The following is a 57,671-nucleotide window of genomic DNA, read 5'->3' on the forward strand; positions in this document are numbered from 1 at the left end:
CTGCGCAAGCAGCGGGATAAGATCGCGGAACATATGGCTGGATGTGGGAAACCCGTGCAAGAGAAGAATGACCGGTGCATCGACCGGGCCTGCCTCGCGGTAAAAGACTTCCACGTTGCCGATGTTCCGCGTGAGGTAGGAGACCTTCATCGGCATCTCATCGCGGCCGGCCGTTGTTGCAGAAGTTGGTGCTCTCTTCGAGGTGGCACTTCGTTCGCTTGCGCGAACAAGCTTGGTAGCCGTAAACGCCGCCGCACCGGCAATGGTTGCGAACAGGGCTTTACGCCGCTGGGCATTGATGGTTTCGGCATTTTGGAAGGGCAGGGTGCTCATGGTCGGCCTCATTGCGCATGTTCTGGCTGGGAGGAGGGGTTCCTTGTGGGAATAGGATCGCTCGTGTAAAATACGACCGACCGATCGGTAGTTTACAGAATGGGCGAATGAAAGCAACCCTCGACCAAATCGTTTTGGAAGCCCGCGAACTGTTTCGCGAGCGCGGCTACGCGGGTGCTTCCATGCAGGAGCTGGCGGATCGCGTTGGGCTGAAAAAGCCCAGTCTGTATACGCGCTTCCCAAACAAGGAGGCCTTGGTGTCAGACGTGATGGCGTTGACGTTCGAGGAGACCTTCGCTGACTGGCCGGAAGAGTGCAGCGAATGGATGCCGATGTACGAAACCATCGTCCATCGAATCGCGGCTACGTTGAGTGATCGAAAGCGCTGCATTGGCCTGCACCTCGCTTATGGCGTGTCGGAGACGACGCCGGCGGCGGCGGCTGCCGTTCGCGACTATTTCGCAGCTTTGCGCGATCGGATGGCGGAGATATTGAGTGCAGGTGTGGGCCCTGAGCGTGCAGAGGACATGGCCACCGATGCACTCACTCGTCTGGAGGGAGCGACATTGTGGATTGTCACGGCGGGCGACATGCGACCGATGGAGCGTGCGGTGGCTTCGCTCATCGCCGAAGCCAGAACTGCCTCTGCTCAAACCAGCCACAACAATGCTTAGCGGCTTAGAGACATCCTAGTCTTTAGCGACCACTATCGGTTGCCAACCAGTCACGTATGCGCTGAAGATCGTGCGGCGTATCGACGTCGACGCTGTTGGTCGTCGCGAATCGCTCCACGCGTGCAGCTTCCCGCTGGATCAAGACATGTGCGCCACGCGCGCCCGACAACACCGTCAATGCCGCAAAGCAGTCGCGAGGAAACAGCACGGGTGGCCCGGATATACCGTTATGCTCGGTGACGAGTAGACGTTCAGGCGCCTCATCGTGTCGAAGTAGCATTGTTTGGAACAGCGCGGCTTCCAACAGCGGCTGATCAGCCAGGCACAGGAGCGCCGCAGAAGCTTGCGGAAAGGACGCTTCCGCACACCGAATACCGGCAGCGAGCGAGCTACCCATGCCGTCCTGCCAACCCGCGTGGCGGATGATTTGCAACGGTAAGTCATCGAGCACCGCCTCGACCCGTTCGGCATTGGCTCCGGTAACCACGATGACCGGCACGCCTTGATCCAACGCTGTATGCGCGACGCGGCGCACCATGGGTTGGCCATCGATCTCGACCAATTGCTTGATGTCGCCGTAACGCCGGCTTTCACCCGCCGCAAGCAGCACGATGACCGGCGATGTCAGGCTGTTGAATGAAGCGGTCTTCAATGGATACCGCCTTCGTTGTCGCGCAGTGGACCGCCACTACGGTTATTGATCACGGCCATGATTTCAGCGGCAATCGCCAAGGCAATTTCCTCCGGTGTTTCCGAACCGATATCCAGGCCCGCGGGTGCATGCACATGAATGTCGGCAAGTGTGGGGTTGTCGCGCATTCGTGCAACGCGATCTCGCGAACCGAGAGCACCGATATAAGCCACCGGTGCGCCCTGTAGCGCCCCCAGATAGGCGATATCCTGTTCGAGATTGTGCGTCATCACCACCACTGAGCTGTGCGCATCGAGCTTCAATGCGCTACGCAAGGTGCCAGGGGTTGCGCACACCGCGCGTAACCCGGCTGGCAGCGGCGTTGCGTGCAGGCGTGCCGGGTCGTGATCGACAAGGACGGTCAGCCAGCCCAGGGCTTCGGCCAACGGCAATAGCGCGCGCGCTGCTGCGCTGCTACCGATCACGACCAGCGCATGCGGTGGAGCGACTGGTTCGATCAGCACGTCGACCATGCCGCGTGCGGAGGGCATTCGTAGCGTGAGGGTACGTTGGCTCGTTGCCGACGCCGTGGTGTCAACGATGGAGCGGGTCAACGCTGGATCGTTGATATCGTCGTGCAACATGCCGTCATCACTCCACAGCATTCGCTGGGGCATCACAGCCGTCTCATCCACGCAGTACAGGGTGGCCATGTGGGCACAACGGCGATCGCTGAGGCACCGCGCCAGGGTGTCGACAAAGCCCACGGCTTGCGCTGTCGCCAGAGGCTCGATCAATACCTCGAGTTCACCACCACAGCCCATCTCGAGCAGTACATCGAGGCCTGAGTCTGCGTTGTAACGAATCAGGCGGGGCACGGTACTGGCGATGACTTCTTGCGCACGCGCCACGATGTCGCGTTGTGGGCAGCCGCCGGACAATTCACAAACCACGCGCCCGTCGCCAAACACCAGCATGCGTGTGCCAGGACGGCGAAAAGTAGAGCCTCGAGTGCGGGTCAACGTTGCCAGTGCAGCCTTGGGTTGCGCATCGCGGCGCAATAGACGCAGTGCATCAATCAGTGTGCTCAGCTCGTGCGCCGAATTCATCAGTCAGGTTACCGGCTATGGATTGGATAGCGGAGTTACGCGAAACAAAGGCTTACTGATTGAACTTCGAGTCTAGCGCGACACTTGTCACGCGTGTACCTATCGCGGTGTGGCATTCTGGCCTCTTCCTGATATACGCGATTTTTACGCCTATGCTGCTGGAATGCTGGTTTACCAGCGCATGTACAGGGACGGGCTGGGGGGTACAATCCATTCCTGGATTCTCTACGCACAGTGGAGCTACCTATGTTGTCTTTGTCCGTTAATGGCGAGTCGCATTCGGTTGATGTCCCTCCTGATATGCCGCTGCTATGGGTCTTGCGAGACGTCATAGGGCTGACAGGCACCAAGTTTGGATGCGGCATCGCCCAATGCGGTGCCTGCACAGTGCATCTGGACGGACAACCTGTTCGGTCGTGCGTGCTCGCGGTCGGATCTATCGGCAGCAAGGCTGTTACGACGATCGAAGCCATCGGCGATACGCCCAGCGGTCAGAAGATCCAGCAAGCCTGGCTGGATGCCGATGTGGTGCAGTGCGGCTACTGCCAGTCCGGACAGATCATGTCGGCGACGGCGTTGCTCAAGCGGTCGCCCAATCCCACCGACGCGGAAATCGATGCCGCCATGTCGGGAAATATCTGCCGTTGCGCTACCTACGTACGTATTCGCGCGGCCATCAAACAGGCGGCGACGGGCAAGCCCGAGGGCATGCAGACGATCGTTACCGCGCCCGAGGGAGCGGCATCATGAAGCCGAATGCGGGTAGCCCCGGGAGCGTCGACAACAAGACCTCCGACCGCGTCGACTTGAGCCGACGCCGTGCGATCCAGTCCGGTGGCCTGGCCATCGCCTTCCTCTGGCTGGGCGGCGGCGGTGTCGCTCAAGCGATGATCAACGCTCGGCGGCAACCTGGTGACGCCGCAGCGGCACTGGCGGACGGGAATCCACCTTTCGCGCCGAACGCTTTCATACGCATCGACACCGACGGCGCGGTGCGGCTGGTGATGTCGTCCGCCGAGATGGGGCAGGCGATCTATACCGGTTCGAGCATGTTGCTTGCCGAAGAACTGGGTGTTGGCCTGGACCAGATCACGGTGGAGCATTCTCCAGCCAGCGACGAGTTGTACGGCACGCCGATGCTGGGTGGGCAGATTACCGGCGGATCCACCAGTACGCGCAGTACCTGGCAGGTGCTACGAGAAGCAGGTGCCGTTGCGCGCACGATGCTAATCAGTGTCGCGGCAGAACAGTGGCATGTTGATCCGTCGACATGCACGGTGGATCGAGGTGTCGTACACCACACGGTTTCAGGCCGTAGCCTGGGGTTTGGCGAGCTGGCATCGGCAGCCGGCAAGCTACCGATGCCGGACAAGGTGCAGTTGAAGGATCCCAAGGACTTCCAGCTGATTGGCAAGCCGATGCGGCGCGTGGATTCTGCCGACAAAGTGAAGGGTGCCACTCAGTTTGGTATCGATGTGCGGCTGCCAGGCATGAAGATCGCGGTCGTCAAGGCATGTCCGGTTCTCAACGGAAAACTCGCCAAGGTCGATGACAAAGCAGCCAGGGCCATACCTGGTGTGGTCGACGTGATACGTATCGATGACGCGGTTGCCGTGGTCGGCGACAATTTCTGGGTGGCGAAGCAAGGCCTGGATGCACTGGATATCACCTGGCACCCAGGCGAAAACGCCAACCTCACGACGCAACAACTCCGCGACGCGCTGGTGGAAAGTTCGCTCAACGGCAAGTCGATCATTGCGCGCGAGGTCGGCAGCCGGCCGGCTGACGGGACGGTAGTCGAGTCGCAGTATCAGTCGCCCATGCTCGCGCATGCGACGATGGAGCCGCTCAACGCCACCGTTTTCGTGACCTCGGACAAATGCGAAATTTGGGTGGGCAGCCAAGTGCCTGCGCGTGTTCTCAGCACCGCGGCAAAGATCACCGGCCTGTCCGAAGACAAGGTCATCGTGCACAACCAGTATCTCGGCGGTGGCTTCGGGAGACGGCTGGAAACGGACTCGCCCGAGCAGGCTGTTGCCTTCGCGAAACAGATGTCGTATCCGCTCAAGGTCATCTGGACGCGAGAGGAAGATATCCGCCACGATCGCGTGCGGCCGATGTACCACGATCGCATTTCGGCGGTGCTCGACGCCAATGGCCGGCCGGTCTGGTATGGCTATCGCACGAGCGGAGGCACGGTGTTGGGGCGCTTCGCCCCGGGGGCCATGGGCAAGGACGGTCTCGACAGCGATGCTATCGAGTGCGCGATCGAACCGCCTTACGACATTCCCAATGTGAAGGTCGAGTGGATTCGCCACGATATGCCTCCAGGCCTGGTCGTCGGTTGGTGGCGAGGTGTGGGATCGACGCATAACTTGTTCGTTATCGAAAGCTTTATGGACGAGCTTGCACATCACGCCGGCAAGGATCCGCTGGAGTACCGTCGCGCGCTGCTGCAAAAGAATCCGCGGACGTTGGCGGTGCTCAATCTGGCTGCCGAAAAAATAGGCTGGGGCAGTAGTCCACTGCCCTCGCGGGTTGCACGCGGTATCGCGCTGGGCGAGCCATTCGGCAGTCGGGTGTGTGCCATCGTCGAGGTCGAGGTTACCGCGCAGGGTGAGGTGCGTTTGCGCCGTGCCGTGGTTTCCCTGGATTGCGGCATCGGGGTCAACCCCAGTTCCATCGAAGCCCAAATCCAGGGCGGCCTCTTATTCGGTCTCAGCGCAGCCCTGTATAACGAGATCACGATCAAAGACGGTGCGATCGAGCAGGGCAACTTCTATGACTATCGAGTTCTGCGAATCAACGAAACGCCGTTGATCGAAGTTCATCGCGTCGAAAACAACGAAGCACCCGGTGGTCTGGGCGAAGTGGGCACGGCCATTGCGGCACCGGCCTTGGCCAATGCGATCTTTGCTGCGACTGGCGTGCGTCTTTACAAGCTTCCGGTTGATCGAAGTCTGCTGGTGCAGGACGCCGCTGCACTCAAGAGCGTGGTATCTGCGGCCGCCGCCAGCGATGGGAGGATGGCGCCATGAAACGTTTCCTCGGCATCGTGGTTGCACTGCTGATTGTCGGCGTGGCGGCCTATTTCTGGTTGAATCGCACTGATGCCTCGGAGGGCACTGCGCCGGTGATTGTCGGCGCTCCCGCGGCAGCCGATGTGCTTGCACGCGGCGAATATCTCACCAAGGCAGCGGACTGTACGGCCTGTCACACGGTGCCTGGTTCGGGCAAACACTTCGCCGGCGGTGTCGCGTTTCGTCTTCCATTCGGAACGATTTATTCGTCGAATATCACGGCTGACGCGGATACCGGCATCGGCAGCTGGAGCGACGATGATTTCGTTCGTGCGGTGCGTGAAGGCATCCGCAAGGATGGCAAACGACTTTATCCCGCGTTTCCCTATACCTCTTACACGCAACTGAGCCGCCCCGATGTGCTCGCGATCAAGGCGTATCTGTCCAGTCTGCCCAAGATCTCGCAATCCACCAGGCCGAATGATCTCGGCTTTCCCTTCAATCAGCGCTGGGCGATGGGCTTCTGGAACGCGGCATTTTTCAAGAGTCAGCGTTTTGTTGCCGATCCGTCGAAATCCCCGCAGTGGAACAGCGGCCAGTATCTCGCGACTGCGCTGGGACACTGTGCGGAGTGCCACACACCGCGAGATGTTGGTTTCGGCCTGGAGCGCCGCAACGAACTGGCCGGTGAGACGCTGCAAGGCTGGCGTGCCTACAACATCACATCGGATACGGCACATGGCATAGGCGCATGGAGCGACAGCGATATCGCGAGCTATCTGGCCACCGGACACGCGGACGGTCGCGGTTCCGCGTCCGGACCGATGGGTGAGGTAGTGGAAAACAGCCTCCAATACCTCAAGCCGGAAGACACCGCTGCACTCGTGGTCTATCTGCGTAGCGTTCCCGCGCGGGAAGGAAGCGATCCGATCAGTATCGATGCGCATGCAGCGCCCGTACTGGCCTCCACCGATACAGCGCCCGGCGGAGACCGCACAGATGCAAACAGCGCAGGGCTCAAGCTGTTCGAGGGCGCTTGTGCAAGTTGCCATCAGTGGAACGGTAAGGGCCAACAGACGCCGTATGCTTCGCTACTTGGTAGCCGCGGTGTGAATGACGTCAGCGGCACCAATGTCACTCAGGTGATCTTGCAGGGTTCCAAGATGCGCATCGATGAGCACGATGTCTTCATGCCGGCATTCGCAAAGGCGTATTCGGACACGGAGGTATCGACTTTGGCGAACTATGTCATCGCGCACTTCGGAAACAAGGTGGAAACGGTCACTCCGGACGTTGTAGCGAAACGTCGTCAACTTTAATTATGACGTTGCTCGATGGTTGTCCTCGCCCGCGGTTTCAATGGCTCGGTGCGGGATTGTTTGATTTTCGGATGACATAACCAGTCACCCCTGATACCGAGAGGCCATCATGACGACCGTAGCGGAAAGATTGGTTGAGACTCTGGAGGCGGCGGGTGTAGAGCGCATCTACGGGCTGGTAGGGGATTCGCTGAACGGCATCACTGACTCGCTGAGGGAACGGAAGCGCACGCAGTGGATTGCTGTTCGTCATGAAGAAGTCGCCGCGTTTGCGGCGGGTGCCGATGCGCAGCTGACCGGACAACTGGCGGTGTGCGCGGGTAGTTGCGGGCCGGGTAATCTGCATCTGATCAACGGTTTGTTTGATTGTCACCGCAACCGTGTTCCGGTGCTGGCCATTGCGGCCCACATTCCAAGTACCGAGATAGGCTCCGGCTATTTTCAGGAGACGCATCCGCAGACCTTGTTCAAGGAATGCAGCCATTACGTGGAGCTCATCTCAGACGCCGATCACGTGCCGCGGATCGTTGAGACGGCCATTCGCGAAGCGGTGACCAAACAAGGAGTGGCGGTCATCGTGATCCCGGGTGATGTGGCCTTGCGCGAAGCGGGCTCGCGCAAACCATCGCCGCAGTTGATCCCCCGATTGCCGCAGGTCGTCGCGGCTGACGCGGACCTTGATGCGATCGCCGCTCTTCTGAATGGCGGCAAGAAGGTGACGCTGATGTGCGGCGCAGGATGCGCGGGCGCCCATGACGCTGTGGTGGCCCTGGCATCGAAGCTGAAGGCTCCTGTCGTGCATGCCTTGCGCGGCAAGGAGCACGTCGAATGGGACAACCCCTTTGACGTCGGTATGACGGGGTTGATCGGGTTCTCTTCGGGCTACCACGCGATGTTGGCCTGCGATACGTTGCTTCTACTCGGCACCGATTTTCCTTATCGCCAGTTCTACCCGGAAAAGGCGCGCATCGCGCAGGTCGACATTCGAGGCGAAAATCTGGGCAAACGCTGTCGCCTCGATGTTGGCGTTATCGGCGACGTTCCTGATGTGCTCAAACGGCTACTCGATCGGGTAGTGGAGAAAACAGACGACGGGCATCTCAAGACAGCTGTGGATCACTACAGGAAGGCCCGTGCTGAGTTGGATAGCCAGGCAGTCGAACACGCATCCCGACGACCGATCCATCCACAGTTTGTGGCCAAAGTGATTAGCGATCTGGCAGACGAGGATGCCATCGTCACTTGCGACGTGGGTGAGCCGACCGTTTGGGCAGCACGCTATCTGCGCGTCAATGGCAAGCGCCGACTACTGGGATCTTTCCTGCACGGCTCAATGGCGAACGCGATGCCGCAGGCTATCGGCGCACAGATTGCCTATCCCGGGCGACAAGTCATATCCATGTCGGGCGACGGTGGCTTCAGCATGCTGATGGGCGATTTGCTTACCGTGCGGCAGTACAAATTGCCGGTGAAGATCGTGGTGTTCAACAACGGTCTGCTGGGATTCGTGGACATAGAAATGAAAGCTGGCGGGTTTCTTCCCGTGGGGACCCACCTGGACAATCCCAGCTTTGCCAAAGTGGCCGAGGCTGTAGGCATCTATGGTGTCCGCGTGGAAGATCCCGCGCAGCTTGCCGATGCGCTCAAACAAGCATTCGCACACGATGGCCCTGCACTGATTGATGTCGTTACCAACCCGCTCGAGCTGATCATGCCGCCGAAGATAAAGCTCGAGCAGGCGAAGGGATTCAGTGTCTGGATGATGAAAGCTGTACTCAATGGTCAGGCGAATGAAATAGTCGAGTTGGCGCGAACAGCCTTCGGACGCTGACCCGCCGAAAGCGAGTACACGGCTTCGAGCGCCGACCAGGTTCACTGCGAGAGGGCGTTTCTGTGACCAACACATTCGCGTCGTCAACGATTCAGCAGCCGAAGGCCCGCGCCTTTGCCATCGCATGGGGATGTGCCTTGCTGTTTTATTTTCTGGAGTACGCGGGGCGGTCAGCACCTGCGGTGATGATTCCGGAACTCTCCAAGGCCTTCGACGTTACCGCGCTTGGCGTCAGTACTATTCTCGGCACCTACTACTACACGTATGCCGCGACCAGTCTGGTGGCCGGTGTTCTGCTGGATCGACTGGGTGCCAAATACGTTGTTCCGACCGGTATGGCCATTCTCGGCATAGGCTGCCTTGTATTCGCGATACCACAGCCTGCCCTGGGTGATGTCGGGCGTCTTCTGCAGGGGGGCGGGTCTGCATTTGCGTTCACTGGTGCTGTCTATCTGGCGTCCCACGGGTTCTCCGCACAACGTCTGGCCACGGCGATCGGGCTGACGCAGTGCCTGGGCATGCTTGGCGGTTCGGCCGGGCAGGTGGTCGTTGGTCCCTTGATTCACGGGCCCATGTCGGTCGCCACTTTCTGGTCGCTGCTCGGCGTTGTTGTGCTTATAACGGGTGTGCTGTTGTTCGTGCTCACTCCAAAGGAGCCACGCGCGACGACGGCTCCAGGCGGGACGTCGGGTGTGCTCAGTACCTACAAAGTGGTGTTTTCAAATCCCCAGTCCTACCTGTGCGGATTGGTCGCAGGTTTGTTATTCGTGCCGACCACGATTGGCGACATGGTCTGGGGTGTACGTTTCTTTCAGGAGGACAAGCTATTCAGCTATCAAAGCGCTGTCTTCGCCGCTTCGATGGTGCCCTTGGGTTGGGTTTTTGGCTGCCCGTTGGTTGGTTGGCTGGCTGACATGTTGCATCGGCGCAAGCCGGCACTGGTAGGGGGCGCTGTAGTGATGTTGTTGTGTGTAATCCAATTGCACTTCATGCCAACGCTGGCGCCAGCGTGGCTTACTCTGCTGATATTCGGCGTGGGATCGGGTGCCGCCATGATTCCTTACACCATCATCAAGGAAGTCAATCCGGACAGCGTGAAGGGGAGCGCGACCGGTGCCATCAACTTCTTGACCTTCAGCGTAACCGCCTTGGTGGGGCCCATCTTTGCCGGGCATTTTGGCAAGACGCTCAGCGTCAACAACGTGGATCCCGTAGCGCACTTTCGTCACGCGGGTGTGTTCTGGATCGCCATCATCGTGCTGGCGCTGTTGGTATCCCTGGCCCTCAAGGAAACCGGTCGTTCGAAAGTGGATGGCTGATGCAGCGTATGCGCACCTGATCCGACATGGTTGTACGCACGAGGCCGCGCAGGCCTGATCGCGGTTAAGCGAACCACATGCGACCGGTGGCGGGCTCAGTACTCAGCGCTTGGAAAATCGCTGGCGTATCCGTACAGTAGTGAAGGGGCCAGTCGGCGATTACCGTTCGCGAAGAGGTGCGGCAATGGATATCTCCGATCTGCTCGCGACGATGGCGGCCGAGCATGCGTCCGACCTTTACCTGAGTCATGGTGCGCGGCCGTCGATGGTTGTCGCGGGGGTGCCGCGTTATCTAGGCGACAAGGTGTTGACGCCGATCGATACGCACGCCATCGCCTATTCGGTGATGAACGATCGGCAGCAGAAAGAGTTTGAATCAACGCTTGAGATGAATCTCGGTATCGCGCCAGCGGCCATCGGCCGCTTTCGCGTCAACGTGTATCGGCAGCGTGGTGAAGTGGCGATTGCCATCCGCTACATCACCACCGAGATTCCGGAAATCGACAGCTTGCGACTGCCTTCGGTACTGCGCGATCTGGTGATGTTGCCGCGTGGCCTGATCCTGGTGGTTGGCGCGACCGGCTCGGGCAAATCGACCACGCTTGCCTCGATGCTCGATCATCGCAATCGCAATCATGGCGGACACATCCTCACCATTGAGGATCCCGTCGAGTATCTGCATCAGCATCGCCAGTCGATCGTCGACCAGCGCGAGGTCGGCATCGATACGCTGAGCTATGAGAATGCATTGCGAAATGCCATGCGCGAAGCGCCGAACGTGATCATGATCGGTGAAATTCGCGATCGTGAAACCATGCAACAAGCCATAGCCTATGCCGAAACTGGCCACTTGTGCCTGTCAACCCTGCATGCCAACAACGCCAATCAGACGCTCGATCGCATTCTCAATTTCTTTCCCGACACCGCGCGCCATCAATTGCTGGTCGACCTCTCGCTCAACCTCAAGGCGGTCGTTTCACAGCGCTTGTTGCACGCTGTGGACGGCACGCGGGTTCCTGCGGTCGAACTGATGCTCGTCACCGCCTACATTTCAGAGTTGATCGAGAAGGGCGAAATCGCGACCATCCGCGAAGCGATGAAGCAGAACAGCGAAGTCGGTATGCAGACGTTCGACCAGGCGCTATATGTGCTCTATGCGGCAGGCACCATCGGCTATGCAGAGGCGCTTGAGCATGCCGACTCGCGTACGGATCTCGCACTTCAGATTCGTCTCCAGGGTCCAGCACCGCACGAGAGTGCGCGTGGCGTGGTGGACGGCATTGAGCTGCCGCTGTCCCTGCAACTCGGAAAATGAGCGACGGCCCGGAGTCGGGGCTTCGCGAATCTGTCATTGCAGGGTGCCCCACCCATACCATCGTCTAGTGGCGCAACACAGTAGTCGGTGCGAGATTTAAGGGCTCACCGCACGAGTAGGTGATAGGAGGCTCCCAATGAACGCGACGACGAATCCCGGCCAGCTTCGGGTGGCCCGGCGCTCTCCTGCCTATTGGCGTGTCACGATCGACAACCCGCCGATCAACGTCATGGGCCCGGAAATGGTCGGGCAGTTCCAGCATGTCATCAACGCACTCGAGGCCGACGAGGATCTCAAGGTCGTGGTCTTCGACAGCGCGGTCGACGGCTACTTCCTGAATCACTCTGATTTCCTCGCCAAACTCGAAGACCTGACCTCCATGCCGGCAGGGCCCACAGGCTTGCCGCCGTGGCCGGACTTCCTCGTACGCCTGACGCGCGCGCCCGTTGTCTCCATCGCTCTCATCCGCGGGCGGGCGACGGGCAATGGCAGCGAGATCACGCTTGCCTGCGATATGAGTTTCGCCAGTCGGGAAAAGACCATCCTCTCGCAATGGGAGGTGGGCGTGGGGATGGTCGCCGGTGGTGGCCCCATGGCCCGGCTGCCCCAGCTCATCGGCCGAAATCGCGCACTGGAAGTGCTTTTGAGCTCGGAAGACATCGACGGCGACCAGGCCGAGGCCTATGGCTATGTGAACCGGGCTCTGCCCGATGCCGACCTTGACGCCTTTGTGGACGCACTCGCGACTCGGATCAGCAAGTTCGACAAGTGGGCGATCGCCAACACCAAGCGCCTCGTCAACACCAGCCTGCCGCCGGACGTCGAGCTCGGCGCCGGCTGGGACGCGTGTATCGCGTCGCTAGGGCGACCCGCGGCGCAGGAGGGCATCAAGGCTCTGATCGCTCGCGGGTTCCACAAGCCGGGAGATGTCGAAAATCGGCTCGGATACTACCTGGGCCAGCTTCCGCGTTAGGCCGGCGTGGGACGCCCTTCGGGAAAGGGCGAACTCAGGGTCGACTCCACGCGGCGCTTGTTCTGCGGCGGTTGCGGCCGCGCAGAAATGCGCCTGAGTTTCGTCGGCAGAGCGCCTTTTGCGCGATGGGTCATCGCCATGGTGAGCACTGTCTCGGCGGTGGCTTACTGCTGCGCACCGATCCGCTACAAGCCCACGATGCTGTTCGAGCACGCCTTTGCCGTGTTTTGAGGCGCTGCCGACCCGCTTTGCCGCACCGATTCTCTCCATTCGGCAGCTTTCCGGAAGGTCGCCGGCCGCTGTCGTGCGTGAACCTTCAGATCGCCCTTCAAAGTCACTTGCATATTGATAGTGACTTATATATGATGCTCATCATTCTATGATCTGGCAACGAGGAGCATCACTGTGCAGCGCACAAATTTTGAAAGCATGCATTGCCCGATTGCTCGCAGCCTGGAGCGGGTAGGCGAGTGGTGGAGCATCCTGATCCTGCGCGATGCCTTCCAGGGCATAAGCCGCTTCGACGACTTCCAGAAAGGCCTGAACATCGCGCCGAACATGCTCACTCGCCGGCTTCGTGCGCTGGTCGAAGACGGTCTCCTGGAGCGTCGCCGCTACAGCGACAAGCCGGCACGCTATGAGTATGTGCTTACGTCGTGTGGCCGCGATTTCCGTCCCGTGCTGCTGACCCTGATGACATGGGGCAACCGGCATTTTGCGCAGGAGGGCATCAGCATGTTCCTCGCTGATGAGCGCACGGGGCAGCAAGTCGAGCCCGTGCTGGTCGATGCCCGTACCGGCGAACTGATCGATCGCGAGCACCACACTCTGCGTGCGGGCCCGGCCGCCGACGAACGACTTCGATCCCGCGTCGAGTTCAGCCGGCAACAACGCTTGCAGGGTCGCGCGCCAACCCCTTCTTCATCCCCTTGAATCATCCCCTTTAATTCCGGAGTTTTCTCATGAGCACCATTGAGGCCGTCGAGCGGACAGCCATTTCCGACATCACCGAAACCGCGCCGCCCCGTAGCCGGCGTAAACGCATTCTTGGTGCCGCCATCGGTGCTGCGCTGGTGCTCGGTACCGTTTACGGCGCGCATTGGTGGACGACCGGGCGCTTCATCGAAGACACCGACGACGCCTATGTCGGCGGTGATGTGACGGTGATCGGTCCCAAGATTTCGGGCTATATCACGCAACTGGCCGTTAGCGACAATCAGCAGGTACATGCCGGCGACCTGTTGGTGAAGATCGATGATCGCGACTATCGCGCCGCACTGGCGAAGGCTGATGGTGCAGTCGCGGCACAGGAGGCACTACTGGCTAACCTCGACGCGACGGCACACTTGCAAGAGGCAAACATCGGGCAGGCCAGGGCGGGTATTGCCGTCGCCGAGGCCGAGGCGACTCGGGCCCGCGACGACGAGGTGCGCTATCGTGATTTGGCAGGCCGTTCGGCCGTTTCCGTTGAGAGCGAGCAGCGCGCCGACGCGACCTACAAAACAGCAAGGGCGAATGACGACAAGGCACTGGCAGTGCTGACCGCAAACCAGCGCCAGCTTGACGTGATTGCCTCGCAGAAGCAGCAGGCGCGAGCGGCGCTGAAACAGGCCGAGGCCGAGCGTGACATTGCGAAATTGAACGTCGGTTACACCGAGCTGCGCGCGCCCGTCGACGGGACCGTCGGCAACCGCCGTGCCCGAGTGGGCACCTTCGCCCCCGCGGGCTCCCAGCTGCTCGCGATCGTCCCGTCCCATGGTCTCTGGGTCGATGCCAACTTCAAGGAAGACCAACTGGCCCGCATGCACGCGGGACAGGCGGTGCTCATCCATGCCGACGTGCTGCCGGGTCGGACTTTTCATGGTCGTCTGGCCAGCCTGGCGCCGGCCACAGGCGCCGAGTTCAGTGTGCTGCCGCCGGAGAACGCCACCGGCAATTTCACCAAGATCGTGCAACGCGTTCCGGTACGTATCGTGCTGGAAAAACAGGACGACGTGCTCGGGGCGTTGCGCCCCGGTCTGTCAGTCGTGGCTGACGTGGACACTCGCGCTCCGGGCCGCGCAGGCGCGCCATGAACGCCCGACTTTCAACGCTTGCCTCGCCCTTCGATCCGGCCGGGATGAGTACGGCGAAAAAGGTCTTCGCCTTTGCCAGCATGTGCGTGGGCATGTTCATCGCGTTGCTGGATATCCAGATCGTATCCGCCTCGCTGCGCGACATCGGTGGCGGGCTATCCGCCGGCACTGATGAGACCGCATGGGTACAGACGAGCTACCTGATCGCCGAGATCGTGGTGATTCCGATGTCCGGCTGGCTGGCGGGGGTGTTCTCCACGCGCTGGCTGTTCGCTGTCTCGGCGGCCGGTTTCACCGTGGCCAGTCTGCTTTGCGGCGGGGCGTGGGACATCCAGAGCATGATCGTGTTCCGCGCGCTGCAGGGATTTCTCGGCGGCTCGATGATCCCGATGGTGTTCACGACGGCCTTCGTCTTCTTCAGTGGCAAACAGCGTGTCATTGCTGCCGCGACCATCGGCGCGCTGGCTTCGCTGGCGCCAACACTTGGCCCGACGCTGGGCGGCTGGATCACCGACCACTGGTCGTGGCATTGGCTGTTCTTCGTCAATCTGGTGCCCGGTATTTTCGTCGCCGTCGCGGTGCCGCTGCTGGTGAACATCGACTTGCCGAATCTCTCGCTGCTGCGCCGGGCGGACTACCCGGGCATGGTGCTGCTTACCGCCTTCCTCGGCTGCCTGGAGTACACGCTGGAGGAGGGGCCGCGCTGGAACTGGTTTACTGACAACACCATCCTGACGACAGCCTGGATTTCCGGTTTGGCCGGCGTTGCGTTTATCGCGCGCAGCATGACCTACGATCACCCGTTGGTAGACCTGCGCGCGCTGCGCGACCGCAATTTTGCGCTGGGCTGCCTGTTCTCGTTCGTCACCGGTATCGGTCTGTTCGCCACGATTTACCTTACGCCGCTCTTTCTCGGGCGCGTGGAAGGTTATAGCGCTTTGCAGATCGGCGAGGCGGTGTTTTCCACCGGTGTATTCCAGATCCTCACCATCCCGCTGTATGTGTTCCTTGCGCGACGCTTCGATCTGCGCTGGATCCTGATGGTCGGGCTTGCGCTGTTTGCATTGTCCTTGTGGGACTTCACGCCCATCACCCACGACTGGGGCGCGCACCAACTGCTGCTGCCGCAGGCGCTGCGCGGCATGGCGCAGCAATTGGCGGTGCCACCCGTGGTCACGCTGACACTTGGCGGCCTGCCACCCTCGCGTCTGAAGCTGGCGTCCGGCCTGTTCAATCTGATGCGCAATCTCGGTGGCGCGATTGGCATTGCGGTATGCGCGACGATCCTCAACGACCGCACCAACCTGCACTTCTATCGCATGGCCGAACACCTCAATACAACCAACGAAGCGATGAACCAGTGGCTTGATCAGGCTGGCGGGCATGTCGCCAGCCTCGGTGACGCAGGTGCCGAGTTGCATCAGTTATGGCAACTCACGTTCAGGGAGGCGCAGACGCTCTCTTTCGCCGACGCCTTTCTGGCGATCGCGGTGTGCTTTGCCGTCGCTACCGTGATGGTGCCGCTGATGCGCAAGGTGGCAGCCCCCATCGCTCCTTCGGCCGACGCGCACTGAAAACGTTGGCTTGTATGCATTGGACCTTTCCCACGTCAAACGAGCCGCATCGGCTCAGGACACTGCCATGAATTTCTTGCCCATCGCGGCCAACTCGGCGCCCCCATCGACCATGCGTGCGGCGCGGCGCTTCACCCTGCGCGCCGCCACGCTGGCAGCAGCGATCGCAGGACTCGTCGGGTGCATGGTCGGCCCTGACTACACCAAGCCAGACCTGAAAACGAATACACAGTACGTCAGTCAGGCATCGCTTGGTCAGCGCACCACGACCGAGGCGGCGCCAGCATTGGACACCTGGTGGACAGGCTTCAACGACCCCGAACTTACTCGCATCATTGGGCGCGTGATGGCGCAGAACCTCGATCTGGCGGCCGCGATGGCGCGGGTGGATCAGGCCAGGGCGGCTGCGCGCGAAGCCGGTGCGCAGCTGCTTCCGCAGGGCAGCCTGGATGGCCAGGTTCTCCACCAGCGTCAATCGGTCGACAGCCCGCTGGGCGAGATCGGACGTGCGTTACCCGGATATTCGCGCAACCAGACCTTGGAGACGGTTGGCGTTGGCGCCAGCTGGGAGCTCGATCTGGCCGGCGGACTGAAGCGTGGCGCCCAGGCTGCCACAGCCGAAGCGCAGGCAGCTGAGGCTGCCGGTACCGGGGTGCGTGTCTCGCTCGCGGCAGAGGCGGCCGATGCTTATTTTCGGGTTCGTGGCGCGCAGGCGCGTATCGCGTTGGCGCAACAGCAGGTCGATACGGAAGCCGGGTTGCTGGAGCTGGTCCGCGTGCGCCTTTCCGGCGGACTGGCCACGGTTCGCGAGCAGGCGCAGGCGCAGGCACTGGCACTGGTGATGCAGGCGCAGGCCACCTTGCCGCCGCTGCAAATCGAATTGGCTGAGCAGCTCAACCGACTTGACGTGCTCATGGGGTCCGCCCCGGGAACGTACAGGAGCGAGGTGCTGGACAGCCCGCAGCACTTCGCGGTGCCCTCGCTCGATACCGACGGTGGACCGGCCATGCTGCTACGTCGCAGGCCGGACGTGATAGCTGCCGAGCGTCGCCTCGCTTCATCCAGTGCGCGGATCGGCGTGGCTGTGGCCGAGTACTACCCCAAAGTATCACTGGGTGGGTTGCTCGGCTTCGATAGTCTGCGTACCGGTTCGTTGTTCTCAGGGGCTGCATTCGAGCCGCAGGCCGTGCTGGGTTTGCACTGGCGCCTGTTCGATTTCGGCCGGGTCGATGCAGAAGTGGCGCAGGCCAAGGGTGGCGAGGCTGAAGCGCTCGCAAACTATCGCCAGTCGATGCTGCGTGCCACCGAGGACGTCGAGAACGCGATCGTTGCGCTGACCGAACTGGAGGCCCAGCACGATGAACTGAGCAAGGAAGTCGACGCACACCAGCAGGCGCGCGCGGCCGCCGAGGACGCTTACAAGGGCGGCGCGATCAGCCTGATCGAAGTGCTGGACGAAGATCGCCTGCTGCTGTCCTCGCGTGATCAGTTGGCGCGCGTGCATGCCGACGATGCGCGCGCCGCCGTGGCCGCGTTCCGCTCTCTTGGCGGTGGTTGGACGCCGATCGTCGATGCGCAACCCGCGGTGGCATCGTCGTCGAAGGTCGCGGTGCGTTAATCAGGCGTCGTGACATCCGACGATAGATAGGGAGCAGCAAGACGTGCGCTATGACAATCAGCACAAGCAGCAGACGCGACTGCGGGTATTGGAGGCAGCAGCAGAGGCCATCCGTGCCGAAGGACCGGAGCGAATCAGCGTGGCCGCCGTCATGGCTCGGGCCGGGCTGACGCATGGCGGCTTTTACGCGCACTTCGACTCCAAGGAAATGCTGGTTGCCGCCACGATCGACTTCATGTTCGACCGGGACGAGGCAAAGTTCATCGAAACCACGAAGGACCGGTCTGCGCCTGAAGCGCTGGCGGTATACATCGACTTCTACCTGTCCATCGGTCATTGCGGAAGCCGCGGCAGGGGCTGCGCGATGGCATCGCTGGTATCGGAACTGCCGCACTTGAACGCGTCCGCGCGCGAACGCTTTACCCAGGGTTCCCAGCGCCTGCATGAACGTCTGATGGAGGTACTGGAACGTGCCGACGTTGATGATGCGAGGTCGCTGGCCTTGACGTTGCGTTCGGCCATGGTAGGCGCCTTGGCGATGGCGCGTGCGCAGAGCGATCCAGCCGATGGCGACACCATCCTGCAAGCGACACGCGTCGATCTGCTGCGACGCCTCGGCATTGGAACAGACGCCTGAACGTTACTGAGTTCGTCAGGCGACAAACATGACCCACATCCATTCACCGAACTCACCGGAGACTCTCATGAAACTCGACATCGTGCTTTGCCATCCCGTCCGTACCGCCATCGGCGGCTTCAATGGAGGATTGCGCAGCGTGCCGGCCACAGCACTTGGAGCAACCGCCATCCACGCAGTGATGGAGCGCGCCGGCCTTGCATCAGACGCCGTCGATGGCGTCGTGATGGGGCAGGTGGTGCAAGCGGGCAGCGGCATGAACCCCGCACGCCAGGCAGCCATCGGTGGTGGTCTCGATGTATCGGTGCCGGCGATGACGGTGAACCGCGTTTGCGGCTCGGGCGCTCAGGCTATCGTCTCTGCCGCGCAGGACATCATCAGTGGGCAGGCCAGGGTCATGCTGGCGGGAGGCATGGAGAACATGGACCGCGCGCCGTATCTGGTGGATAACGGCCGCTGGGGCTATCGCATGGGTCATGCGCAAATTTACGACAGCATGTTGCTGGACGGCTTGCATGACGCGTTCTCGCAGAAGCATTCGGGTTGGCACACCGAGGACCTGATCACGAGATACGGTGTAGATCGCCAGACGCAGGATCGCTGGGCCGAGCGATCGCAGCATCGTTTCGTCGCGGCCCGCGACGCCGGCCATTTCGACGCGGAGATCGTTCCGGTGGAGGTGCGCACGCGCAAGGGTGTGGAGTCCTTTGAACGTGACGAGCCGCCGCGCCCCGACACGACGATCGAGGCACTTGCCCGACTGACTCCAGCCTTCCGCGAGGACGGCACGATCACGGCCGGCAACGCGCCGGGACTGAATAGCGGTGCAGCCGCCATGCTGGTCGCCGAGCGCGGTTTTGCCGAAGCACGGGGGATGGCGCCGCTGGCACGACTGGCTGGATTCGCCGTAACCGCTGTGGAGCCCGGGATGTTTGGCATCGCCCCGGTGTCGGCAGTGAAACTGGCCGTTCAGCGTGCTGGCTGGAACATGGACGAGATCGAACGCATCGAAATCAACGAAGCCTACGCCGCCATCGCCATCATCGTTGCCCGCGAACTGGGGCTTGCCGATGACCAGGTCAACGTTGAAGGCGGCGCGGTTGCCCACGGACACCCGATTGGCGCGACGGGTGCCATCCTGACGACACGACTGTTGCATTCGATGCGCCGCGACGGTCTGCGTCGCGGCGTGGTCACCTTGTGTATCGGCGGCGGACAGGGCATCGCCCTGGCCTTGGAGATGCTCTAAGAGTTCGCGTTTTGCCAAATGAAACGTATTGCCGGATCAACCTTGGTGTGTGACCAGGCAGGAAGACAGGCGCGCAAGCTACGCGCCTGAATTTTTATGCCGCTACACCCCGCGAGTGAACTGCTGGGTTATGGCATGTGCTGCTCCGCCTCGGTCGAGCCCGTGGTTTCCCAGCCGCCGCCGAGCGCCAGAAAAAGGTTGATCTGATCGGCCGAGATCTTGCTGTCCAGGGCTGCCAGCGCCTGATCGGCAGAAATCAGTGAGAGGTTTGCGTCGAGCACAGTCAAGTAATCCTGACCACCCAGGCGAAAGAGCCGTTCGGCGTCACTGGCGGCCGCGGCTGCCTCATGACGGGAGGCTTCCAGATAGTTCCGCTGATCCAGGTCGCGCGCATAGATGAAGAGTGCGCTCTCCGTTTCGCGCAGGGCGCCCAGCACCACACCATCGAATTGTCCGAAGGCAGCATCCACGGTCGCCTGCGCCCCGCGTATGCGCGCCTTGGCAATTCGCCGGTTGGGGAACTGCCAGGTGATCAGGGAGCCGATGGAGTATTTGAGCGCGCTGTATTGGAGAAAGGTCGTATCGGGTCCAACCGATTCCACGCCGATGCCCAGCGATATCTTGGGATAAAGATCGGCGGTCGCCACACCAACCTGTGCCGTCGCGGCGTGCAACACATATTCCGCATGGCGCACGTCGGGTCTGCGCGCCAGAAGTGCGCGACCGTCGCCGACCGGAATCGGCTGGTTCAAGCGGGGATCCTGCACGCACGCCGCGACGGTACGCGAGAACTCCGCGGGTGGTCGCCCCGTCAACACCGCAAGGCGATACAGGGCGATGCGCCGGGCGGCTTCAAGCGGCGGAATGCTCGCGCTCACGCGATCTTCCAGTGCCTTGGCACGCGTCACATCCAATGAAATGCCGCGGCCTGCCGCGAAGCGACGTTGGGTGAGGGTTGTACTGCGCGCCTGCAAGGCTACCGATTGCTGCGCAATGGCGATCTCATGCCCGGCCGAGCAGGCGGCGACATACGCGCGGGTGGTGTCGGCAACGACGGTGATGCGCACCGTGTCGTAAGCGGCGCGCGTCGCACCGAGGTCCGCTTCCGATGCCTCGATGGCCCGGCGAATCTGGCCGAACAGATCGACCTGATAGGACAGGCTTGCGCCAAGGCTGTACAGGTTGAGCGGAGGAATATCGACGTCAGGCAGCAGTTGCTCCTGCGGTGAGAGACGTGTGTAGCTGGGCGATACTTCCAGATTCGTGCTTGGATACATTTGATCTTTGGCGAGATCAAGATTTGCCTCCGCGCGAGCAATGGATGCAGACGCGATGCGCAGGTCCGTATTTGCTTTCAGCGCTTGCTGAATCAGTCCATCGAGCATCGGATCCTGATAGAGCTGCCACCACGTGCCGGGCGGCGGTGTGGTGACGAAGGCCGCATTGTCGGCACCGACAAATGCGCCAGCGGCAGTCCTGGAGGCAATCAACGCGCTATCTGGGCGCCGATAGTCTGGCCCCACAGTCGTGCAGCTACACAGCGAGGCTACGCCGAGCCCCATGGCAAGAAGGCGCTTCACCTGCTGCCCCGCTGTGATGCATGGCCGTCGGGAAGCACCTCGACACTCGCCGTTCGGCCCATGATCAAACGCACGTCGCCGGGCTTTTGGTCGAGCGCGATGCGCACCGGAATACGCTGGGCGAGACGGACCCAATTGAAGGTGGGGTTTACGTTCGGCAGCAAGTTCGCATTCGGTGTGCGCTCGCGGTCCTCGATCGCGCTGGTAATGCTCTCGACATGGCCGTCGAGGATGCGGTCTTCACCCATCAATTGCACGTGCGCGCGGTCGCCGATATGGATGCGCGGCAGTTTGTTTTCCTCGAAATAGGCAACGATGTAGAACGAGTCGCTATCGATGATGGTAAGCGCGGGTCTACCCGCTACAAAGTAATCGCCTGGCCTTAGATTGAGATCGGTGATCGTACCGTTCACTGTCGCCTTTACGTCGGTGCGATCCAGGTTGAGTTGGGCAAGATCCACGGCAGTCTGGGCCTGCCTGAGAGCAGCGCGTAGCACCTCGATGCGGGAGCCGCTTTGTTCGCGACTTTCTGACGAAGCCAGCTCAGCGAGTGCGACATTGCGTCGGTTCTCGCGGTCTGCTTCAGCCAGTTGTGCGCTCTGTGTCGCAACGCGCTCCTTGGCATCGGCGAGTGCCAGCTGGTAGCGCGAACGGTCGATTATGAAGAGTGTGTCGCCGACGTGCGTCACTTGATTGTCGCGTACGCCGACCGACGTCACCAGCCCCGATACATCCGGTGCGATCTGGACGAAATCGGCCCTTACACGGCCATCGCGCGTGCGTGGTTCCACTTCGTAATGGATCCATAGCCAACGCGCTGCGAGCAGGGCGGCAATGACGATGACCAGCGTGACCAGACATCGCGCGACCAGCATGGGAAGTAACTTCCAACTTGTCATGCAAGCATCCTCGCTAGGATAGGCATGGCCCAGGCTGACAGGCACCAGAGGATACCGAAGAGGGCGATGTCGACGAGAGCGGGATGCCAGATCAGTCGATAGAAACCGACCCACCGCAACAGCCGCCGCACGATCATCAGCACTAGCCACGCCACGCCCGCGGCTACCAGCGCACCGCTGAAGTAGATGCCGAGGAAGTTGACTTCGTCTAGCATTCGGCGGTTACCCTGGGTTGGTAGGGAGGTGCGTCAGGAAACAGGCTGCGTCGCAGACCGACGGCAGCCACCACACCCGCACAGCGATCGGCGGACGTGGCCATGCGCAGAATCGCTGCGATGACTGCATCCAGACTAACAATGACATTTTCCGGCAACACGGGATGACGGCCCTGAGCCAGCCGTGAGAAATAGGTCCCCAGCACGGCCAGAATGTCATATATCTGCCCTGTGACGGCACGGTCCGAGCCAGGCCGCAGCTGGCGCAGGTCGATAATGCCGACACCGATCTTCAGGTCTCTGAGCGCATCAGTCAGCCTCCATTCCTCCTCGGCGGGAGCCCGGGCGAGGCGCGGCAACAGCAGGCCCACCCGATCTAGCATGCGACTGGCCCATTCAGCGCGTTCTGGCATCAATGGTGTCGCGGTGAGGAAGGCCAGCTCCCTCCAGCCTGCACGCAGGATACGGCGAATCACACTCTGCACCGGAAGCGTACGTGCCAGGCTCAAGCCGATGAGTCCGGAGGTGGCGCCGACCAGAAGTGCAATGTAGGTATTCATGAATATGGGGAAGCTGGAAAGGAAAGTCGGCTGGAGGGCAAGGCCTGCACTAAATCCGACCGACATGGCGAGAGCCTTCAAGCCATGTTTCGGCTGCGCGAAAAAGTATCCGATCGTAAAGATCACCGGGAACAGGGCGGCCGCCAGCATCACGAATCCATCAATGGACGGAAGGATGGCAAATTCGTAAAACACCGCTACCGGAAGGGCAATCGCGAACCACACGGTCAGCGTCTTTGCCATCGGTGTCGGATCGTCTGCTGCAGCGAACAGCGAGCATGTCACCGCAGCAATGCCGATCGCCACTGGACCACTCTCCCAATGCACCGCAACGGTGAAGATGGCGAGGCCGATGATCGTGGCGGCTGCGACCAGTGCCGAGAGAGCCGCGATACCGCGATCGATATGCAAAGGCCGCGATTGGCGGAGGCTGGGAAGCGATCGCAATGACGCGGCGGCCTGTCTTGCGGGATTGTGTAGCGCCTCCCTCAACACCAAACATTCCGCCCAGGTTTGTATCAGTTCGATGAGACGTCCAGCCAGGCTCGCCATCAGCAAGTCGGACCACGTGGATTCGGGCCGCAAGTGGGGCTTCAGATTCTCTGCGTCACTGATGAGTTGGTCTTTCGTCAGATGAAAAGTTTGTTCACCGGCCGCTATATCCGCCGTAGCCACCCAGGTGGCGATGCGTTCCAACACCGGAGCCATTGTCGACATGTCCGTGCCCTCATCGTCCAGGGCGCGCAGGCGATCTTCAATGGCGCTTGAGAGGGGAAGAAGCACAATGAACCGTTCCTCCATCGCCCGTAACATGCGACTGCGGACGCCGGCGAATTCGCCTTCAAATTTCAGATTGGTGGCTAGTAGATTGAGCTCGGTGAGGTCGATGGCCGCATTTCGCGAAATGGGCGCGGACCGGACTGTCGTGAGCGCGCGCAAACCATCACTGACCCAGGAGCGGGCGTCATTCACGATGGAATCCATCTTTGCACGCAGGGCCGCAGCCACGCTGCGCGGAAGGAAAATGCTGTGCACAACCGCAATGGAGAGGACACCGATGACGATCTCTTCACTGCGCGCCACCGCCGCATCGAAAATGACGGTTGGGTCGGTAGCCGCTGGCAAGCCAACCAGAGCCAAGGTATAGCCGGCGAGCATGAAAACGTAGGCGCGTGGTGTTCGGTCGAGCAGCGAGATGTAAAGACACAGCGCAACCCAGCCTGCCACCGCCAGGATCATCAGCTCCGGCGCGCTGGACAGGCGGGGGATGATGGCCAGCGATCCGAGCAGGCCAATGGCGGTACCGGCCACGCGATAGCTTGCTTTGGCCCAGATCGCACCAACCAGAGTTTGCGGGGGTTGCGCCAGAAAGACCGTGACCATCGCCCACCACGGATTGGGCAGGCTCAGACTGAAGGCAACGTACAGCGCCAGGATCACTGCAAGAAAGCAGTTGAGGGCAAAGAAAACCCGATACGTGAGGGTCTGTCCCATAGTCCGGATGTCCAAGCGGGAGCTGGCCTAACGGAACCGGCAACAAGCAAGGCAGTCGTCCGAGAAGCTTTACCCGTCTTCCCGAACAGCTGAACTAAGGCCACAAGGCCTATTCCTGAGTCGCCATCCAATTCTGCGCTGCATTCGGAGATTATGAAACCGTCGGATATAGCCAAAACGCCCCATCGAGTCTCGTCCACAGCCGAGCGGGAAGAGGCGAGCCAAGGCGCTTCGCCGGAGCGGCAGCACGTGGAGCTTCTCCACGAATGCTGGCGCATTCCCTTCGCCGAAGATCTGCCTATCTAGACCGCTAGCCTGAAGGCACAGAAGCGTCGCCGGGGAAGCGATGCTCTCGTCCTTTCCCTGGCTCAGCCGCGGTTCTCCAGGGTGGCAATGTGATGACGTATTGCCTCAATCGCGTCACAAGATGTCCGCGTGTAGCGCCTACCGCCCCGTGGCTAGCGCCAAGATCGCTGGCACGCTTCTTGATTGTGCACATCAACACGCCGCACTTCGCAAAGCTCGGACGGCGTGATCATGTGGGGAGCTACCGTCGCGTACGGCGAACTCCGTCCGAGCTTTTTGTGGCGCAACAGCGGGGAGTTCGTGCGTGCTTTTGACTTTCATGGTTCTGGACGATAGAAGCGAAAACCTTGACGTCCAATGCGAGATCGACACTCGGGGGGACGAGGTATCTTGGCGCGCTGAGCTGCGAGGGTCGTCTTCCGTGCGAGGTATGCTCGAGGGGCGCGCCGTCACGGTCGAGGCTGTTCGCGGGCACATTCAAGCCGAGGTCTTCCGGCAAAAAATCCGCGCACGAGCATGACGCTCCAGAACAAGTAATTGGAATAAAAATCGGGAAGGAGTAGGGTCGCGGCAAAGGAGTGTCCCGGGGAATGCCCCAGATTCCTCCACGGCCCTCGATGCCCTGGCAGCGCGAACCCGCTGCATCGGGTGAGGGCGGTAGCGTCCCTGGTTTTCCATCGGCCAGGCCATGCAGCCCGTCCGCGCAGGAGGTCCGGACCGCTCCATGCCAGTCAACCAAGACGCAGGTTCACATCTTTACCTACGTCTGGCTTGCTAACGGTCTGGTGGCCCAACATGAGCCCCGCATCATTGGTAAAGCGACGGGTCAGGCCAAATCTGCGGCCCTGGTCGCCATCGAAAGGCTCTTCATAAGGTGGGGCGTTTCCTACTGCCTGTGTCCATCGATGGCGGTCTATACCGCGAGGGCCTTCGAGTCGGATGGAAACGCCGATTTGCATGTTTTTTTTAGTCAAGCCATGTCACAAAGCAACAAGACGATGTGGATCGCTTCCTCGATGCTACCCACTCCTGGTCTGACGCTCACGAGTAGGTTGTCTGGCCGAGTTGCACATGGGAGATCACCCATGCGAATGCACGTAGATAGCACTTGTCGCACCACCCACGTCATTCCCTTGGCACCTCTCGCATCGTCAACGTTGACCCAGCGGGTACCAGGTCTTCGCTGGTGCAGTGTCTTCATGAATGGAGATAACCAGATCCTGAGCACCGATACCGGTGCGCCGCTGGTCGACGACCAGGGCAGCCTCACCGCCGGCCCGTGCGGACCACTACTTCTGCCGCTCACGTCGCCAACGCGCTGGGCTTTGGGGGAATGGATGGGAAAGAACGAGTTCTACAAAGAAACACCTGCTTTCATCCGCGACTGAGTCGTTTCCGAAATCGAAACGTCAGTCGGTTACCGTTGCTACCTGCTTGAATGGAGATCGCCATGACACTCACAGCAAAAGCCACCCCCGGTTCCCAACTTCTAACGCCTAAGGATCATGCATTGATCCTCATCGACTTTCAGTCGCAGATGTCTTTCGCGACCCATTCGATCGATGCGATCACGCTGCGCAACAACGCCGCCCTGGTTGCGCGAGCTGCGGCAAGCTTCAAAGTCCCGACCATTCTGACGACGGTCGCGGAGAAGAGCTTCTCAGGCCCCATGTTTGCCGAAGTCACCGATCCATTTCCGGGCCAGAAGCTGCTTGACCGTACGTCGATGAATAGCTGGGAAGACGCTGGCGTGATCAAGCAGGTGAACGCCATCGGCAAGAGTCGTTTGGTTTTCGCCGGCTTGTGGACGTCCGTTTGCATCGTCGGGCCCACCTTGTCTGCCATTGAGCAAGGCTATGAGGCATACGTCATTGCGGATGCTTGTGGCGATGTTTCCATAGAGGCACATAACCGCGCGATGGAAAGAATGGTCCAGGCCGGCGTGCGGCCAATGACTTCTCTGCAATATCTGCTGGAGCTGCAACGCGACTGGGGACGCGCCGAGACCTACGACAGCACCACCGGTATCGCCAAGTTGTACGGCGGCGCCTATGGTCTTGGCGTGATCTACGCCAAGACCATGTTCCATAGCGAGGGCGGCTGATCTTTCGCAGATGACGCTTGCCATGGTGATGAGCCTTTCGATTCCACCGCGGGAGATCTGACATGAAGCCTTATCTGTTTTCGCTCGCCGCCGGCCTGTTGGTCGGTGTGGTCTACGCCCTTGTGCATGTCCGCTCGCCCGCGCCGCCGGTTATCGCACTGGTGGGTTTGCTTGGCATTCTTGCCGGCGAACAGATTCCGCCGCTGGTCAAACAGGTGATTGGCCGGCAGGTGAGCACGACCGCATGGGTGGCGCAGCAGGTTAAGCCGCATTGCTTCGGACAGTTGCCACAAGGCATGCAAACGAGCGCGACCGCCAGGAATACGAATAAGGAGGAAGCGCCATGAACACCAAGCGTGCCGAGCCGGAACTGCTGTTGCTCAATGGGTGCTTCGCGACGCTCGATCCGGACCAGCCTAAGGCAAGTGCTGTGGCGATAGCGGACGGAAGATTGGTGGCTGTCGGTGATGACGAAGATGTGCGTGCATTGGCCGGCGCTGAAACGCGAATCGTCGATCTCGGGGGGCGCTGCGTATTGCCGGGTCTGATCGACAATCACTTGCACATCATTCGTGGCGGCCTGAATTTCAATATGGAATTGCGCTGGGACGGCGTACGCTCGCTTGCCGACGCGATGGATATGCTGCGCCGGCAGGTGGCGGTCACACCGCCACCGCAATGGGTGCGTGTGGTTGGCGGTTTCACTGAGCATCAGTTCGTCGAGAAGCGCTTGCCGACCATCGCCGAACTCAACGCCGTGGCGCCGGATACACCGGTGTTTCTGCTGCACCTCTACGATCGCGCGTTGTTGAACGCCGCGGCATTGCGGGCGGTGGGCTACACCAAGGAAACGCCCGAGCCATTGGGCGGCCAGCTCGAGCGGGACAAGGCCGGCAATCCAACGGGACTGCTGCTGGCCAAACCCAATGCCGCGATCCTGTATGCGACCTTGGCCAAAGGGCCGAAGTTGCCCTTTGACTACCAGCTCAACTCCACACGCCATTTCATGCGCGAGCTGAACCGACTCGGCGTGACCGGGGCCATCGATGCAGGTGGCGGCTTCCAGAACTATCCGGAAGACTATGCCGTGATCCAGAAGCTGTCCGACGACGGCCAGCTGACGATCCGCCTGGCCTATAACCTGTTCACGCAGAAACCGAAGGCGGAAAAGGACGACTTTCTCAACTGGACGAAAACCTCCAAGTACAAGCAGGGCGACGACTACTTCCGCCACAACGGTGCCGGCGAAATGCTGGTGTTCTCGGCGGCGGATTTCGAAGACTTTCGGCAGCCGCGGCCCGATATGCCCGAGGCCATGGAAGGCGAACTTGAAGATGTCGTGCGCCTGCTGGCCGAGAATCGCTGGCCATGGCGCATGCACGCGACGTACGACGAGACGATCAGCCGCGCTTTGGATGTGTTCGAGCGCGTCAACCGCGATATCCCGCTGCAGGGGCTCAATTGGTTCTTCGATCACGCCGAAACGATTTCGGAAGCATCGATCGACCGTATCGCGGCACTCGGCGGCGGTATCGCCGTGCAACACCGCATGGCCTACCAGGGCGAGTATTTCGTGGAGCGCTACGGCGCGGCCGTAGCCTCCGCCACGCCACCCATCGCCAAGATGCTGGAGAAGGGCATCAAGGTGTCGGCCGGTACGGATGCCACGCGCGTCGCGTCGTACAACCCCTGGGTATCGCTTGCCTGGCTGACCACCGGCATGACCGTGGGTGGCCTTCGCCTCTATCCGCAGCGCAACTGTCTGGATCGCGAAACCGCGCTACGCATGTGGACTCAGTACGTGACCTGGTTTTCCAATGAAGAGGGCAAGAAGGGGCAGGTCAAGGTCGGGCAACTCGCGGATCTCGTCGTGCCCAGCCGCGATTACTTCGCCTGTGCCGATAGCGAGATCGCCGACATGACGTCGGACCTGACGATCGTCGGTGGCAAGGTCGTTTTCGCGGCAGGCGGCTTCAGCCATCTGGACGAGACTCCGCTACCCCCTGCGATGCCGGATTGGTCGCCGGTGCGTGTATTCGGCGGCTACGCAGCCTGGCAGGATGCCACGCCCATGGCGGCGCGCCAGATCCACTCGAACGCTTGCAGCTGTGCCCACGCATGCTCGATCCACGATCACAGCCACATCAGCGCTTGGTCCGCCAAGCTCCCTATATCGGAGTCAGACCTCAAGTCGTTCTGGGGTGCGCTCGGATGCGCGTGCTGGGCGGTGTGAGATGAACACCTCGCGATACATCAGCGATACACCGGCCGTCATCGCCGCTATCCTCAGGGCGCCCGCGACGGTGTGGCTGGCTCGGGTCGCTTTGACCCTACCGTACTGGTGGAGCGGCGTCGACAAACTCCTGCACCCACAGGCAGCTTTGGCCGAAATGCATGCGACGGGGTTGCCCGCATCGTGGCTGCTCTATGGACTTATATTGGTCGTGCAGTTGGGCGGATCGCTTGCGATCATTTGCAATCGGTATGCGTGGCTGGGGGCGGGGGCGCTGGCAGTGTTTACGGCATTCGCCACCTATCTGGCACATGCTTTCTGGAGACTGGACGGCGCGGAACGCTTTGCCGAGATGAACGTTTTCATGGAACACATTGCCCTGATCGCCGGTATGGCTTTTGCGGCGCTGTACAGCTACGCCGCCAAGAGGCGCGATGTCTAGGCTCTATCTAACCCATGGCTCTATCTAACCCATCGGAAGAGGCGCTTTATGGAAATCAAGTCATTCAACAACGTTGTTCGCACGACCATTGCCGTTGCCGTGATCGCGCTTTTGTCGACGTCGCCTGTTTCGGTCAGTCTGGCGAAGGAGGCCGCAGCCAACGCTCCGAGCGTCGCCGTCGGTCCGCAATATGACACTACCCATGTCTATATCGCGCCGGGCGATTTCGATACTTTCGTCAACAGTTTCACAGGCACGTTTGGTGGCCAGCCATCCAAACGCGGCACCTTCAATGTATTGCCGGTACCCAGCAGTACTGAGGGCCAATACGTGTGGACGCCGGTGGGTACGCTGTCGACGTTCGCCTTCCTGACGCCGATCCCGTATCCGTTCGGTCAGGAACGTACCGGTTACCTGGTGACCGATATGGATCAGGCGATCAAGGATGCACGCGTCGCCGGTGCCGAGGTGATCGTCGACAAGTTCAAGGATCCGATCGGCCTCGACGCGGTGGTGCAGTGGCCGGGCGGCGTCAAGATGCAGTTCTATTGGCACTTCACTGCACCGGCCTATGGAGTCCTTGAGACGGTGCCGGACAACCGGATCTATGTGTCGCGCGATACGGCGGACGTGTTCGTTCGCGACTGGCTGCGCTTCTCGCATGGAAAGGTGGTTTCCGATGACCGTAAAGCTGACGCGGGCGAAATCGGCAGACCCGGGGAAACCTATCGGCGAATCCGTATCGAGTCAGGGTTTGGCAAGATGCAGGTCAATGTGACGGACGGGCATCTGCCGTATCCGTTTGGCCACGAAATCAGCGGCTATGAGGTCAAGGATCTGGACGCAACGCTGGCCAAGGCCGCGTCCAATGGGGCGAAGGTGTTGGTTCCGCGATTCGAGGCCAGCGACCGAAGTTCGGCCATAGTGCAATTTCCGGGCGGTTACATCGCAGAAATCCACGCGCCAAAAATGCATTAGTTGATGGCTTGTGGCGGCGCGTTTTGAAGAAATCGTTGGGTGCGCGCCAGCGCTTTTACGAACATCCAAACGCTTGGGGACGACGCCCATGAAACGATTCGACGCCGTGTTGCCGAAGTAGACGGAGTGTCCGTGCCGACCGCTCGCGCGCTGCTCTTGGTAGGGGCTTGCCTGGTGAGCTGCAGCCATCTCGTGCTGGCTCAAGATGTAGCTGTGCCGACGGATCAAACCCGGCAGCGACCGGCCATTGGCTTCTACCGCTGGCAAGAAGATTGGTCCGTTCTCGCCGATCCCCGGCTCCGGACCGAGCCCGGTGACGCACTCAAGTACATATCACTGTCGAAGACCAATCCCAAGAGCTACCTGTCATTTGGCGTGACCCTGCGCGAACGCTTTGTCAGCGTCGACCCTGCGCTGTTCGGTGTCGTGGGTGGTCATCGTCAGGACTATCTGCTGCATCGTCTGGAGTTTCACGCGGACGCACACCTCACGGACAACACCCGCATCTTTGTGCAGCTGGAAAATGCACTCGCCCCGGGCCTGGCCAAGCCTTCGCCGGTCGACGCGAACAAACTCGACCTGCGGCTTTTCTTTCTTGATACCCAGGCTGATGTCGATGGTGGATTGTTCAAGTTGAGGGTGGGGCGCCAGGAGATCGCGTTCGACCTCCAGCGTTTCGTCTCGGTACGCGATGGCCCAAATGTGCGCCAGGCCTACGATGCGGTCTGGGCCGACTACGAGCGTGGTGGGTGGCGTTTCACTGGTTTCGCCAGCCAGCCGGTGCAATACCGAAACCAGTCCGATTTCGATGACTACAGCAACAGTCATTTGACCTTCGGCGGCATCCGCGCCCAGCGGCGTATCACGGCTACCAGCGAACTCAGTATCAGCCTGTCTGACTTCCGGCAGGACAATGCGCATTTCCTGGCAGGATCCGGTAACGAGGAGCGCCAAAACGTCGACGTGCACTACAACGGCAGCGCAAATGGTTTTGATTGGGATATCGAAGGCATGAAGCAGGGTGGGAGCATCGGGGCGAAGGATGTAGATGCATGGGCATTTGGCTCGCTGACCGGCTTTACTTTCGGTGATGTGAGTTGGAGCCCGCGCCTCGGCATTCAGCTTGACGCGGCATCGGGTGACCGCAATCTTTCCGACGGGCAAGTGGGGACCTTCAATCCCCTGTTCCCGAACGGCTACTACGAGACCTTATCCGGTTACACCGGCTACACCAATTTCATCCATCTGAAGCCTTCGTTGACGCTGACACCCATGCAAGACGTGAAGTTAGAGGGGGCAGTTGGCGCACTTTGGCGGCAGACCACGCACGATGCGATCTATGCGCAGCCGGACATCCCGGTTCCAGGCACGGCGGGAGAGCCAGGGCGTCGCAGCAGCACCTACGGACAGCTGCAGCTGAACTGGAAAGCGACCCGTAGTCTCGCATTCGGCATGGAGTTTGATCGTTACTTCGTGGCGCCGGCTCTGCATCGCGCAGGCGGTCATGACTCGGACTATTTTGGCGCCGAGGTGCGCTGGGGCTGGTGACGGTCGGGAACATCAGGAAGTCGCGCATGCAGGAGGAGAAGCAATCCATGGTCCGCCGCTTTTGTGATTGCTGGCAGGGTCCCTTCGCCGAAGGTCGCTCGGTAGCCTCCTTCCTCTATTGTGAGCTGCCGAAGCGAAGTGAATAATTGGTGACGCTTTGAACATGTCAATGCTGATACTTGATTGTTTGCATATAAAGCTGGCCGTAAGCATCAAGGCCGCGCTGACGGCAAGAGCGCCACGGCGTAGAGAGGGCGGCCATCAAACTATTTCTGGTCTCTAGCTTTAGCGTATTGAGGTCTCATGAATTTCATGGATAGTGGATTGCTGTTCGGCTTTAGCGTTGTGATCCTTGATTTTTTGGCATGGCGCTTCTTTCGGCTAAAAAATGAGGTGGCGCGACTAGCCATCCGCACCTTGCTCTTCATGGCGCTGAGCTACGTTTTATGGAGATATGGCTTAAGCCCGCTGCACGTGGCTCCCTGGACAGACAACCCCGTCCGGCATTTATTTGCTCAAGGATTGGAGTTGCTGTGGTGGTTGCAAGCTGCACAGATCGGATCGGTCGTGTTGGCGCGGGTGGTCCTTTCACCTGAACTGCATCGTGAACATCTGTTCCAGGACATCTTGCGTGCCATTGTCTTTATGGTCGCCGCCCTCGCTGCCGTTGCTTATGTCCTGGAGTTGCCGATCGGTGGGCTGCTGGCGACGTCCGGAGCGATGGCCATCATTTTGGGTCTGGCGCTGCAAAGCACCTTGAGTGACGTTTTTTCCGGCGTCGTTCTCAACGCGACGCAACCTTTTCATCTTGGTGACACGGTCACGATCGGCGATATTCAGGGCGAGGTTATCGAGCGGAACTGGCGGGCGACGACGCTGTTAAATGGTCAGGGAAATTTTGTCATAGTCCCTAATAGCGCTGCGTCAAAGGCAAATATCGTCAATGAGAGCCGACCCCCGCAGATGCACGGTATGACTATAACCATTCGTATATCCCCACGAGTGCGGCCCGCCAGAGTTATCGCCGCGCTCAGGGATGCTATCGAAAGCACCGTCGGTGTGCTTGAGACACCCAAGGCCGTTGTGAGTACGCATTTAATGCATCCAAAATTTGTCGAGTACGAAATACTTGCGTACGTTGCATCCGCTGGAAGCCGATCTGCTACCAAGAACGAAATCATGGATCAGGCCTATCGGCACCTCAACGCTCACGGTGTCGAGCTTGGGCAACCGCCCGCCAATGACCCTGCACCAAACCGTGCAGAGAAGCTATTGCGTGGCATCGAAATGTTTCGTGCGCTCAACGATGCGCAATTTACAGCGCTTGCGAAGGAGCTCAAGCACGAAGAGTTTTCGGCAGGCGAGATAATTTACCAGGTTGCACCGGACTGCCCTGACAAGCATCGCGCACTGTGCATCGTGGCGACAGGGGTCGCCGCATTGCTAACCCCGTATGACGGACGTGATGTTGAGCTTCGGCGGCTCTCACCGGGTGATGCAGTGGGGCGCGCGGGAATTCTCACCGGCGTAAGCAAAGGCATAAAACTGCGGGCGATCAGCAAGGTTGCGATCGCCAGACTCGGCAAGGACGCCATTACGCCGATTCTCCAACAGCATCCTGAGGTAGCCAGGGCGATGCTGGAGTCCCTGATCGCACTTCAGGCCCAGGAAGCAGAAATTCTGAACGAACTGCCATCACCCGTTGTTGAGGCGGGCGGCATCTTCGGCCGTTTGCTAGCGGGAATGAGGCGGTTGCATGGCATGACAAATCGGTAACGTGCTCGGCCATGGGGCGAATTCGACATCGACCGTCATGAGGGAATTCACTAAAGTTTTCGCGTGCCGCACGGGTGCGGCGCGATGGGCCAAACTCATCCGCGTCTTGGCACGCACCCCAGGAACAACTCGAGGCTCATGCGTGCGCCCGCGGCCAGAGGATGCGCAACGTTCCATGGCGACGGTGATCCACGATGCGCTGCGCACTGCGATCATGGCTCGTTACCGCCCAAACTGCTGGCAATGGTGCGCGCCAATCGAACCGTTCGACAAAGACGATCATGGGAAGACTAAATCCATGACGATTGAGGCCTGCGGTTGACGCCGTTATTACAGGCCGCGTGCAAAGCTAGCGGTTTATACTTGATGGGCACGATACGCTCAGCCCTGTTTCGAGTTTTCCCTGGAGATAGCTCATGAAAGGTTCTGACCTCTTCGTCGCAGCCCTTGAGAACGAGGGCGTCGATCGGATTTTTGGGATTCCGGGGGAGGAAAATCTCGACATCGTCGAGTCCATTCGGCGGTCATCGATTCAGCTCATTTTGACGCGGCATGAGCAAGCCGCGGCATTTATGGCGGCGACGTACGGAAGGCTTACCGGCAAGCCTGGTGTGTGCATCACCACGCTTGGGCCGGGAGCGTTGAACCTCACGACAGGTGCCGCCTATGCACTGCTAGGCGCCATGCCGATGATCATGATCACGGGCCAGAAGGCCATTCGGTCGTCCCGGCAGGCACGCTTCCAGATCGTGGATATCATTTCGACGATGAAGCCGCTGACCAAGCTTTCACGTCAGATCATCTCTGCAACGATGATACCGGCGATGGTCCGTGAAGCTTTCCGCGTGGCGGAAGAGGAGCGGCCGGGGCCGGTACTTCTGGAACTTCCCGAAGATGTCGCGGCTGAAGATGGCGGTGAAGTGCCCTTGGTTCCTTCGCACCCGATTGAATTTCCTCAGGCGAGTGCGGACGCTCTTGATCGCGCTGCACAGATGATCATGCAGGCCAAGTCTCCGCTGCTGATGCTTGGCGCAGCGGCATCGCGGCCACGCTCGACTTCGGATCTCGCCCAGTTCGTGCTGCGTACGCAAATTCCGTACTTCACCACACAGATGGGTAAAGGCACGGTGCCGGGAGGCAGTGAGCTTTACATGGGCACCGCGGCACTGTCCGAACGTGACTATGTGCATGAAGCCATCGAACGCGCCGATCTCATCGTCACCATCGGTCACGATACCGTCGAGAAGCCGCCTTTCATCATGGGCGTCAAGGGACCGAAGGTCGTCCACGTGGGCTATCAGCCGGCCAATGTCGAGCTGGTTTATTTTCCCCAGGCGGAAGTTATCGGCGACCTTGGACCATCGCTGAGACAGCTTGCAGATCGTGTTGAAGGCAAGATCCCGAATGCACAGGCCCTCTTGCCATTGCGAGAAGGCATCCTGGAGCGGATCGCCGCACGTGCCACCGAAGATCGCTTTACGCCCCAACGATTGGTGCATGACGTGCGCGAGGTCATGCCAGCAGACGGCATCCTGTCCCTCGACAACGGGATGTACAAGATCTGGTTCGCGCGGAACTATCGAACACGAGTGGCGAATACGCTTTTGCTTGATAACGCGCTGGCGACGATGGGAGCGGGATTGCCGGCAGCCATCATGGCCTCGATGCTGTATCCCGAACGACGCGTCATGGCCGTTTGCGGTGACGGCGGCTTCATGATGAACAGCCAGGAGTTGGAAACGGCCGTCAGGCTCAAGCTCAACCTCGTCGTGCTGATACTCGAGGATCACGCATTCGGCATGATTCGCTGGAAGCAGGCCGTCGATCAGTTTCCCGACTTTGGCATGACCTTCGGCAACCCTGATTTCGTCACCTATGCCAAGGCCTATGGGGCTACGGGAACGAGGGTCAATGCCGTTGCTGACCTGCGCCCGATCCTCGAGAAGGCGTTTACTGATGGGGGCGTGCAGCTTGTCGTCGTGCCCATCGATTACTCGGAAAATAAGCGGGTACTCGTTGACGAGTTGAGTCAACGTTTACCGGTAGAGAAAGGAGCATGACGATGGCACAGACACTTCAGGTGGTGCAGGCGTTTGACCGGGCTGTCATCACCGAGGTTCCGGCAGACGATGCCCGGGCGCTCGAAGCCAAGCTCGCTGCGGCGAATCGGATGCTGCGAGATCGCGATGCCTGGCTCAAACCCCATCAGCGCAGCGCCATTCTTTTGCGTGCCGTCGACCTGCTCGAGGCGCGGCAAACACATTTCGCCCAACTCATCGCAAGGGAAGGGGGAAAGCCGTATGCCGATGCTGCCGTCGAGGTCACCCGGGCGATCGACGGATTGCGTAATGCGGCTGATGAACTGCGGAGCTTTGCAGGCCGGGAAATTCCCATGGGCCTCACCGCAGCGAGCGATGGGCGATGGGCGTTCACGACCAAAGAACCGATCGGGATTGTCGCTGCCATATCGGCCTTCAATCACCCATTGAATCTGATCGTCCATCAAGTGGCGCCAGCGATCGCCGTGGGTTGCCCGGTGATCGTGAAGCCGGCCACGGCAACGCCGTTGTCCTGCATCGATTTTGTCGCGCTTCTTCGGGAGGCCGGTCTCGATGAACCGTGGTGCCAGACCTTCGTCACGGACGACAACTCGTTGGCGGAACGTCTCGCAACGGATCCGCGCGTGGCCTTCCTGAGTTTTATCGGATCGGCAAAAGTCGGCTGGTATCTGCGTAGCAAGCTCCCGCCGGGGACACGCTGCGCCCTGGAGCATGGTGGTGCCGCTCCCGTCATTGTCGATCGAAGCGCTCCGCTGGATCGGATCATCGAGCCGATCGTCAAGGGTGGCTACTATCACGCGGGTCAGGTGTGCGTCTCTACGCAGCGAATCTTCGTTCATGCGGATGTCGTGGAGGACTTTGTCGAACGACTGGGCGCACGCGTGCGATCACTTCGTGTGGGCGACCCACTTTTGCAAGAGACTGAAGTGGGTCCGCTGATCACTCCGCATGAAGCGACCCGGGTGACATCATGGATTGACGAAGCGGTTTCGGCCGGCACCGTGATCATCGGAGGTGGCCGTCTATCCGAGACCACGCTCATACCAGCCGTTCTGGTCGAGCCAGCCGCCGATGCGAAGGTTTCCCTGCTCGAAGTATTCGGGCCGGTGACGTGCGTCTACGGGTATCGGGATCTCGACAAGGCCATCGACATCGCCAACTCACTGCCATTTGCCTTCCAGGCCAGCGTGTTTTCGGCAGACATTGCGCCCGCCATGCGAGCCGCCCGACGGCTCGATGCTTCCACTGTGCTGGTCAACGATCACACGGCGTTTCGCACTGACTGGATGCCATTCGCGGGACGGCGCCAGTCCGGGTACGGTGTGGGTGGCATCCCGTATTCGATGGAAGAGATGTCACAGGACAAGATGGTGGTTCTGCGCTACGACGGATAGCCGTGGGATCTCCAATGGAGTGCTGGACCGTGGCGGCGAGGCGAACATTCGCCTCGCTCAGCTCACCCAACCCGGGGAACAAATCCGGCGACGCCGGTCTCAACCACGGCGTTGAACCGGATGTTCGTCGTGATGCCATCTCTGATCTCACGCATGGCATCTTCCGGCAGTGATGAAATCTCGAAATTCGTCCGGATGTGCTCGGGGTTGGTTGATGTGGTCAGCACCGCGGTACCGCGCTGCACAGCCCAGGCAAGTGCGACCTGGGCCGGGGTCTTGTGGACACGCTCAGCGATCGCCTTGATCACCGGGTCGTTGGTGACTTTCGGTTCCATCCCATGACCTAGCGGCGCGAACGCAAGCAACACGATCCCATTCTGCTGACAGAAGTCGAGCAACTCCCATTCGGGAAGGTAGGGGTGGCATTCGACCTGCACCATAGCGGGCATGATCCGCGCAGCCGCGACAATTTCCTTCACCTTCTCCAAGGTGATGTCGGATAGACCGATGGACCTGCATTTGCCCTCGTCGACGAGTCGCTCCATCGCCTGCCACGTTTCTACCAGGGTTACTCCGGAGTCATAGATCGGCTTACCCTGTTCGTCTCTCGGGTTGTGGTCGTCGCCCGGCTGGAAGGCAAAGGGCGTATGGATCAGATAGGAATCAAGATAGTCCAGCTGCAGACGACGCAAGCTCGCCTCGAGAGCAGGTTTAACCCGCTCCGAACGGTGATTGCTGTTCCATAGCTTGCTGGTGACGAAGAGATCCTCGCGCCGAACCGTCCCGGACTCAAACACCTCCCGCATCGCATGTCCGGCCACGTCTTCGGTACGGTAGAGCTCCGCACAGTCGAGCAGCCGGAAGCCCACTTCCAGCGCGACTTTAATGGCTTGCCTGGCGGCGACATGATCAGCGATCAAGGTACCAAACCCAAGCGCCGGGATGGCACCGGTTCCGTGGGCCAGAGGAAGGGTTGCGCTTTGAAAAGAATGGGATGGGTGCATGCTCATGCTCCTTCTAGAGGAGAGCAGTCAATCGGAAGGTCATCCTTCGTTCCCGCAGGTCATTCTACGCCCGAAGGCAGCGATGAAATTACCCCCGGCGGCGCCGCATCGAGATACGGCCTGGGAGTCAGCCTCGTTGCGACGCCGTACCTGATACATAACGGCTGCCAGGCACGCTCCAGCGCCATGGGAGATCCTTGCCTTGGCTAATGCCGATACGAGTGCTGCCCACTAGATCCCTGGGCGGGGCCATGCCATCGTCGACGATCGCGAAGCCATCCCGGGGGGCTACAAGATCAATCCCGTTTTGCGCCCGGTCGATGCCCATTGCCTGAGTCAGGCGAGCGGGTCCACGGCATAGATCGCGATCATTCGCTATCCGTGGGCGGGCTGCGCGCATTTGCACGATCCCGTGCAGCGGTTCCAACGCGCGGATGAGTACACCGCATCCATCTCCCGGCGGGCCGGACACGCAGTTACAGCACCAGTGCATGCCGTAAGTGAAGTAGACATACATGTGCCCTGGCGGCCCAAACATGATGGCATTCCGCGCAGTTTTCCCTCTGTACGTATGCGACGCCGGGTCGATCGCGCCGACATAGGCCTCCACCTCCACAATACGGCCCGCGCGACCATCCGCTGATGCAAGGACCTTGTTGAGCAGTCGTGGTGCGACCGTGGTGGCAGCACGATTGTAGAAGGCGCGCGACAGGAGCTTGCCCGGCCAGAGGATCGACGAAGGTTTTTTTTCTACCACTCGAGCTCTCCCATAAGTGTCGTCAGCACATGCATGCCGCACCTTGCTGGAAACGCCGGCTGACCCGAGCGCCGTCTCGGTTGTTCGAGACTTTACCGGGGTGAAGGCTTTGCGGAGTCATCGCCATTGGCGTCGGCCACCGTGTCCAGATAAAGCTGGCGGTACGCTTCGACCAGACGGTCGAGAGCGAACGCGCGGTTTCTTCCGCTGGGGTTGGGCACCACCCAAACGGTAGCGCCTTCCATACCGTTCGGTTGTAATCCCCAGGCAATGTCGCGTCGCCCTGAAAGAGCTGAGTACGCCGCCTTACCGAGAAAGGCGACAACACGTGGCGCGTACCGGGCGATCTTCTGCTCGAACTGCACGGCAGCGGAGCTGAATTCCTCCGGCGACAGTTGATCCGCCCGTGCCGTCGGCCGTCTTACTACGGTCGTCAGACCACATCCGTACTTGAGGATCGTACGGTCTTCCTCAGGTCGAATTTCCTCAGGCGTGAAGCCGGCGAGATGCATGACGCGCCAGAACCGATTGCTTCTTCCAGCAAAATGATGTCCCGTCGCGGCCGCTGTCAATCCGGGGTTGATCCCGCAGAACATCACCTTGAGGCGTTCGGCGATGATGTCGGGCAGTTCGTCGATCACAACATGCCTCTCAAGCCTGCAATATGACTGTGCTCGATTCTAAGGCGGACCCTTGCCAAATTCGCGAATGCCGATCGCACTGACCGATCACCCGCAGATCACGCTGACCACTTTGTGTGCGAGCTTCTTTAGCTCACTCCGCGAAGTTCCCGCGCGAGCGCGGATGGCCAGCGTATGCATTGTCGCGGAGGCGAGCAGGGCGAGCGCTTTGGGATCTGCCCCCTGTTTCAAGTCGCCGACGGCACGCGCCAGTTTGAAGCGCGCCTCGAAGTCGGCATCGATCCTGCGAAAACCCTCCGCGACAATGCTCTGGATCTCGGTATCGCCTGCGGCTTCGGTAATGGCGGTTCCAACCACGAAACATCCAAGCACCTGATCGCTGCCGGAAAAGTAAATCGACAGCGCCGCGTCGTAGACCCGCGTCAACGTCTCGGCCAACGTCCCGCCGCTCCCGAAAGCCCGATCCAGCGCCGCAAATTTGAGTTCCCAGTAGTCGTTCAATGCCTTGACGTAGATCTCGTGCTTATCGCCGAACGCTGCGCGAAGACTCGGCCGGTTCATGCCGGTCGCAGCAGAAATATCGTCCAGTGAGGTACCGGAATAGCCGGTCTTCCAGAACGCCTCTGCCGCCTGCCGAAGGGCGGTTTCGGGGTCGTAGGCACGTGGCCGCCCGCGCGGCTTTTTCTCGGTATCGTCATGTTTTGTACTAGATCGCATAAAAAGCTTGCCTCCCGCGTTTCGGGAGATTATTATCCGTTCCTGTACAAAATTCAACGTACGTGGAATCAACACCCTGAGCAAGGTGATCGACCGGCCCAGGGGCCGTACCCCAGAGGAGCGCGGTTGCCGCGCATTTGTCGGTTTTCGAGTCATTCCTGCACTCAATAGGTATCTGTGATGCGCCAACAATTTGATGAAACGGTTGAGGGGCTGGGTTCGAGCGAGCACACCGGGAAGGCACGCCCGAGCATCAAGGCACGGCTGCGCCGGCCGCTGATGGTGGCCTTGCCCTTGCTGCTGGTACTGGGAGGCGGTGCCAGATATCTGCATGGCGCGCGCGACATTGCGACCGACGACGCTTTCGTGCGGGCCGCGAAGGTCTCCATCAATGCCAGGGTTCCTGGTCAGGTGGTGAAAGTCGCGGTGACGGAAAACCAGCAGGTTCGTGCGGGGCAGCTGCTGTTCCAGATAGATCCACAGCCCTACCGGATTGCAGTGGAACAGGCCGATGCGCGGCTCAGCAGCGCGCGCCTCCAGGTCGAAGCGCTCAAGGCGACTTATCGCCGGCAATTGGCGGATGTTGAATCGGCCAGGCTTTCGGCTGACTTCGACTCGCACGAATACGACCGCAAGAAGGCGCTGCTCGCCACTGATTTCGCTTCGCGCTCATCGTACGAGCAGGCCCAAACCGACCTCATGGTCGCGCGTCAGCACATTGCGTCGGCGCAGCAAGACGTGTCGAACACCATCGCAGGTTTGGATGGCGACCCGAGTATCGAGGTCGATCGGCACCCGACGGTTCGCGAGGCCAGGGCGCAACTCGATCGCGCGCGGCTTGATCTCTCCTATACCACGATCACTGCGCCGGACGATGGCGTCGTCACCAAGGTCGACGATCTGCAAGCCGGCGATTTCGTCAGCAGCGGTGCCACGGTGTTCTCGATGATGTCGAGTCGGCACATCTGGGTCGAGGCGAATTTCCGCGAAACCGGTCTGACCCATATGCGGCCAGGCCAGGCGGCGATCGTCGATGTCGACAGCTATCCGGGACACGGTTTCAAGGCACACGTGGTCAGCATCAGCCCTGGAACGGGCTCGGAATTCGCACTACTGCCACCTGAGAACGCCACCGGTAACTGGGTGAAGGTAGTGCAGCGTTTGCCCGTTCGGCTGGAGCTGGACAAAGTCGATCCGAAGTGGCCGCTGTACTCGGGCATGAGTGTCACCGCGCAGGTCGATACCCGGCAGGACGGCTTTGCGGTGAGTCGTGATGGTGGGGCGGGGAAGTGAACTCTGTCTCTGATCCACGCACCGAGGTGACAGCTCACTGGAGCCTGGTGGTGGCTGCGCTGCTTGCAACCTACATGCAGGCGATGAACATTTCGATCCCGAATGCGGCGGTGCTGCACGTGCAGGGCGGTCTGTCGATGACCGACGACGAGATCGGCTGGGTCTTTTCCTCCTACATCGCCGCAAGCGCCATCGTCATGCCGATGACGCATTGGCTCGCGGGCCGGTTTGGAAGGAAGGTGATCTTCCAGGTCTCGATCGCTCTATTCAGCCTTGCACTGATGCTCGACACGCTGGCGACGACGCCGCTGCAATTCGTATCTGCCCGCATCCTTCAAGGCGCCGCGAGCGGCACACTCGCGCCGATATCGATGGCGATCCTGCTGCATGAATTGCCTCCATTTCGCCACGGCCGCATCGGCATTGCATGGAGTGTGACGGCGCTGCTCGGGATGCTGAGTGGTCCGGCTATCGGCGGCTGGCTCGGCGAATATGTCGGGTGGCATTCCATTTTCTATATCAGTCTTCCGATGGCCGGGTTCATCGCGTTGGCGATGGGTGTCTACCTGAAGGAGAAGAAGCTGCACAAGAGTGAGCACTTCGACTTCTTTGGGCTGGCGACGTTCTCGGTAGGTATCGCCGGGCTGCAGATGTTGCTCGATCGCGGCGAACGCATGGAATGGTTTGCGTCGCCGGAGATCTGGGCCGAGGCGATCGCATCGGCGCTCGGTTTCTATCTCTATATCGTGCATGTGCTGACGAAGGACGAGCATTTCCTCAACAAGGCCTTGTTCAAGGACCGCAATTTCAGTGTTGCGACGGTGATGTTCTTCGCTTTCGGCTTCGTGCTGCTGCCGACCCTGGCGCTGACTTCGCCCATGCTGGAGGAGTTGCTCGGTTACCCGGCCGACACGGCGGGCTTCATCACCATTCCACGAGGCATTGCCCTGGTGGGTGCATTGCTGCTGACGTGGCGCGCGCCGACACGAATCGATAACCGGCTCTTGGTGATCGGCGGGTTGGCTCTCGTGGTCTACGGCAACTGGCGGATGCTTGGTTACTCGCCGTTGATGGACTGGTGGCCGGTGGTCGCAGCGGGTGCCATCCAGGGCGCGGGCCTGGGCATGATGATGCCTGCACTCACCAGGGCGGCCTTCAGCACGCTGGACCCAAGGTTTCGCGCAGAAGGCACCGTGCTGTTCAACCTGTCGCGGCTTTATGGCAGCACGATCGGCATCGCGATCGTACAGCTCTACTTTTATAGCAATACCCAGAGCATGCACCTGGCTTTGGCCAACAATCTCAGGCCGTACCGCATCGCGAGTCAGGCGGCCGGTTCTCTATCGGGACAGGGACTCGCATTGATGAACGAGCTGATTACGGGGCAGGCGGCGCTTGTCGCGGTCATTGGTCAATTCAAGCTCTTGATGATCGCCATGCTGATTGTGAGTCCGCTGGCTCTTCTCCTACGCAAGCCGCGTTCCGGCAACATTCCTGGAGTCGCAAAATGAAACTGCTTAGATCGAGTCCGTTGGGGCGCTTTGCCCGGACGGTCACCCTTGCCACCGCCACGGCTGCGCTTCTATCCGCGTGCATGGTGGGGCCGAACTTTGAAAGGCCGGCGGCGCCCCCTTCGCAACACTACGATACCCAGGCCGAACAGAAACTCGGCGGGACCAACACGACGGCTGGCGCGCCGCATGTCGAGCTCGGCAAGCGAGTGGATGGCGATTGGTGGTCAACGCTTGGTTCCGCGAAGCTTGACGAAGTGATGCATAAAGCCATCGTCGGCAATCTCGATCTGGAAGCTGCGGATGCGACGATCGCTCAGGCGAACGAAGCCGTCGCCGCCACTGCGGGTGGGTTGAGTCCACAGGTGGGGTTTGGCGCTCAGGGCGGCCGGCAGCGGGCGAGCGACGGGGGCGGCGTGGCCGCGTCCAACTTCTACTCGGTCGGGCCGCAAGTGAGTTTCGACTTCGACCTTTTCGGTGGCACAAAACGGCTGGTCGAGGAGCGTGCGGCGCTCGCCGAACTCGAAAGGCATCGATTTGACGCGGCCTACCTGACCGTGACCGGCGATGTCGCCAGCGAGGCCATTCTGTTGGCCTCCGCCCGTGCACAGATTGACGCGGTGCAGGTCCTGATCACGGATGATCAGAAGAACCTGGATCTCGTTCGCAAGGCCCATCAATTCGGCAGCAGCACGCAAGTCGATATCGCTTTGGCCACGACCCAGCTCGCGCAGGACGAGACCCTGCTACCACCGCTCGCCCAACAACGCGATGTGGCGCGGCACGCGTTGTCGATCCTAGTGGGAAAGAGCCCTGCTGACTGGTTGGCACCGAATTTCGACCTGGGCGATTTCGCGCTGCCGGAGAATGTGCCCGTCAGTCTGCCCTCCGAACTCGCTCGCGAGCGGCCGGATATTCTTGAAGCAGAAGCCCAGCTCCATGCATCAAGTGCGGCGATCGGCGTGGCAACGGCGGATATGTACCCGCACCTGACGCTCTCGGCCTCACTCACTCAGGCCGGCCCAGGCATTGGAACTCTGTGGGGACTGGCCGCCGGTTTGACCGGACCGATCTTCGATGGCGGAACACGCAAGGCGAATCGTCGCGGCTCGATCGACGGCTACAAGGCTTCCTTCGCCAGCTACCAGCAGACCGTCATCAAATCGTTCGGCCAGGTGGCGGACGTCCTGCAGGCCATCAACCATGACACCGAGGAATATGCGGCGCAGGAGCACGCATTGAGTGCTGCCGAAACAAGCCTGCGATTGAACCGGCAGGGTTATCAGGTGGGTGAAATCGGTGTGCTCCAGGTGCTCGACGCCGAGCGAGGCTACCAGCATGCCTTGATCGGCCAGATCCAGGCGAAGACAGCGCGGCATCTCGACACCGTGCAACTTTCCATTGCCCTGGGCGGCAATGCCAGTGGCGCCTTCGAGCAGAGAGTGGCGTACCGCGAGAAACAATGAACCGACAAGAGAACAGAAACATGCATACTTTTGAGCACCTTCGTCATGTCAGATTTCCGCTCATCCAGGGAGCTGGAACCATCCCGGCCGTTGGATTCGGCACTTTGATTCCGAATCCTGTGGCCGCCAAGCAAGCGATCAAAGTCGCGTTGGAAGTAGGATTCCGTCACCTCGATTGCGCCGAGCTCTACCGCAACGAAGACGTGGTCGGCGCTGCGATGCACGAGGCATTTGAAGCCGGGACGGTGAGCCGAGAGGAGCTCTTTGTCACGACCAAGCTATGGAACAACAATCATCGCCCCGAGCGAGTCAAACTCGCGTTCGAAGCAAGCATGCGTCGTCTGCAGCTCGACTACCTTGATTGCTATTTGATCCACACGCCGTTTGCCTTCCAGCCTGGCGACGAACAGTATCCGATGAACGAACAGGGCGAGCCGATCTATGACTCGGGGGTAACGCTGGTCGAGACGTGGAGAGCGATGGAGCGTCTCGTGGATGAGGGAAGGTGCAAGTCCATCGGGCTATCCGACATCACTCTGCCGAAGCTGAAGGAGATTGTCGCGATTGCGCGCATCAAGCCCGCTGTGGTGGAGGTCGAGTGCCATCCTTTTCTTCCCGAGTGGGAGCTGCTCGAATTCTGCCAGCAGCATGGGATCGTGCTGCTTGCTTTCGCGCCATTGGGACATGGCATGGAGCCCAGAATCACGGACGACCCGGTGATCAAAGCCATCGCCCAGCGTGCCGACATGACTCCGGCGCAAGTCGCGCTGGCGTGGGCTGTGCAGCGCGGTGTGGCGTTCCTCACCACGTCGACCAACCCTGCCCATATCCAGGAAAATTTCGACATTTCCTCGCTGCCTGAAAACGCCATGCGGGATATGCAGCATCGCATCACGACGAGCGTCCGACTGAACGCGGTGGTGGAGACCGGCGTGCCTGGATTTGTTCCCCGGCGTGCGTGATTGAACTGAGGTCGAGCTAGCGAGTCCAGCTGCAGCCGCGCCGTTTTTCGGCGTCGGCTGCATACTGTTGCCGGATATCGTGGATCATGCTTTGTGCTCTACCCACTGGGCACGCCAAGCCGGAGCGTCGAAGGGGTCAGCGAAGTATTGAGTCTCGTGCGAGACCTTTCCGTCGCGGAACTCCATGATGCTCACGGTGTAGGCGCGCTTGCCCTCGTAGGTAATCACATACTCGCTAACCCACAGATTGCCCGCCCCCACGATACGCCGGATCACAAACCCCGATGGTCGACCGGGGTGATGGCTACGCAGCGCTTGCAGGTTATGCCGACCGTGGATGACCTCGCCTGACTGTGGGTAGTCGCATACAGCATCATCGTGATAGATCTCATGTTCGGCAACTTGGTCACCCGCAGCGGATGCAGCCCAATGTCGATCAATGGCCATCCGAATATTCTGCTCTTCCATCATCGACCTCCTTTGAATCCATCTGCTTGTGACACCGATCCGTGCCACACATTTGTCGGCCAGGTGGCCGATCCTTAGTGCTAAATCGGGCTTACTTTCGACCTGGCCAGGTGAAACTCATGTCTTTACAAAACGCCAGCAGCCTGTCCATCTTCGCCAGAGGGATAGATCCCATCCGCTATCGACCGGATAAAACTGCAGTCAAAAGCAGATAAAAATCAGGGCTATCACTGTCGTCGTTCACACTGTGCGAATCGCGACCACGGGCGGCACCTTGGCGGCATATCGTGCCGGTCCCCATACAGCCAATTGACCAAGTAGCCACAATAGCAGCGCACCCAGCAGGGGCACGTAAAGCGGCATCCCTGGCAATTCATAGACATGCATCAGGCCGAGATTCGCAAAGAACGCAAGCAACGCTCCGAGTACGATGCCGACGCTGACGATCAGGAAATTTTCGGTATGGAAGTAGCCAAGGATATCGCCCGTTGTTGCGCCGAGTGAACGACGGATACCGATCTGTCTGCGTCGCTGGCTAACCCAGAAACTGCTCAACCCCACGATTCCGCCTGCGGTAGCCAGCAGTAGCAATCCGCTGAGGATGCTCATCAGCAACGCCACGCTACGATCGTCTGCATAAGCGCGCTCACGTTCCTGGGCCATGGTAAAGACGCCTGCTTTCGGATCGATGATGCGTACGCCGCCACGCTCTTGCAGCGCTTTCAGTGTTGCAGCGATCACCGGTTTCATGGCGGTGGAGTCGGTACGCACCAGATACACGACACCCGCTGGATCGAGATAATGCGCCGGGACCAGCACCGTATAGCCATCTAAGGGTCCGCCATGTTTGAGTGGCCCCTGCAAGCTGGCGACGATACCGGTGATGGCGGCAGGCCCATCCGGCAGGTAAACCGTTTTACCCAGGGCCGAACCATCGGGAAACAGCTTATCGGCAAGACTGCGGGTGACGATGATGCCTGGAGGAGACATCTTGTCGTCGGGGCCGATGGCGGTGATTTCATCGGGGCGAAAATTGCGCCCTGCGACGAGTGATATGCCAAGCGTATCGATTGTGTGCTCGTCGGAAGCAAAGAACGTGGCCAATTGCGCCCGCGTCTTCTGGTCCGGTTCGAGCTTCAGTCTTGTGATGATATTGGCGTTATATCCAGCCAGCGGAAACCCCTGGCTGGAAAACGCGTCACGCACGCCCGCGACATGCCGCAGGGTACCCAGATCGGCGCGAATATTCGCATCGATCTGGGCCGCATTCTGACCCATCTTCCACCCGTTGCGGATAACGAAGATATGGGTTTCGTCTGTTCCGGTGGGGCGAGACAGATGGACGATGCGCGTTGCCACGATAAACAGTGCGTTGGATGCCACCGCCAGCGTCAGCGCCACCTGCAGAACGATGAGCACGGTGGCTACCTTGTGTCGACCCAGTGCAGCAACGATCGGGCGCAGCTGCATGAATGTTCTGGTTAGTGCCATGACGGGAGCCTCAATTGATCTTGATTTGCCAGGCGGGCTGGGTTTGCGCTGCCCGCCAGGTCGGGTACAGAGCGGAAACCACCGTGGCAGCGATGGCGAGCAGCACGGTCAGTGCTATCAGCGAGGTATCCGCATGCACGAGACGTGCAATGTTCGGCTCGAAAAGTCCCTCGGCACCCCATACGCCCAGCAGTGTCAGTGCCACGCCGAACAGGCCGCCGACGAAACCCATGGTGGCTGCCTCGATCAGAAACTGCCCGTAGATGGTCACTCGCGAAGCACCCAAGGCGCGGCGAATGCCGATTTCCGGTGCTCGCCGCATGAATCGGGCAAGCATGAGTCCGACGACGTTGACCAGGACAATCAGCAGAAAGCTGGCAGAGACCAGCATGGACAAGGTGGATGTGCTGGGCGAGAGCCGCCAGTACGGTAGCCAATCCGTCAGATTGCGCAGGCGTATGTTGGGGGCCCAAGAGAAGCGCCCGAGGCGTTGCTGCTCCCCGGCATAGTTGCGCAAGTATTCGCGGTAGCGATCCACGTCGACGGGTGTAGCAAGCTCCACCCACGCATCGATCCGGTCACATTCGCTGTGCAGGTAGGCATCCCAGTGGGATGTATCCGATTGCCGTGACGCCGTCGGGCAATAAACGAAGGTGCTGTCCTTCTTCATATCGGTCGCGCGGGTGAACGGGATGTAGATATCCCCCGCGTCATCGAACGCATAGACAGTTCCATGACTGCCGGCGTCAAAAAAGCGCGGTCTCGGGTTCCAGTCCTCCAGCACACCGCCGATCAGGAAGAGTTGGCCATCCAGCCGGATCTCGCGTCCGACGCTGTTTTGTCCGGCAAACAGCGTTTCGTTCAAGTGCCGACTGATGACCGCCACGTTGGAGCGCTGTGCATCGTCATCCGCCGTCCACCCGCCGCCAAAGCGAAAAGGCACATCGAACATCGAGAAGAAGTCGGCGGTCACCGCGTCGCCACCCAGCGACGTGGCGGGGATCAATGGATTATCCGATTCCACTTGCCATTTTGTGGCATAGAGCAACGTCAGCCAGCTCGCCTTGCGTGCCCGCCACAGCGCCATCGCATCGATGTAGCTCAGCGTCTCGATTGGTTCGCCCTCATTGTTGTAGGCCGCACCAACATTGTCGATCTGCGGAATGTAAAGATGGGAAGACCTGGCGGGGAGTGGGTCGCTCGTGGTCGCACGGAAGACGGCATAGCTCACCATGCAGGCCGACACCCCGAAGGCCAGCAGCATGATCACCAGCGTGGTCAAAGCCTTGCTTCGCACGCTGCTTCGCAACGCCAACACAACGTAATACCCCCACATAACGCTCCCCCTGTGATGTCACTCGATAGTTGGAAGATGTACGGTCTGTCAATCTATCAAGCGCACTATCGTCCATGTGGTCATCGCCAATGCAGCGCCCAGGCCAATGCTGAGCAACATCAACGCGGTGAATGCCGGATTACGCTGAAACCGCGTAGTGCGAGATCATGTCGTAGCTAAACAATGTAATGCCTGTGGGATGGTTCGGAGTGCCGCACTACAGCGCCTCCCTACTTGAAGCGAATATCGTGCCAGCCATGCGATAGGCATTTTTAGGCGTTTTTTCATCGTGTTATAAATCGTCACCGCCTGAGCGCCCTGTCCGCGGACAGGGTGGCGGACACTGCGGGGACACCGCGGGGCGTATTCACGCTGGTATGCCCTGTGTCATCTGCACCGCCCGACTTTCACACATTTGCTTAATACCGTCGTCGGCGGTTCGTCTGCGCGATCTCACGACCGAAGCCGGCGCTGAACTGGCGAACGGTGACGTGGCGTTGCGTTGCAGGCTAACTGAGAACGGTTGGTCGCGAATGTCGACGTGGGGTCGACGAGCGATTTTCACTCGGGTGGTTAACTGGCTGGCGATGCTGGTCAAGTTACCCGCCGAGATGGGTCAACTGCGTCGGCATGAATGGTCAACAGAATGGCACTCCGAAGCAAAGTGGCCTATGGCCTCTTTGCAGCGTGTCCAGTCAGTACTTCAAATTCAGTTCCGGCACGTGCTTTTTGTGGTGCTCGAAGAGCTCCTGGAACTCTTCTTCTGTCAGTTCGTCGAGGGCATAGACAGCCACCGGGTCCCACGTACGGTCCGTCGCCCGCGGTTGACGTGGGCCGCCACGTAGCGAAAACAACCGCCCGTCGCGCTCAAGCAGCTCCGGGGCTTCCTCGAGTTGCTCGGTTCTCACGTTGCTGGGGGAGACAAGAAACACGGCGAAGATCATGGGAAACTCCTCGTGCAGGCGGGCTTCTACTCTATCGATCACCAGGACCGTGATTCGCCCGCGTTATTGAGCACCTCAGAGGGGAACCGTAGCAACGGTTCCTGGTGCCGGATGGGTAGCGCGACGCCAGTTTATATCCATGTGCGTGCTAAGACTTCGCCCGCACTTTGGACTTACGGAATGCCCGAAGAAAACATGCTACCGCATCATGCGCCCAGCGGTCGCGCTGCGCAGCTGAGGGGCGCGATTCGGGGTGTGTCACACATTGCATCTGTGCTTCGCCACGAACCATATTTACAAAGAGTGCCGCCGCAGCGTCACGTCCGACGCTGCTGAAGTCGAGTTCATCTTTCGACAAGGCCCCATCAAGTAATTCCGCGACAATGCCATTCATGGTGGCCGGCCCTGCAACGTAAAAGCGTCGGGCGAGTTCGGGAAATCTGGGGGCTTCCGCGACGACGACCCGGAACAGCGCCAGGGCCTCGGGCGACAGCACAGTGTCCAGATACGCACGCGCAACCTCGTCGAGAATCCATTCCAGACGGTTATCCGAGAACTTAAGTTTACGGATGGTCGAAAGATTGTGTGCGCACTCCGCCTCAATGACGGCCGTGAACAAAGCCTCCTTATTGGGATAGTGCGAGTAAACCGTTGACTTGGATACGGCGGCGGCCTGCTGAATCATATCGGTCGTCGACGCGCTAAAGCCGTGGGCAAGGAATATCTCACGGGCACCCGCAAGCACGGCCGCTGCCTTGTCCGGCGGCGACGAGACTGTCCGTAGCACGGGATTCGAGTCCGCGGTGGAGGTTGGGGGCTTACGGTGCGGGGAAGGGGGCATGGAAAGAGGTCCTTGACAGGAATCACCCTCAGCGTACCAGAAAACGTGTACCGAACCGATCGGTCCGTTTTGAGATATGAGCCGAAGTACTGCTAAAAGGCTAGTTGTTCTTGAGACTCTTGACGTACCGTACCGCTCGGTTTACCATTTCAGGATGTCGATAAGAACAGGTCTATCACCCATGCAACCTCAAACGATGGGCTCGTCATTCATGCGAGTGCTGAGGACCCACATGTTTGATGGGATCCTGAAGAGCGCGGGGTTGTTTTGCGCAGGTGTCCTGCTGTGCTCGTGCGCCGCCATCCCGCATCTCGGCCGCTTGCCGCAACCCATTCCTGTCTCGGAACTTGAAACTACGCGTAGCTTCAATACGGCTCAGGGCGACTGGCCTGCGCAGAACTGGTGGGAGTCGTTTCAGGATCCTCAGTTGGAAAAGCTCATTGGCGAGGCGTTAGACCATTCGCCGACAATGATGGAAGCGCAGGCGAGGCTACGAGAAGCGGTGGCTCAAACGGGAGAGGCTCGCTCCGCACTCTATCCAACGCTTGGCGCCAGTGCCTCGGTGACGCGGGACAAGTTGAGTTACAACAGCATTTTTCCCGCTGCCGCCGTCCCTCGTGGCTGGAACGACATGGGGCGCACCACTCTGGATTTCAGTTGGGAGTTGGATTTCTGGGGTAAGAATCGTTCAGCGCTACGCGCCGCCGTGTCAGAAGCGAACGCCGTAGAAGCTGATGCCGCGGGTGCCCGGTTGCTGCTGACGACGTCGGTGGCTGATGCCTATGTCCGGTTGCAATATTTGTTTGTGCGGCAGGACGTCGCCGCGCAGTCGCTGCGAAATCGGCAGGACTCCCTGCAGCTTGTGCAGCGACGATTCGGGCAGGGCCTGGATGCGCAGGTTTCGATCGAAGAAGCGAGTGCCCGTGTAAACCTGGCCCAGGCTGATCTGGCGGAGGCGAACGAGCAAATTGAACTTGCCCGTAACGGTATCGCCGCTCTTCTGGGCCGTGGGCCGGATCGCGGATTGGATATCACGCGTCCTCAACTCTCCGTCCGTCGCTCCGTGGGCCTCCCCTCAACCATTGAGGCTGACCTGCTGGGTAGAAAACCCGAAGTTGTTGCAGCGCGGTGGCGTGTCGAGGCAGCGGCCAAGCGGATCGGCGTTGCCAAAGCTGCTTTCTATCCCGATGTGAACCTCACCGCGTTCCTTGGCTTTGAATCGCTTGGCCTGAGCAACCTGACGTCTGCGGGCTCCAATGTGGGTGGCTTCGGCCCTGCGTTGCACCTGCCGATATTTGAAGGTGGCCGCTTGCGGGCCAACTATCGATCCGCTCGCGCTGAGTTCGATCTGGCGGTAGCCAATTACAACGAAGCGCTGACCCAGGCGCTACGTGAAACAGCAGACGCGGCACGTAGCCTGACTGCGCTGAACGACAGGCTCGTCGCGACAGATGCCGGACTGGCTCGTAGCGAAAAAGCGTATGCGCTGGCCAAAGAAAGATACGACGGCGGGTTGGCCGATTTCCAAACCGTTCTCACTGCAGAAGACGCATTGCTCCAGGCGCAAATAGCCGATACCGGCCTCCACATGCGCGGCTATTCGCTTGACATTGCTTTGGTGAAGGCCCTGGGCGGCGGCTTCGAATCCCCATCCAAGTTTCAAGAACAGGTGAAGCTGTGAACGACCATACAGATGAAGGCATGACAACGCAGCTCGGCGCCGAAGCCGGCAAGGCGCAGGCCGCGAAGCGAAAGCGCATGCTTCTTGGCCTCGGCGGCATCCTCGCACTCAGTGCCGTTGGATACGGAGCTTATCTGCTGATCTTTTCCGGCCGATCAGTTTCCACCGACAATGCCTACACCAGTGTGGAAGTGGCCGAGATCACGCCACAGATCAACGGGCCCGTAAAGCAGGTGAACGTCGTCGACACCACGGCGGTTCATGCGGGCGATGTCCTGGTCGTGCTGGATGACACCGACGCAAAGATTGCCGTAGCACATGCACAGGCAGATCTCGCGAAAGCGAAGCGACAAGTGCGTCAGATGATGGCCAACGATGTGAGCCTGGGAGGTCAAGAAGACCTCCGTACCGCAGAGATCAGTGCGGCGGACGCGGATCTTGCCAGTGCAAAGGCAGCTCTTGAAAAGGCGACGATCGACAATAAGCGCCGTCAGAACCTCGCCGAGGGCGGGGCTGTGTCGCAACAGGAATTGACCGATTCCCAAGCTCAACTCCGCGAGCGCACTGCAGCTTTCCAGCAGGCACAGGCGCGAGTGACGGTAGCTCACGCCGCGCATTCCGCGGCTAGCGGCGCTCGTCAAGCCAACGATGCGCTCATTGTCGATAGCACCGTGGATACGAACCCAGAGGTATTGGCCGCAGCAGCGCGCTTTGAGCAAACCAAGGTCGACCTGGCCCGAACCATCATTCGTGCACCGACCGACGGCATTGTCACCGAGCGGGCGGTGGACGTGGGGCAGCAGGTACAGCCTGGGAAGCGTTTGATGAGCGTGGTTCCGATTGACCGCATCTACGTCGACGCCAATTTCAAGGAAAGCCAATTGCGCAACGTTCGACCAGGCCAGGCTGTCAATGTAACGTCCGATCTCTACGGTGACTACGTGGTCTACACCGGCATTGTCGAAGGCTTTGCGGGTGGTACCGGTTCGGCCTTCTCTGCCATTCCCGCGCAGAACGCCACCGGCAACTGGATCAAGGTTGTGCAACGTTTGCCGGTGCGCATACGACTCGATCCGAAGCAGCTCGCCAAGCACACCTTGCGTGTGGGGCTCTCGATGAACGTCACGGTGGATCTGACGTCAGTCAAGGCCGACAAGTTGTCGCGTGAGGACTAGCCCATGGCTGCTCGGGAACTACAGCCGCTTGCCGGCGGCAAGTTGGCGTTCGCTGCGGTCGTGCTTTCGTTGGCGAACTTCATGGTCGTGCTTGATACCACGATCACCAACGTCGCCATGCCGACGATTTCGGGCGACCTTGGTGTATCAACCACGGAAGGAACCTGGATCATCACCGCTTACGCGGTAGCCGAGGCCATAACCATACCTTTGACGGGTTGGCTCTCAAGGCGCTTCGGTCAAGTGCGCGTTTTTACCACCGCTGTCGTCGCTTTCGTGATCTTCTCCATCTGCTGCGGCCTGGCGGGGTCACTGGGCAGCCTGGTTCTTTTTCGCGTGCTTCAGGGCCTCGCCGGTGGCCCGCTTATTCCGCTGTCTTCAACGCTGCTTCTTTCGGTATTTCCCAAACAGAAATCCAATATCGCGCTGTCGCTGTGGGGAATGATGACGGTCGTTGCGCCGATTTTCGGCCCCATTCTAGGTGGCCTTATCTCGGACAATTGGAGCTGGTCATGGATCTTCTATATCAACATAGGCTTCGGCATTTTGGTGGGTTTTGGCGCCTTGAGCGTCCTCAAGGGGCGTGAAACCAAAACCGAACGAAGCCGTATCGACGCCATGGGTCTTGCGCTTCTCGTCGTGTTTGTCACCGCTTTCCAGGTCATGCTCGACCAGGGTCGCGAGCTCGACTGGTTCTCCTCGAATCTGATCGTCGGCTGCGCGATCGTCTCGGTAGTGGCGCTGGCTCTGCTGATCATCTGGGAGCTGACCGACGCCGATCCGGTGATTGACCTGTCGGTGTTCAAATCCCGTAACTGGCTTGTCTCCACGATCGTACTGAGCCTGATGTTCGGGATCTTCTTCGGCAACATTGTGCTGACACCACTGTGGTTGCAGCAGCAGATGGGCTACACCGCCACCTGGGCGGGTTACGCGACAGCCCCCATGGGCATCCTTGCGGTGCTGAGCTCTCCGTTGATCGGCAGGCTTCTTCCCAAGGTCGATCCGCGTTGGCTGGTCAGCTATGGGATGGGTGTGCTCGCGCTCTCGTTCTTCATGCGGGCGCATCTGACTTCGCAATCCGACTTCATGTCCGTCGCTGTACCGATGTTCATTCTCGGGGCGGGCATACCTGCCTGCATCATCACCTTGACCTCGCTCGGTGTATCGGATCTGCCCCCTGAAAAGGTTGCCAATGGCGCCGGCCTGCAAAACTTTCTCAGGGTTATGTCCATGGCGATAGGTGCAACCCTTACCCAGACCTATTGGGAGCACATGAGCAAGTTCACTCGCACTGAGTTGGTCAATGCCATTGCTCCCGGTGCGCCAACCGACATAGCGATGAAAGCAGTCGATGCGGGTATCCCGCCCGAGCGTACGGCGGCTCTTTTCTCCCGCTTGGTCGACGGCCAGTCCGTGATGCTTGCGACGAATGATTTCTACGCGCTGGCAACCGTGCTGATGATTGGATCGGCGGCTCTTATCTGGTTTGTGAAGAAGCCCAAGGGACCACTCAAGAAGATCGCCCATTGAACGAATGCACGTCAGCGCATGACACTTGATCCGAGGACAAACTGAAATGTCTCAAACTCAACTCACCAGTACCAAAGACGAACTCGTTGCTCGTTTGATCCCCTTGCTGCAGGAGGTCAAGGACATGACCACGAACACCGAGGTCGAGCAATGGTTGAATGCCAAATACGGCGTTGATAGCGAGTTGTACCAGGACTTGTCGCGGCTGATTACCCTCGGCGTGGAGGAGGGCTGGGCGGCCTATGTTGAAATTGCTGGCCCGCGTTACCGTCGCTCGCAACTCCTCTTGCCCAGTGCGGAGACGTTCTTCTTCAGTGCCACAGCCGTGCTGATGGACAGTACGGATAGCTCGCAGAACAATCCCGAAGGGAGCTTCCGCGGCGGCTATCACTCGCACCCGTATGGCGAGATCAATCTGGTGGTACCACTCAGCGAAGGTGCGGCACTCGCAGGTCCGAACGGCTGGTGTTATGGCGGCTGGACAGCACCGGCACCGGGTAGCCACCACTTTCCGGAAGTGAAGGGCGGTGCAGTCATCTCGCTTAGTTTTCTGCCCGCGGGACGGATTGCGTTCGACGTCAAACCGCCGCAGTCATAAGCCGCCAAGGTGTGCCTTACAGGTCGAGCTCGACATCCGTAGTAGGGCGAGCGCAACAGATGAGTGTGTCGCCGTTCGCGGGTGCGTCGATGGGTAAGGGATCATAGAGAACTTGCCCTTCGATAAGAGCGGTCACGCACGTGTGGCACACACCGGTGCGGCAGGCCCACTTGACCGGAACGTCGCATGCCTCCGCCAGCTCCAGCAAACTTTGAACCTTGTCAGACCACCGTACAGCCAAACCGCTTCGAGTGAAGGACACCGTCGGCCCGCTACCTTGCTCTCCCTCGGGTGCGTGTGGTGGCTTCTGTGGGACTGGGGCGATCCCCGGTGTCATTGAAGTTCCGCCTCCGAACACCTCTGTGTGAATGCTGCCGCTGACGACCCCGATGCCTTTCAGGCCATCGATGAGTCCGGATAGAAACCCTGCCGGACCGCACAAGTAGAACTGTGCGGTGGTGGGGACACCAAGCTTTTGCAGCAGCGACGCACTGATGCGCTCGGAGACATCAAAGTCCCGGCCCTGCAGGTCGACAAGGCGAGGCTGGCTATAGGCAATGATGGATTTGACGTGAGGCAGTGCCTTGAGCAGCTGGAGAACCTCTGGTCTAAACGGGTGCTCCGCGCCGTTTCGGGCACCGTAGATCCAGTAGACGTCTCGATCGTTTGCCGTTCGTTGGGCGACTAGCTGATGCAGCATGCTCAGCACCGGTGTAATGCCGATCCCGGCACTAAGAAACACGATGGGCTGATCGCCTGGTTGAAGTGAGAAACTTCCGCGTGGCGCACTGACCTCAAGGCGATCACCGGCCGAAATGCTGTCGTGAAAGTAACGGCTACCATCGCCGGTGCCCCGCTTCACGCTGATGCGGTAGAAGCCGTCCTCACCGGCATTGGAGATCGAGTAGCTTCGAATGAGGGTACCCGTTCCGTTGGGATGGGGGGCGCGCAGCACGATGAATGATCCAGCCACGGGTGGGGCGAGCGCAGGCGGATCGATCGCGGTCAGGACAATCGACTTGACGTCAGCACTTTCGCTGACGACATCCGCGACCTTGAGCGTTCGGAAACCGGGCCACGCTATCGCCGCCAGGCCCCCGATTCGCGTCGAATCGTTGGCCTTTGTGAGCAAGGCATCGAACGATTGTTTCCACCCAGGGCTGAATGCAGGTTCGATGGCGGCCCGACGGAGGCGATCCTCTGGAGGCTCGGGCAGATAGAGCAAGGCATCCGCATCGACCACCGTAATCTTTTCGTGCCCTTGCTCTACTCGCACAATCTCGTCGCCCGAGCCGATCTCTCCTTCCTCGATGACCCGAAAATAGAATCCCGGACGTCGATGCGAGACGAGCAGCGCAGCCATGCGTGAGTCGCCCATTCGAATACCGACGCGATAACAAGTCACGCGTGGCTGCGACACCTCGAACAGTGCGCCACCGATCCGATATCTGTCACCAATGCAGACCTCGTCATCGGGTAGACCGTCGACCGTAAGGTTTTCCCCGAACACCCCGTACTCGCTGAGCGTTCGTTGCAGAACTTGCTCCCAATATCGATAGGAGGCCAGCTGGTAGACCATCACTGCGCGGTGGACACCTCCATGTCCCTGAAGATCGCCCTGACCGTCGCCATCGATGTTGAGTTGACGGGCCATGACCCTCCCGCTGACCGGCCGCTTCCAGATCGCGGTGCGAACGCTCCTTCCTCGCCACTCGACATCTGCCGGTAGACCTACGTTGATGGAAACAACGTGACTCATGGCTTTGGTCTCCGTATGCGATGTCGGGTACACACAGCACAAACTCCATGTCATCCGTCACTTTCATCAGACATCAAGGACGATCTTCTCTGTCGATCCGCGCGCCGGAACGGCACAGCAAATCAGCACATTCGAGGCGTCGTGCGCTGCATCGGGCGTCAACGTATAGGTCACCTCGCCCTCAAGTAACCTGGTGCGACAGGTGCCACACGTACCACCGCGACAACT

51 protein-coding genes (2 of these 51 cut by a window edge) are annotated in these 57,671 nt (G+C 60.1%); 33 read left to right on the forward strand and 18 right to left on the reverse strand.

Annotated elements, in window-relative coordinates:
• Positions 1–156 carry the start of an alpha/beta hydrolase gene (locus HDE77_RS10695; RefSeq protein WP_255482665.1) on the reverse strand. Its footprint begins 723 nt before the window's first position, so only the first 156 of its 879 coding nucleotides appear in the window; the start codon lies at positions 154–156; its stop codon lies beyond the left edge, outside the window.
• A gap of 194 nt (positions 157–350) precedes the next feature.
• On the opposite strand from HDE77_RS10695, the gene HDE77_RS10700 reads away from it, so the two are divergent.
• Complete coding sequence (locus tag HDE77_RS10700; RefSeq protein ID WP_255482666.1) at positions 351–1,007, forward strand: TetR/AcrR family transcriptional regulator; 657 nt, start codon at positions 351–353, stop codon at positions 1,005–1,007.
• A gap of 22 nt (positions 1,008–1,029) precedes the next feature.
• Here HDE77_RS10700 and HDE77_RS10705 read toward each other — a convergent pair whose 3' ends face one another.
• Both HDE77_RS10705 and HDE77_RS10710 read right to left on the reverse strand, forming a co-directional pair.
• Complete coding sequence (locus tag HDE77_RS10705; protein ID WP_184417319.1) at positions 1,030–1,659, reverse strand: nucleotidyltransferase family protein; 630 nt, start codon at positions 1,657–1,659, stop codon at positions 1,030–1,032.
• Positions 1,656–2,747: an XdhC family protein gene (locus tag HDE77_RS10710; RefSeq protein ID WP_184417320.1), complete on the reverse strand. Its 1,092-nt coding sequence runs from the start codon at positions 2,745–2,747 to the stop codon at positions 1,656–1,658. The genes HDE77_RS10705 and HDE77_RS10710 overlap by 4 nt, the downstream gene beginning before the upstream one ends.
• 246 nt (positions 2,748–2,993) lie before the next feature.
• Here HDE77_RS10710 and HDE77_RS10715 point away from each other — a divergent pair, with 246 nt between their 5' ends.
• The 13 genes from HDE77_RS10715 to HDE77_RS10775 all read left to right on the forward strand — a co-directional run bounded on the left by HDE77_RS10715 (position 2,994) and on the right by HDE77_RS10775 (position 19,677).
• The gene (locus HDE77_RS10715) at positions 2,994–3,497 is read left to right on the forward strand and encodes a (2Fe-2S)-binding protein (RefSeq protein WP_184417321.1); all 504 of its coding nucleotides are present in this window, start codon (positions 2,994–2,996) and stop codon (positions 3,495–3,497) included.
• On the forward strand, positions 3,494–5,785 hold the full coding sequence (locus HDE77_RS10720) for a molybdopterin cofactor-binding domain-containing protein (protein WP_184417322.1): 2,292 nt from the start codon (positions 3,494–3,496) through the stop codon (positions 5,783–5,785). The genes HDE77_RS10715 and HDE77_RS10720 overlap by 4 nt, the downstream gene beginning before the upstream one ends.
• Entirely contained in the window at positions 5,782–7,086 is a 1,305-nt protein-coding gene (locus HDE77_RS10725; protein WP_184417323.1) for a c-type cytochrome, read from the forward strand. The genes HDE77_RS10720 and HDE77_RS10725 overlap by 4 nt, the downstream gene beginning before the upstream one ends.
• Before the next feature lie 109 nt (positions 7,087–7,195).
• Positions 7,196–8,917, forward strand: a complete 1,722-nt coding sequence (gene poxB, locus HDE77_RS10730; protein WP_184417324.1) for a ubiquinone-dependent pyruvate dehydrogenase — start codon at positions 7,196–7,198, stop codon at positions 8,915–8,917.
• 62 nt (positions 8,918–8,979) lie between these two features.
• Positions 8,980–10,236 carry an MFS transporter gene (locus HDE77_RS10735; RefSeq protein WP_221444227.1) on the forward strand — a complete coding sequence of 419 codons (1,257 nt, stop codon included), beginning with the start codon at positions 8,980–8,982 and terminating at the stop codon, positions 10,234–10,236.
• Between the two features lie 184 nt (positions 10,237–10,420).
• Positions 10,421–11,551 (forward strand): PilT/PilU family type 4a pilus ATPase, encoded by a 1,131-nt coding sequence (locus HDE77_RS10740; protein WP_184417325.1) that lies wholly within the window; start codon positions 10,421–10,423, stop codon positions 11,549–11,551.
• Positions 11,552–11,687: 136 nt separating this feature from the next.
• A complete protein-coding gene (locus HDE77_RS10745) occupies positions 11,688–12,524 on the forward strand; it encodes an enoyl-CoA hydratase/isomerase family protein (protein WP_184417326.1) in 837 nt (278 codons plus the stop codon).
• A 405-nt stretch (positions 12,525–12,929) separates the two neighbouring features.
• Positions 12,930–13,457: a helix-turn-helix domain-containing protein gene (locus tag HDE77_RS10750; protein ID WP_184417327.1), complete on the forward strand. Its 528-nt coding sequence runs from the start codon at positions 12,930–12,932 to the stop codon at positions 13,455–13,457.
• Positions 13,458–13,486: 29 nt separating this feature from the next.
• Positions 13,487–14,599, forward strand: a complete 1,113-nt coding sequence (locus HDE77_RS10755; protein ID WP_184417328.1) for an HlyD family secretion protein — start codon at positions 13,487–13,489, stop codon at positions 14,597–14,599.
• The gene (locus HDE77_RS10760) at positions 14,596–16,173 is read left to right on the forward strand and encodes a DHA2 family efflux MFS transporter permease subunit (protein ID WP_184417329.1); all 1,578 of its coding nucleotides are present in this window, start codon (positions 14,596–14,598) and stop codon (positions 16,171–16,173) included. The genes HDE77_RS10755 and HDE77_RS10760 overlap by 4 nt, the downstream gene beginning before the upstream one ends.
• A 67-nt stretch (positions 16,174–16,240) precedes the next feature.
• Positions 16,241–17,791: an efflux transporter outer membrane subunit gene (locus HDE77_RS10765; protein WP_255482655.1), complete on the forward strand. Its 1,551-nt coding sequence runs from the start codon at positions 16,241–16,243 to the stop codon at positions 17,789–17,791.
• Between the two features lie 43 nt (positions 17,792–17,834).
• Positions 17,835–18,428 (forward strand): TetR/AcrR family transcriptional regulator, encoded by a 594-nt coding sequence (locus HDE77_RS10770; protein WP_184417330.1) that lies wholly within the window; start codon positions 17,835–17,837, stop codon positions 18,426–18,428.
• Positions 18,429–18,495: 67 nt separating this feature from the next.
• Entirely contained in the window at positions 18,496–19,677 is a 1,182-nt protein-coding gene (locus HDE77_RS10775) for a thiolase family protein (RefSeq protein WP_184417331.1), read from the forward strand.
• 128 nt (positions 19,678–19,805) lie between these two features.
• Here HDE77_RS10775 and HDE77_RS10780 read toward each other — a convergent pair whose 3' ends face one another.
• From HDE77_RS10780 to HDE77_RS10795, 4 genes are read right to left on the reverse strand one after another with little or no spacing between them, the layout of a single operon-like run.
• Positions 19,806–21,257 carry an efflux transporter outer membrane subunit gene (locus tag HDE77_RS10780; RefSeq protein ID WP_221444228.1) on the reverse strand — a complete coding sequence of 484 codons (1,452 nt, stop codon included), beginning with the start codon at positions 21,255–21,257 and terminating at the stop codon, positions 19,806–19,808.
• On the reverse strand, positions 21,254–22,156 hold the full coding sequence (locus HDE77_RS10785; protein WP_184417332.1) for an HlyD family secretion protein: 903 nt from the start codon (positions 22,154–22,156) through the stop codon (positions 21,254–21,256). The genes HDE77_RS10780 and HDE77_RS10785 overlap by 4 nt, the downstream gene beginning before the upstream one ends.
• Entirely contained in the window at positions 22,153–22,371 is a 219-nt protein-coding gene (locus tag HDE77_RS10790; RefSeq protein WP_184417333.1) for a DUF1656 domain-containing protein, read from the reverse strand. Before HDE77_RS10790 ends, HDE77_RS10785 begins: the two co-directional genes overlap by 4 nt.
• Positions 22,365–24,425, reverse strand: coding sequence for an FUSC family protein (locus HDE77_RS10795; protein WP_184417334.1), 2,061 nt, complete (start codon positions 24,423–24,425; stop codon positions 22,365–22,367). The genes HDE77_RS10790 and HDE77_RS10795 overlap by 7 nt, the downstream gene beginning before the upstream one ends.
• Before the next feature lie 1,505 nt (positions 24,426–25,930).
• On the opposite strand from HDE77_RS10795, the gene HDE77_RS10800 reads away from it, so the two are divergent.
• The 11 genes from HDE77_RS10800 (at position 25,931) to HDE77_RS10850 (ending at position 37,266) form a co-directional block, all read left to right on the forward strand.
• Entirely contained in the window at positions 25,931–26,119 is a 189-nt protein-coding gene (locus tag HDE77_RS10800; protein ID WP_184417335.1) for a hypothetical protein, read from the forward strand.
• A gap of 62 nt (positions 26,120–26,181) precedes the next feature.
• Complete coding sequence (locus HDE77_RS10805; RefSeq protein ID WP_184417444.1) at positions 26,182–26,835, forward strand: hydrolase; 654 nt, start codon at positions 26,182–26,184, stop codon at positions 26,833–26,835.
• 62 nt (positions 26,836–26,897) lie between these two features.
• Positions 26,898–27,182 carry a XapX domain-containing protein gene (locus tag HDE77_RS10810; protein WP_184417336.1) on the forward strand — a complete coding sequence of 95 codons (285 nt, stop codon included), beginning with the start codon at positions 26,898–26,900 and terminating at the stop codon, positions 27,180–27,182.
• A complete protein-coding gene (locus HDE77_RS10815; RefSeq protein WP_184417337.1) occupies positions 27,179–29,068 on the forward strand; it encodes an amidohydrolase in 1,890 nt (629 codons plus the stop codon). The genes HDE77_RS10810 and HDE77_RS10815 overlap by 4 nt, the downstream gene beginning before the upstream one ends.
• Before the next feature lies 1 nt (position 29,069).
• Complete coding sequence (locus HDE77_RS10820; protein WP_184417338.1) at positions 29,070–29,510, forward strand: DoxX family protein; 441 nt, start codon at positions 29,070–29,072, stop codon at positions 29,508–29,510.
• A 48-nt stretch (positions 29,511–29,558) separates the two neighbouring features.
• Complete coding sequence (locus HDE77_RS10825; protein WP_255482656.1) at positions 29,559–30,488, forward strand: glyoxalase; 930 nt, start codon at positions 29,559–29,561, stop codon at positions 30,486–30,488.
• Between the two features lie 132 nt (positions 30,489–30,620).
• Positions 30,621–32,036, forward strand: a complete 1,416-nt coding sequence (locus HDE77_RS10830; RefSeq protein WP_184417339.1) for an alginate export family protein — start codon at positions 30,621–30,623, stop codon at positions 32,034–32,036.
• Positions 32,037–32,339: 303 nt separating this feature from the next.
• Positions 32,340–33,812: a mechanosensitive ion channel family protein gene (locus HDE77_RS10835; protein WP_184417340.1), complete on the forward strand. Its 1,473-nt coding sequence runs from the start codon at positions 32,340–32,342 to the stop codon at positions 33,810–33,812.
• Between the two features lie 175 nt (positions 33,813–33,987).
• On the forward strand, positions 33,988–34,134 hold the full coding sequence (locus HDE77_RS10840; protein WP_184417341.1) for a hypothetical protein: 147 nt from the start codon (positions 33,988–33,990) through the stop codon (positions 34,132–34,134).
• Between the two features lie 94 nt (positions 34,135–34,228).
• Positions 34,229–35,872 carry an acetolactate synthase large subunit gene (locus HDE77_RS10845; protein WP_184417342.1) on the forward strand — a complete coding sequence of 548 codons (1,644 nt, stop codon included), beginning with the start codon at positions 34,229–34,231 and terminating at the stop codon, positions 35,870–35,872.
• A 2-nt stretch (positions 35,873–35,874) separates the two neighbouring features.
• Positions 35,875–37,266 carry an aldehyde dehydrogenase family protein gene (locus tag HDE77_RS10850; RefSeq protein WP_184417343.1) on the forward strand — a complete coding sequence of 464 codons (1,392 nt, stop codon included), beginning with the start codon at positions 35,875–35,877 and terminating at the stop codon, positions 37,264–37,266.
• A 62-nt stretch (positions 37,267–37,328) separates the two neighbouring features.
• Here HDE77_RS10850 and HDE77_RS10855 read toward each other — a convergent pair whose 3' ends face one another.
• The 4 genes from HDE77_RS10855 to HDE77_RS10870 all read right to left on the reverse strand — a co-directional run bounded on the left by HDE77_RS10855 (position 37,329) and on the right by HDE77_RS10870 (position 40,541).
• Positions 37,329–38,270 (reverse strand): aldo/keto reductase, encoded by a 942-nt coding sequence (locus HDE77_RS10855; protein ID WP_184417344.1) that lies wholly within the window; start codon positions 38,268–38,270, stop codon positions 37,329–37,331.
• 127 nt (positions 38,271–38,397) lie between these two features.
• Complete coding sequence (locus HDE77_RS10860) at positions 38,398–39,027, reverse strand: DNA-3-methyladenine glycosylase (RefSeq protein ID WP_343206092.1); 630 nt, start codon at positions 39,025–39,027, stop codon at positions 38,398–38,400.
• 92 nt (positions 39,028–39,119) lie between these two features.
• Complete coding sequence (gene mug / locus HDE77_RS10865; protein WP_184417345.1) at positions 39,120–39,668, reverse strand: G/U mismatch-specific DNA glycosylase; 549 nt, start codon at positions 39,666–39,668, stop codon at positions 39,120–39,122.
• 87 nt (positions 39,669–39,755) lie between these two features.
• Positions 39,756–40,541: a TetR family transcriptional regulator gene (locus HDE77_RS10870; protein WP_255482657.1), complete on the reverse strand. Its 786-nt coding sequence runs from the start codon at positions 40,539–40,541 to the stop codon at positions 39,756–39,758.
• Between the two features lie 24 nt (positions 40,542–40,565).
• Between HDE77_RS10870 and HDE77_RS10875 the strand changes: the two genes are divergently transcribed.
• Genes HDE77_RS10875 through HDE77_RS10890 form a run of 4 tightly spaced genes read left to right on the forward strand, consistent with a single transcriptional unit; the run spans position 40,566 to position 45,617 of the window.
• A complete protein-coding gene (locus tag HDE77_RS10875; RefSeq protein WP_304625220.1) occupies positions 40,566–41,678 on the forward strand; it encodes an HlyD family secretion protein in 1,113 nt (370 codons plus the stop codon).
• Positions 41,675–43,189, forward strand: coding sequence for a DHA2 family efflux MFS transporter permease subunit (locus HDE77_RS10880; protein WP_184417346.1), 1,515 nt, complete (start codon positions 41,675–41,677; stop codon positions 43,187–43,189). Before HDE77_RS10875 ends, HDE77_RS10880 begins: the two co-directional genes overlap by 4 nt.
• Positions 43,186–44,655 carry an efflux transporter outer membrane subunit gene (locus HDE77_RS10885; protein WP_184417347.1) on the forward strand — a complete coding sequence of 490 codons (1,470 nt, stop codon included), beginning with the start codon at positions 43,186–43,188 and terminating at the stop codon, positions 44,653–44,655. The genes HDE77_RS10880 and HDE77_RS10885 overlap by 4 nt, the downstream gene beginning before the upstream one ends.
• A gap of 20 nt (positions 44,656–44,675) precedes the next feature.
• Positions 44,676–45,617 carry an aldo/keto reductase gene (locus HDE77_RS10890; RefSeq protein WP_184417348.1) on the forward strand — a complete coding sequence of 314 codons (942 nt, stop codon included), beginning with the start codon at positions 44,676–44,678 and terminating at the stop codon, positions 45,615–45,617.
• Positions 45,618–45,701: 84 nt separating this feature from the next.
• Here the strand turns inward: HDE77_RS10890 and HDE77_RS10895 are convergent, their stop codons facing one another.
• From HDE77_RS10895 to HDE77_RS10915, 5 genes are all read right to left on the reverse strand, one after another.
• A complete protein-coding gene (locus HDE77_RS10895; protein ID WP_184417349.1) occupies positions 45,702–46,085 on the reverse strand; it encodes a nuclear transport factor 2 family protein in 384 nt (127 codons plus the stop codon).
• Positions 46,086–46,325: 240 nt separating this feature from the next.
• On the reverse strand, positions 46,326–47,576 hold the full coding sequence (locus HDE77_RS10900) for an FtsX-like permease family protein (RefSeq protein ID WP_255482658.1): 1,251 nt from the start codon (positions 47,574–47,576) through the stop codon (positions 46,326–46,328).
• A 10-nt stretch (positions 47,577–47,586) separates the two neighbouring features.
• Entirely contained in the window at positions 47,587–48,873 is a 1,287-nt protein-coding gene (locus HDE77_RS10905; RefSeq protein ID WP_343206093.1) for an ABC transporter permease, read from the reverse strand.
• 734 nt (positions 48,874–49,607) lie between these two features.
• Positions 49,608–49,856 (reverse strand): hypothetical protein, encoded by a 249-nt coding sequence (locus HDE77_RS10910; protein WP_184417351.1) that lies wholly within the window; start codon positions 49,854–49,856, stop codon positions 49,608–49,610.
• Positions 49,857–50,004: 148 nt separating this feature from the next.
• A complete protein-coding gene (locus tag HDE77_RS10915) occupies positions 50,005–50,601 on the reverse strand; it encodes a TetR/AcrR family transcriptional regulator (protein ID WP_343206094.1) in 597 nt (198 codons plus the stop codon).
• A gap of 328 nt (positions 50,602–50,929) precedes the next feature.
• Between HDE77_RS10915 and HDE77_RS10920 the strand changes: the two genes are divergently transcribed.
• Genes HDE77_RS10920 through HDE77_RS10935 form a run of 4 tightly spaced genes read left to right on the forward strand, consistent with a single transcriptional unit; the run spans position 50,930 to position 55,684 of the window.
• The gene (locus HDE77_RS10920) at positions 50,930–52,378 is read left to right on the forward strand and encodes an efflux transporter outer membrane subunit (protein ID WP_255482659.1); all 1,449 of its coding nucleotides are present in this window, start codon (positions 50,930–50,932) and stop codon (positions 52,376–52,378) included.
• A gap of 20 nt (positions 52,379–52,398) precedes the next feature.
• A complete protein-coding gene (locus tag HDE77_RS10925; protein ID WP_184417353.1) occupies positions 52,399–53,553 on the forward strand; it encodes an HlyD family secretion protein in 1,155 nt (384 codons plus the stop codon).
• A 3-nt stretch (positions 53,554–53,556) separates the two neighbouring features.
• A complete protein-coding gene (locus HDE77_RS10930) occupies positions 53,557–55,086 on the forward strand; it encodes a DHA2 family efflux MFS transporter permease subunit (protein WP_184417354.1) in 1,530 nt (509 codons plus the stop codon).
• A gap of 46 nt (positions 55,087–55,132) precedes the next feature.
• Positions 55,133–55,684 carry a DUF4863 family protein gene (locus tag HDE77_RS10935; protein ID WP_184417355.1) on the forward strand — a complete coding sequence of 184 codons (552 nt, stop codon included), beginning with the start codon at positions 55,133–55,135 and terminating at the stop codon, positions 55,682–55,684.
• 16 nt (positions 55,685–55,700) lie between these two features.
• On the opposite strand, the gene HDE77_RS10940 is transcribed toward HDE77_RS10935, so the two are convergent.
• Positions 55,701–57,338: an MOSC and FAD-binding oxidoreductase domain-containing protein gene (locus HDE77_RS10940; RefSeq protein ID WP_221444231.1), complete on the reverse strand. Its 1,638-nt coding sequence runs from the start codon at positions 57,336–57,338 to the stop codon at positions 55,701–55,703.
• 171 nt (positions 57,339–57,509) lie between these two features.
• On the reverse strand, positions 57,510–57,671 hold the final stretch of the coding sequence (locus tag HDE77_RS20670) for a pyridoxamine 5'-phosphate oxidase family protein (RefSeq protein ID WP_184417357.1). Its footprint extends 1,902 nt past the window's final position; the window shows 162 of its 2,064 coding nt (coding positions 1,903–2,064); the start codon falls outside the window, past its right edge — the gene reads right to left on this strand; it ends in the stop codon at positions 57,510–57,512.

Origin of the sequence: Rhodanobacter sp. MP7CTX1 (assembly GCF_014205795.1) — a bacterium.
In the GTDB taxonomy this organism is placed as follows: Bacteria; Pseudomonadota; Gammaproteobacteria; order Xanthomonadales; family Rhodanobacteraceae; genus Rhodanobacter.

What these genes read in the sequence shown, in the direction of transcription:
- HDE77_RS10700 (WP_255482666.1), top strand. Translation starts at nt 351, where the DNA reads ATGTTCTGGCTGGGAGGAGGGGTTCCTTGTGGGAATAGGATCGCTCGT.
- HDE77_RS10710 (WP_184417320.1), bottom strand. Translation starts at nt 2,747, where the DNA reads ATGAATTCGGCGCACGAGCTGAGCACACTGATTGATGCACTGCGTCTA.
- HDE77_RS10715 (WP_184417321.1), top strand. Translation starts at nt 2,994, where the DNA reads ATGTTGTCTTTGTCCGTTAATGGCGAGTCGCATTCGGTTGATGTCCCT.
- HDE77_RS10720 (WP_184417322.1), top strand. Translation starts at nt 3,494, where the DNA reads ATGAAGCCGAATGCGGGTAGCCCCGGGAGCGTCGACAACAAGACCTCC.
- HDE77_RS10725 (WP_184417323.1), top strand. Translation starts at nt 5,782, where the DNA reads ATGAAACGTTTCCTCGGCATCGTGGTTGCACTGCTGATTGTCGGCGTG.
- poxB (WP_184417324.1), top strand. Translation starts at nt 7,196, where the DNA reads ATGACGACCGTAGCGGAAAGATTGGTTGAGACTCTGGAGGCGGCGGGT.
- HDE77_RS10740 (WP_184417325.1), top strand. Translation starts at nt 10,421, where the DNA reads ATGGATATCTCCGATCTGCTCGCGACGATGGCGGCCGAGCATGCGTCC.
- HDE77_RS10745 (WP_184417326.1), top strand. Translation starts at nt 11,688, where the DNA reads ATGAACGCGACGACGAATCCCGGCCAGCTTCGGGTGGCCCGGCGCTCT.
- HDE77_RS10755 (WP_184417328.1), top strand. Translation starts at nt 13,487, where the DNA reads ATGAGCACCATTGAGGCCGTCGAGCGGACAGCCATTTCCGACATCACC.
- HDE77_RS10760 (WP_184417329.1), top strand. Translation starts at nt 14,596, where the DNA reads ATGAACGCCCGACTTTCAACGCTTGCCTCGCCCTTCGATCCGGCCGGG.
- HDE77_RS10765 (WP_255482655.1), top strand. Translation starts at nt 16,241, where the DNA reads ATGAATTTCTTGCCCATCGCGGCCAACTCGGCGCCCCCATCGACCATG.
- HDE77_RS10775 (WP_184417331.1), top strand. Translation starts at nt 18,496, where the DNA reads ATGAAACTCGACATCGTGCTTTGCCATCCCGTCCGTACCGCCATCGGC.
- HDE77_RS10785 (WP_184417332.1), bottom strand. Translation starts at nt 22,156, where the DNA reads ATGACAAGTTGGAAGTTACTTCCCATGCTGGTCGCGCGATGTCTGGTC.
- HDE77_RS10790 (WP_184417333.1), bottom strand. Translation starts at nt 22,371, where the DNA reads ATGCTAGACGAAGTCAACTTCCTCGGCATCTACTTCAGCGGTGCGCTG.
- HDE77_RS10795 (WP_184417334.1), bottom strand. Translation starts at nt 24,425, where the DNA reads ATGGGACAGACCCTCACGTATCGGGTTTTCTTTGCCCTCAACTGCTTT.
- HDE77_RS10800 (WP_184417335.1), top strand. Translation starts at nt 25,931, where the DNA reads ATGAATGGAGATAACCAGATCCTGAGCACCGATACCGGTGCGCCGCTG.
- HDE77_RS10805 (WP_184417444.1), top strand. Translation starts at nt 26,182, where the DNA reads ATGACACTCACAGCAAAAGCCACCCCCGGTTCCCAACTTCTAACGCCT.
- HDE77_RS10810 (WP_184417336.1), top strand. Translation starts at nt 26,898, where the DNA reads ATGAAGCCTTATCTGTTTTCGCTCGCCGCCGGCCTGTTGGTCGGTGTG.
- HDE77_RS10815 (WP_184417337.1), top strand. Translation starts at nt 27,179, where the DNA reads ATGAACACCAAGCGTGCCGAGCCGGAACTGCTGTTGCTCAATGGGTGC.
- HDE77_RS10820 (WP_184417338.1), top strand. Translation starts at nt 29,070, where the DNA reads ATGAACACCTCGCGATACATCAGCGATACACCGGCCGTCATCGCCGCT.
- HDE77_RS10825 (WP_255482656.1), top strand. Translation starts at nt 29,559, where the DNA reads ATGGAAATCAAGTCATTCAACAACGTTGTTCGCACGACCATTGCCGTT.
- HDE77_RS10835 (WP_184417340.1), top strand. Translation starts at nt 32,340, where the DNA reads ATGAATTTCATGGATAGTGGATTGCTGTTCGGCTTTAGCGTTGTGATC.
- HDE77_RS10840 (WP_184417341.1), top strand. Translation starts at nt 33,988, where the DNA reads ATGGCGACGGTGATCCACGATGCGCTGCGCACTGCGATCATGGCTCGT.
- HDE77_RS10845 (WP_184417342.1), top strand. Translation starts at nt 34,229, where the DNA reads ATGAAAGGTTCTGACCTCTTCGTCGCAGCCCTTGAGAACGAGGGCGTC.
- HDE77_RS10850 (WP_184417343.1), top strand. Translation starts at nt 35,875, where the DNA reads ATGGCACAGACACTTCAGGTGGTGCAGGCGTTTGACCGGGCTGTCATC.
- HDE77_RS10855 (WP_184417344.1), bottom strand. Translation starts at nt 38,270, where the DNA reads ATGCACCCATCCCATTCTTTTCAAAGCGCAACCCTTCCTCTGGCCCAC.
- HDE77_RS10870 (WP_255482657.1), bottom strand. Translation starts at nt 40,541, where the DNA reads ATGACTCGAAAACCGACAAATGCGCGGCAACCGCGCTCCTCTGGGGTA.
- HDE77_RS10875 (WP_304625220.1), top strand. Translation starts at nt 40,566, where the DNA reads ATGCGCCAACAATTTGATGAAACGGTTGAGGGGCTGGGTTCGAGCGAG.
- HDE77_RS10885 (WP_184417347.1), top strand. Translation starts at nt 43,186, where the DNA reads ATGAAACTGCTTAGATCGAGTCCGTTGGGGCGCTTTGCCCGGACGGTC.
- HDE77_RS10890 (WP_184417348.1), top strand. Translation starts at nt 44,676, where the DNA reads ATGCATACTTTTGAGCACCTTCGTCATGTCAGATTTCCGCTCATCCAG.
- HDE77_RS10895 (WP_184417349.1), bottom strand. Translation starts at nt 46,085, where the DNA reads ATGGAAGAGCAGAATATTCGGATGGCCATTGATCGACATTGGGCTGCA.
- HDE77_RS10900 (WP_255482658.1), bottom strand. Translation starts at nt 47,576, where the DNA reads ATGGCACTAACCAGAACATTCATGCAGCTGCGCCCGATCGTTGCTGCA.
- HDE77_RS10910 (WP_184417351.1), bottom strand. Translation starts at nt 49,856, where the DNA reads ATGATCTTCGCCGTGTTTCTTGTCTCCCCCAGCAACGTGAGAACCGAG.
- HDE77_RS10920 (WP_255482659.1), top strand. Translation starts at nt 50,930, where the DNA reads ATGTTTGATGGGATCCTGAAGAGCGCGGGGTTGTTTTGCGCAGGTGTC.
- HDE77_RS10925 (WP_184417353.1), top strand. Translation starts at nt 52,399, where the DNA reads ATGACAACGCAGCTCGGCGCCGAAGCCGGCAAGGCGCAGGCCGCGAAG.
- HDE77_RS10930 (WP_184417354.1), top strand. Translation starts at nt 53,557, where the DNA reads ATGGCTGCTCGGGAACTACAGCCGCTTGCCGGCGGCAAGTTGGCGTTC.
- HDE77_RS10935 (WP_184417355.1), top strand. Translation starts at nt 55,133, where the DNA reads ATGTCTCAAACTCAACTCACCAGTACCAAAGACGAACTCGTTGCTCGT.
- HDE77_RS10940 (WP_221444231.1), bottom strand. Translation starts at nt 57,338, where the DNA reads ATGGCCCGTCAACTCAACATCGATGGCGACGGTCAGGGCGATCTTCAG.